Source organism: Actinomycetospora sp. CA-084318 (assembly GCF_050955885.1).
In the GTDB taxonomy this organism is placed as follows: Bacteria; Actinomycetota; Actinomycetes; order Mycobacteriales; family Pseudonocardiaceae; genus Actinomycetospora.
The window spans coordinates 57,234-113,792 of the sequence record NZ_CP192098.1 but is presented as its reverse complement, the minus strand read 5'-3'; the positions used below and the strand labels follow the sequence as shown (position 1 = coordinate 113,792).

54 protein-coding genes, 1 tRNA gene and 1 pseudogene (1 of these 56 cut by a window edge) are annotated in these 56,559 nt (G+C 73.6%); 36 read left to right on the top strand and 20 right to left on the bottom strand.

Annotated elements, in window-relative coordinates; genetic code table 11:
* The first annotated feature begins 257 nt into the window (after positions 1-257).
* On the top strand, positions 258-869 hold the full coding sequence (locus ACQPYX_RS00550; RefSeq protein ID WP_018331665.1) for a response regulator transcription factor: 612 nt from the start codon (positions 258-260) through the stop codon (positions 867-869).
* Between the two features lie 121 nt (positions 870-990).
* Here the strand turns inward: ACQPYX_RS00550 and ACQPYX_RS00545 are convergent, their stop codons facing one another.
* The 5 genes from ACQPYX_RS00545 to ACQPYX_RS00525 all read right to left on the bottom strand — a co-directional run bounded on the left by ACQPYX_RS00545 (position 991) and on the right by ACQPYX_RS00525 (position 4,728).
* Positions 991-1,275 carry a hypothetical protein gene (locus ACQPYX_RS00545; protein ID WP_433800969.1) on the bottom strand — a complete coding sequence of 95 codons (285 nt, stop codon included), beginning with the start codon at positions 1,273-1,275 and terminating at the stop codon, positions 991-993.
* Between the two features lie 110 nt (positions 1,276-1,385).
* A complete protein-coding gene (locus tag ACQPYX_RS00540) occupies positions 1,386-2,282 on the bottom strand; it encodes an alpha/beta hydrolase (RefSeq protein WP_433800968.1) in 897 nt (298 codons plus the stop codon).
* Positions 2,283-2,293: 11 nt separating this feature from the next.
* Positions 2,294-2,959, bottom strand: coding sequence for a peptide-methionine (S)-S-oxide reductase MsrA (gene msrA / locus ACQPYX_RS00535; RefSeq protein WP_433800967.1), 666 nt, complete (start codon positions 2,957-2,959; stop codon positions 2,294-2,296).
* 19 nt (positions 2,960-2,978) lie between these two features.
* A complete protein-coding gene (locus tag ACQPYX_RS00530; RefSeq protein WP_433800966.1) occupies positions 2,979-3,770 on the bottom strand; it encodes a PIG-L family deacetylase in 792 nt (263 codons plus the stop codon).
* Positions 3,771-3,786: 16 nt separating this feature from the next.
* Positions 3,787-4,728: a hypothetical protein gene (locus ACQPYX_RS00525; RefSeq protein ID WP_433800965.1), complete on the bottom strand. Its 942-nt coding sequence runs from the start codon at positions 4,726-4,728 to the stop codon at positions 3,787-3,789.
* Positions 4,729-4,951: 223 nt separating this feature from the next.
* Between ACQPYX_RS00525 and ACQPYX_RS00520 the strand changes: the two genes are divergently transcribed.
* Positions 4,952-6,250: a class I SAM-dependent methyltransferase gene (locus ACQPYX_RS00520; RefSeq protein ID WP_433800964.1), complete on the top strand. Its 1,299-nt coding sequence runs from the start codon at positions 4,952-4,954 to the stop codon at positions 6,248-6,250.
* 147 nt (positions 6,251-6,397) lie between these two features.
* Positions 6,398-7,156, top strand: a complete 759-nt coding sequence (locus ACQPYX_RS00515; protein ID WP_433800963.1) for an SDR family NAD(P)-dependent oxidoreductase — start codon at positions 6,398-6,400, stop codon at positions 7,154-7,156.
* On the opposite strand, the gene ACQPYX_RS00510 is transcribed toward ACQPYX_RS00515, so the two are convergent.
* Positions 7,116-8,936, bottom strand: a complete 1,821-nt coding sequence (locus tag ACQPYX_RS00510; protein ID WP_433800962.1) for a TM0106 family RecB-like putative nuclease — start codon at positions 8,934-8,936, stop codon at positions 7,116-7,118. The two genes, ACQPYX_RS00515 and ACQPYX_RS00510, sit on opposite strands and share 41 nt — an antisense overlap.
* 148 nt (positions 8,937-9,084) lie before the next feature.
* On the opposite strand from ACQPYX_RS00510, the gene ACQPYX_RS00505 reads away from it, so the two are divergent.
* The 8 genes from ACQPYX_RS00505 to ACQPYX_RS00470 all read left to right on the top strand — a co-directional run bounded on the left by ACQPYX_RS00505 (position 9,085) and on the right by ACQPYX_RS00470 (position 16,763).
* Complete coding sequence (locus tag ACQPYX_RS00505) at positions 9,085-9,747, top strand: DUF6474 family protein (protein WP_433800961.1); 663 nt, start codon at positions 9,085-9,087, stop codon at positions 9,745-9,747.
* Positions 9,748-10,090: 343 nt separating this feature from the next.
* On the top strand, positions 10,091-11,110 hold the full coding sequence (locus tag ACQPYX_RS00500) for an IclR family transcriptional regulator (protein WP_433800960.1): 1,020 nt from the start codon (positions 10,091-10,093) through the stop codon (positions 11,108-11,110).
* Positions 11,107-11,793, top strand: coding sequence for an ABC transporter permease (locus tag ACQPYX_RS00495; RefSeq protein ID WP_433800959.1), 687 nt, complete (start codon positions 11,107-11,109; stop codon positions 11,791-11,793). The genes ACQPYX_RS00500 and ACQPYX_RS00495 overlap by 4 nt, the downstream gene beginning before the upstream one ends.
* A gap of 10 nt (positions 11,794-11,803) precedes the next feature.
* Positions 11,804-12,868 (top strand): ABC transporter ATP-binding protein, encoded by a 1,065-nt coding sequence (locus tag ACQPYX_RS00490; protein WP_433803842.1) that lies wholly within the window; start codon positions 11,804-11,806, stop codon positions 12,866-12,868.
* Entirely contained in the window at positions 12,865-13,668 is an 804-nt protein-coding gene (locus ACQPYX_RS00485; RefSeq protein ID WP_433800958.1) for an ABC transporter permease, read from the top strand. The genes ACQPYX_RS00490 and ACQPYX_RS00485 overlap by 4 nt, the downstream gene beginning before the upstream one ends.
* A 60-nt stretch (positions 13,669-13,728) precedes the next feature.
* Positions 13,729-14,748 (top strand): glycine betaine ABC transporter substrate-binding protein, encoded by a 1,020-nt coding sequence (locus tag ACQPYX_RS00480; protein ID WP_433800957.1) that lies wholly within the window; start codon positions 13,729-13,731, stop codon positions 14,746-14,748.
* Between the two features lie 116 nt (positions 14,749-14,864).
* On the top strand, positions 14,865-15,809 hold the full coding sequence (locus ACQPYX_RS00475) for a glycine betaine ABC transporter substrate-binding protein (RefSeq protein WP_433800956.1): 945 nt from the start codon (positions 14,865-14,867) through the stop codon (positions 15,807-15,809).
* 27 nt (positions 15,810-15,836) lie between these two features.
* The gene (locus tag ACQPYX_RS00470; protein WP_433800955.1) at positions 15,837-16,763 is read left to right on the top strand and encodes a glycine betaine ABC transporter substrate-binding protein; all 927 of its coding nucleotides are present in this window, start codon (positions 15,837-15,839) and stop codon (positions 16,761-16,763) included.
* Here the strand turns inward: ACQPYX_RS00470 and ACQPYX_RS00465 are convergent.
* Positions 16,760-17,470, bottom strand: a complete 711-nt coding sequence (locus ACQPYX_RS00465) for an SDR family oxidoreductase (protein ID WP_433800954.1) — start codon at positions 17,468-17,470, stop codon at positions 16,760-16,762. The genes ACQPYX_RS00470 and ACQPYX_RS00465 overlap by 4 nt on opposite strands.
* A 204-nt stretch (positions 17,471-17,674) precedes the next feature.
* Here ACQPYX_RS00465 and ACQPYX_RS00460 point away from each other — a divergent pair, with 204 nt between their 5' ends.
* From ACQPYX_RS00460 to ACQPYX_RS00450, 3 genes are all read left to right on the top strand, one after another.
* A complete protein-coding gene (locus tag ACQPYX_RS00460; RefSeq protein WP_433800953.1) occupies positions 17,675-18,703 on the top strand; it encodes an NAD(P)-dependent alcohol dehydrogenase in 1,029 nt (342 codons plus the stop codon).
* A gap of 62 nt (positions 18,704-18,765) precedes the next feature.
* A complete protein-coding gene (locus ACQPYX_RS00455) occupies positions 18,766-19,824 on the top strand; it encodes an amidohydrolase family protein (RefSeq protein ID WP_433800952.1) in 1,059 nt (352 codons plus the stop codon).
* Entirely contained in the window at positions 19,821-20,570 is a 750-nt protein-coding gene (locus ACQPYX_RS00450) for a metal-sulfur cluster assembly factor (RefSeq protein WP_433800951.1), read from the top strand. Before ACQPYX_RS00455 ends, ACQPYX_RS00450 begins: the two co-directional genes overlap by 4 nt.
* 66 nt (positions 20,571-20,636) lie before the next feature.
* Here ACQPYX_RS00450 and ACQPYX_RS00445 read toward each other — a convergent pair whose 3' ends face one another.
* From ACQPYX_RS00445 to ACQPYX_RS00435, 3 genes are all read right to left on the bottom strand, one after another.
* Positions 20,637-21,617, bottom strand: coding sequence for a hypothetical protein (locus ACQPYX_RS00445; protein ID WP_433800950.1), 981 nt, complete (start codon positions 21,615-21,617; stop codon positions 20,637-20,639).
* A 186-nt stretch (positions 21,618-21,803) separates the two neighbouring features.
* Entirely contained in the window at positions 21,804-22,931 is a 1,128-nt protein-coding gene (locus ACQPYX_RS00440) for a 5-methyltetrahydropteroyltriglutamate--homocysteine S-methyltransferase (protein ID WP_433800949.1), read from the bottom strand.
* Positions 22,932-22,962: 31 nt separating this feature from the next.
* Positions 22,963-23,769 (bottom strand): IclR family transcriptional regulator, encoded by an 807-nt coding sequence (locus tag ACQPYX_RS00435; RefSeq protein WP_433800948.1) that lies wholly within the window; start codon positions 23,767-23,769, stop codon positions 22,963-22,965.
* A gap of 61 nt (positions 23,770-23,830) precedes the next feature.
* Here ACQPYX_RS00435 and ACQPYX_RS00430 point away from each other — a divergent pair, with 61 nt between their 5' ends.
* Positions 23,831-26,233 carry a glycoside hydrolase family 65 protein gene (locus tag ACQPYX_RS00430; protein ID WP_433800947.1) on the top strand — a complete coding sequence of 801 codons (2,403 nt, stop codon included), beginning with the start codon at positions 23,831-23,833 and terminating at the stop codon, positions 26,231-26,233.
* 189 nt (positions 26,234-26,422) lie between these two features.
* On the opposite strand, the gene ACQPYX_RS00425 is transcribed toward ACQPYX_RS00430, so the two are convergent.
* The gene (locus tag ACQPYX_RS00425; RefSeq protein WP_433800946.1) at positions 26,423-27,922 is read right to left on the bottom strand and encodes a protein kinase domain-containing protein; all 1,500 of its coding nucleotides are present in this window, start codon (positions 27,920-27,922) and stop codon (positions 26,423-26,425) included.
* A gap of 280 nt (positions 27,923-28,202) precedes the next feature.
* Here ACQPYX_RS00425 and ACQPYX_RS00420 point away from each other — a divergent pair, with 280 nt between their 5' ends.
* Positions 28,203-28,727 carry an antitoxin gene (locus ACQPYX_RS00420; RefSeq protein WP_433800945.1) on the top strand — a complete coding sequence of 175 codons (525 nt, stop codon included), beginning with the start codon at positions 28,203-28,205 and terminating at the stop codon, positions 28,725-28,727.
* Positions 28,727-29,551, top strand: coding sequence for a thioesterase family protein (locus ACQPYX_RS00415; protein ID WP_433800944.1), 825 nt, complete (start codon positions 28,727-28,729; stop codon positions 29,549-29,551). Before ACQPYX_RS00420 ends, ACQPYX_RS00415 begins: the two co-directional genes overlap by 1 nt.
* A gap of 1 nt (position 29,552) precedes the next feature.
* Here the strand turns inward: ACQPYX_RS00415 and serS are convergent, their stop codons facing one another.
* The gene (serS, locus tag ACQPYX_RS00410) at positions 29,553-30,854 is read right to left on the bottom strand and encodes a serine--tRNA ligase (protein ID WP_433800943.1); all 1,302 of its coding nucleotides are present in this window, start codon (positions 30,852-30,854) and stop codon (positions 29,553-29,555) included.
* 124 nt (positions 30,855-30,978) lie between these two features.
* Between serS and rfbB the strand changes: the two genes are divergently transcribed.
* Positions 30,979-32,013 (top strand): dTDP-glucose 4,6-dehydratase, encoded by a 1,035-nt coding sequence (gene rfbB, locus ACQPYX_RS00405; RefSeq protein ID WP_433800942.1) that lies wholly within the window; start codon positions 30,979-30,981, stop codon positions 32,011-32,013.
* A 76-nt stretch (positions 32,014-32,089) separates the two neighbouring features.
* On the opposite strand, the gene ACQPYX_RS00400 is transcribed toward rfbB, so the two are convergent.
* Complete coding sequence (locus ACQPYX_RS00400; RefSeq protein WP_433800941.1) at positions 32,090-33,124, bottom strand: DUF4185 domain-containing protein; 1,035 nt, start codon at positions 33,122-33,124, stop codon at positions 32,090-32,092.
* Between the two features lie 35 nt (positions 33,125-33,159).
* Positions 33,160-33,242 (bottom strand) — tRNA-Leu (locus ACQPYX_RS00395).
* 177 nt (positions 33,243-33,419) lie between these two features.
* On the opposite strand from ACQPYX_RS00395, the gene ACQPYX_RS00390 reads away from it, so the two are divergent.
* The 7 genes from ACQPYX_RS00390 to pknB all read left to right on the top strand — a co-directional run bounded on the left by ACQPYX_RS00390 (position 33,420) and on the right by pknB (position 43,060).
* A complete protein-coding gene (locus ACQPYX_RS00390) occupies positions 33,420-34,664 on the top strand; it encodes a DUF3662 and FHA domain-containing protein (RefSeq protein WP_433800940.1) in 1,245 nt (414 codons plus the stop codon).
* Between the two features lie 9 nt (positions 34,665-34,673).
* Entirely contained in the window at positions 34,674-35,153 is a 480-nt protein-coding gene (locus tag ACQPYX_RS00385; RefSeq protein ID WP_433800939.1) for an FHA domain-containing protein FhaB/FipA, read from the top strand.
* Between the two features lie 79 nt (positions 35,154-35,232).
* Positions 35,233-36,612 carry a protein phosphatase 2C domain-containing protein gene (locus ACQPYX_RS00380; RefSeq protein ID WP_433800938.1) on the top strand — a complete coding sequence of 460 codons (1,380 nt, stop codon included), beginning with the start codon at positions 35,233-35,235 and terminating at the stop codon, positions 36,610-36,612.
* The gene (locus tag ACQPYX_RS00375) at positions 36,612-38,201 is read left to right on the top strand and encodes an FtsW/RodA/SpoVE family cell cycle protein (protein ID WP_433800937.1); all 1,590 of its coding nucleotides are present in this window, start codon (positions 36,612-36,614) and stop codon (positions 38,199-38,201) included. The genes ACQPYX_RS00380 and ACQPYX_RS00375 overlap by 1 nt, the downstream gene beginning before the upstream one ends.
* Complete coding sequence (locus tag ACQPYX_RS00370) at positions 38,198-39,676, top strand: peptidoglycan D,D-transpeptidase FtsI family protein (RefSeq protein ID WP_433800936.1); 1,479 nt, start codon at positions 38,198-38,200, stop codon at positions 39,674-39,676. Before ACQPYX_RS00375 ends, ACQPYX_RS00370 begins: the two co-directional genes overlap by 4 nt.
* 4 nt (positions 39,677-39,680) lie before the next feature.
* On the top strand, positions 39,681-41,099 hold the full coding sequence (locus ACQPYX_RS00365; RefSeq protein WP_433800935.1) for a protein kinase domain-containing protein: 1,419 nt from the start codon (positions 39,681-39,683) through the stop codon (positions 41,097-41,099).
* Entirely contained in the window at positions 41,096-43,060 is a 1,965-nt protein-coding gene (gene pknB, locus ACQPYX_RS00360; protein WP_433800934.1) for a Stk1 family PASTA domain-containing Ser/Thr kinase, read from the top strand. Before ACQPYX_RS00365 ends, pknB begins: the two co-directional genes overlap by 4 nt.
* A 21-nt stretch (positions 43,061-43,081) precedes the next feature.
* Here the strand turns inward: pknB and ACQPYX_RS00355 are convergent, their stop codons facing one another.
* Entirely contained in the window at positions 43,082-43,738 is a 657-nt protein-coding gene (locus tag ACQPYX_RS00355) for an aminodeoxychorismate/anthranilate synthase component II (protein ID WP_433800933.1), read from the bottom strand.
* Between the two features lie 72 nt (positions 43,739-43,810).
* On the opposite strand from ACQPYX_RS00355, the gene crgA reads away from it, so the two are divergent.
* Both crgA and ACQPYX_RS00345 read left to right on the top strand, forming a co-directional pair.
* Positions 43,811-44,068 (top strand): cell division protein CrgA, encoded by a 258-nt coding sequence (gene crgA / locus ACQPYX_RS00350; RefSeq protein ID WP_433800932.1) that lies wholly within the window; start codon positions 43,811-43,813, stop codon positions 44,066-44,068.
* Positions 44,069-44,110: 42 nt separating this feature from the next.
* Positions 44,111-44,521, top strand: a pseudogene (locus tag ACQPYX_RS00345) (PH domain-containing protein); the annotation flags it as partial.
* 36 nt (positions 44,522-44,557) lie between these two features.
* Here the strand turns inward: ACQPYX_RS00345 and ACQPYX_RS00340 are convergent.
* On the bottom strand, positions 44,558-45,436 hold the full coding sequence (locus tag ACQPYX_RS00340; RefSeq protein WP_433800931.1) for a rhomboid family intramembrane serine protease: 879 nt from the start codon (positions 45,434-45,436) through the stop codon (positions 44,558-44,560).
* A gap of 35 nt (positions 45,437-45,471) precedes the next feature.
* Positions 45,472-46,002, bottom strand: coding sequence for a peptidylprolyl isomerase (locus ACQPYX_RS00335; RefSeq protein WP_433800930.1), 531 nt, complete (start codon positions 46,000-46,002; stop codon positions 45,472-45,474).
* A gap of 114 nt (positions 46,003-46,116) precedes the next feature.
* Here ACQPYX_RS00335 and ACQPYX_RS00330 point away from each other — a divergent pair, with 114 nt between their 5' ends.
* A complete protein-coding gene (locus tag ACQPYX_RS00330) occupies positions 46,117-46,950 on the top strand; it encodes a hypothetical protein (RefSeq protein ID WP_433800929.1) in 834 nt (277 codons plus the stop codon).
* A 40-nt stretch (positions 46,951-46,990) separates the two neighbouring features.
* On the opposite strand, the gene ACQPYX_RS00325 is transcribed toward ACQPYX_RS00330, so the two are convergent.
* Both ACQPYX_RS00325 and ACQPYX_RS00320 read right to left on the bottom strand, forming a co-directional pair.
* Positions 46,991-48,277, bottom strand: coding sequence for an alpha/beta hydrolase (locus tag ACQPYX_RS00325; protein ID WP_433800928.1), 1,287 nt, complete (start codon positions 48,275-48,277; stop codon positions 46,991-46,993).
* Positions 48,274-48,576, bottom strand: a complete 303-nt coding sequence (locus ACQPYX_RS00320) for a hypothetical protein (protein ID WP_433800927.1) — start codon at positions 48,574-48,576, stop codon at positions 48,274-48,276. Before ACQPYX_RS00320 ends, ACQPYX_RS00325 begins: the two co-directional genes overlap by 4 nt.
* Before the next feature lie 179 nt (positions 48,577-48,755).
* On the opposite strand from ACQPYX_RS00320, the gene mug reads away from it, so the two are divergent.
* The 6 genes from mug (at position 48,756) to ACQPYX_RS00290 (ending at position 53,953) form a co-directional block, all read left to right on the top strand.
* Positions 48,756-49,352, top strand: coding sequence for a G/U mismatch-specific DNA glycosylase (gene mug, locus ACQPYX_RS00315; RefSeq protein WP_433800926.1), 597 nt, complete (start codon positions 48,756-48,758; stop codon positions 49,350-49,352).
* A gap of 94 nt (positions 49,353-49,446) precedes the next feature.
* The gene (locus ACQPYX_RS00310) at positions 49,447-50,244 is read left to right on the top strand and encodes an N-acyl homoserine lactonase family protein (RefSeq protein ID WP_433800925.1); all 798 of its coding nucleotides are present in this window, start codon (positions 49,447-49,449) and stop codon (positions 50,242-50,244) included.
* Entirely contained in the window at positions 50,241-51,533 is a 1,293-nt protein-coding gene (locus ACQPYX_RS00305; RefSeq protein ID WP_433800924.1) for a hydroxyacid-oxoacid transhydrogenase, read from the top strand. The genes ACQPYX_RS00310 and ACQPYX_RS00305 overlap by 4 nt, the downstream gene beginning before the upstream one ends.
* A gap of 60 nt (positions 51,534-51,593) precedes the next feature.
* Positions 51,594-52,109 (top strand): FmdB family zinc ribbon protein, encoded by a 516-nt coding sequence (locus ACQPYX_RS00300; protein ID WP_433800923.1) that lies wholly within the window; start codon positions 51,594-51,596, stop codon positions 52,107-52,109.
* A gap of 45 nt (positions 52,110-52,154) precedes the next feature.
* Entirely contained in the window at positions 52,155-53,066 is a 912-nt protein-coding gene (locus ACQPYX_RS00295) for an SCO6745 family protein (RefSeq protein WP_433800922.1), read from the top strand.
* Between the two features lie 29 nt (positions 53,067-53,095).
* Positions 53,096-53,953, top strand: coding sequence for an SCO6745 family protein (locus ACQPYX_RS00290; protein ID WP_433800921.1), 858 nt, complete (start codon positions 53,096-53,098; stop codon positions 53,951-53,953).
* A gap of 13 nt (positions 53,954-53,966) precedes the next feature.
* On the opposite strand, the gene ACQPYX_RS00285 is transcribed toward ACQPYX_RS00290, so the two are convergent.
* On the bottom strand, positions 53,967-54,743 hold the full coding sequence (locus ACQPYX_RS00285) for a carotenoid biosynthesis protein (RefSeq protein WP_433800920.1): 777 nt from the start codon (positions 54,741-54,743) through the stop codon (positions 53,967-53,969).
* 81 nt (positions 54,744-54,824) lie between these two features.
* Between ACQPYX_RS00285 and ACQPYX_RS00280 the strand changes: the two genes are divergently transcribed.
* Positions 54,825-55,946 (top strand): glycosyltransferase, encoded by a 1,122-nt coding sequence (locus tag ACQPYX_RS00280; RefSeq protein WP_433800919.1) that lies wholly within the window; start codon positions 54,825-54,827, stop codon positions 55,944-55,946.
* Positions 55,943-56,559, top strand: partial view of a phytoene desaturase family protein gene (locus ACQPYX_RS00275; RefSeq protein ID WP_433800918.1) — the 5' portion only. 1,015 nt of this gene lie beyond the right edge of the window; the window shows 617 of its 1,632 coding nt (coding positions 1-617); its start codon is at positions 55,943-55,945; its stop codon lies beyond the right edge, outside the window. Before ACQPYX_RS00280 ends, ACQPYX_RS00275 begins: the two co-directional genes overlap by 4 nt.

The window sequence follows — 56,559 nt, the reverse complement described above, 5'->3', positions numbered from 1 at the left end:
CCCGGGATGCCGTCGACCGCACGGCGAGACGCGACGAAAAGCAGATCCACTGCTCCGCTCGGCGGAACGGCTGCGACGGACGCCGGTTCTCGCTCTCAGGGAACCGCCCGTCGCACACACCACATCGCCGTTCGGCGCTGGCTCGTTGCCCCCGCGCCGAACACACGGCAGCCTGGTCCGCGATGCAACCCAATCGTTATGCGGACGCGGAGCGGGGCCGCGTGCTGTGTGTGGCTCCTCCCCACCGCACAACGAGCGTGCTCGTCGGTGCGTTGCGGTCGAACGGCTTCGAACCCCAACTCCTGCGGGAGAGCTGGAGCGTCGGGGCCGCGGCCCGGGCCGGCGGCGCCCGTGCGGTCGTCCTGGACGTGGAGATGAGCGGCCTGCGGCCGGTGGAGGTCCTCGCCGACCTGCACCGCGAGAGCCCCCGCACCCCGGTCATCGCGCTGACCTCGCCCGAGGCGCGCGATCGCACGGTGTCCACGCTGCGCGCGAGCCACGACGACTACCTGGTCACGCCCTTCCCGATGGAGGAGCTGCTCGCCCGGCTGCGCCTGCGCCTCGGCGACGACCGGCCGACCGCGCAGCTCTACCTGCGCCGCGGCGAGGTCATGGTCGACACCGCGCTCGAGCAGGTGTTCGTCGAGAACAAGCCGGTGAGCCTGTCGCGCACCGAGTACGCGGTGGTCGACGCGCTGATCCGGCACCCGCGCGGGCAGGCGATGTCGCAGGACGAGCTGGTCACCCGCGTCTGGGGTGGCCCGCCGACCTCGAACATCGTCGAGGTCTACATCGGCTACCTGCGCCGCAAGCTCGGTGCCGAGCGCATCCGCACCATCCGCGGCCGCGGGTACGTGCTCGAGGGCTGATCCCGCCCCGGCCCTCCCCCTGAACGAGCGAACGGCACCCTCGCGCACATAGATGCTGCGAGAGTGCCGTTCGTTCGTGACGGGGTGGTCGCGGACGGATCAGTGGCTTCGGCCGACCGGATCAGTCGGTCAGCGACGCCAGGGCGACCTGGCGGGCGCGGCGCTGGGCGTGCGCGACGGCGACGGCCTGGGCGCGCGCGGCGGCGGCGTCGGCCTTCGCGGCGCGACGGGCCCGCCAGCCCCGCGGCTCCGGCACGACGACGGGGGCCGGGGCGGCCTCGGGGGCCTGGCGCGGGGCGGGGATCACCGGGAACGGCGTCGACCGCAGCGCGGCGTCCGACGGCACCCGCGGGGCGGGGACGGCGGCGAGCTCGACGAGCGCGGCGGCGGTGTGGTGACGGCCCATGGTGTTCTCCCCCGAGAAGCGCGGGCCCGAACGCCCGCTGATGCCGGAGATATCGCCGCGGCCACGGAACTGTTTCACCGCCGCCACACGACCACCCGGACGGGTGGCCGCTACATCGACCGGACGAACGCGACCTGGCGTTCGACCGAGGTCGCGAAGGGCTCCCCGAGGTAGATGTCGAAGTGTCCGCAGTCGATCTCCACCGTCTCGACCGGGCCCCCGGCGGTCGCCGCGACCTTCCGGACGGCGGCCGGCGGGGCGATCGAGTCCGAGGCGGCGACGACGAGCAGCATCGGGCAGCGCACCTCGGGCGCCGCGGTCACCGGCCGGTTGAACGGGATCGTCAGGATGTCCCGCGCCGGCATGTCGTTGACGAACGACGGGCCCACGATCGAGCCGTAGCCGCTCTCGGCGTCCGGCGAGGTGATCGCCGCGACGGCACCGGGCGGGCCGTAGATCGCGACCCGGTGCTCGGGCCGGCCCAGCGCGTGGCCGACGGCGTCGGCGATCGCGTGCGCCGAGACCTTGAGCAGCTGCCAGGGGCCGCCGTAGCGCAGGATCTCGACGAGTGCGCCGAGCCCGTCCATCGCCGCGCCCTGGGAGATCACGCCCGCGATGCGCCGGTCGGCCGCCGCCACCGCGACGACGTGCCCGCCCGAGTACGACGACCCCCACAGCACGATCCGCTCCGGGTCCACCCCGTCGATCAGCCGCGCCCGGGCCACCGCCGCGTGGTAGTCGCGGCGGTGCGCCCGGTGGTCGACGTGCCGCCGGGTCGGGCCCTCGGAGTCGGCGAAGCCGCGGTAGTCGACGAGCAGGACGTCCGCGCCCGCCGCTGTGAAGGCCTCGGCGAAGGGACGCAGACCCGAGTCGCGCGTGGCGCCGAAGCCGTGGGCCATGACGACGCACGGTCGTCCGCCCGGGCCGGCGAGCGACTCGTCCTCCGCGCGCAGGTACGTGGTGCCCAGGCGCAGTCCGTCGGACTCGACCGTGATCTCTGTCTCCACGGCCGGGGAGACTAGGGCTGCTCGGCCGTCACGCCCAACCCGGTCGGACACGAGACCCCGGTCCCGGTCATCGAGCAGTAGCCGTTCGGGATCCGGTGCAGGTACTGCTGGTGGTAGTCCTCGGCGTAGTAGAACGCGCCGAGCGGGGCGATCTCGGTGGTGATCTCGCCCCGGCCCGCGGCGGTCAGCGCCTGCTGGAAGAACTCGCGCGTCGACTCGGCGATGGCCCGCTGCGCGTCGTCGGCGTAGTAGATCGCGGAGCGGTAGGTGGTGCCCACGTCGTTGCCCTGACGCATGCGCTGCGTGGGGTCGTGCTCCTCCCAGAACAGCCGGCAGAGCTGCTCGTAGGTGATCACGGCGGGGTCGAACACGACGAGCACCACCTCGGCGTGACCGGTGCGGTTGGTGCAGGTCTCCTCGTAGGTCGGGTTCGGCGTGTAGCCGCCGGAGTAGCCGACGGCCGTGACCCACACGCCCGGCTGCTGCCAGAACAGCCGCTCGGCGCCCCAGAAGCAGCCCATGCCGAACACCGCGGTCTGCAGCCCCTCGGGGAACGGCGGCTTCAGCGGCCGGCCGGTGACCAGGCTGCGCTCGAGGGTGGGCAGCGGCGCCCGACGCCCGGGCAGGGCGTCGGCGGGGTCGACCATCTCGCGCTTGTCACGACCGAACCAGCTCATGGGCGCGAGGCTACGCGGATCAGGTGCCGAACAGGCCCGTCTCGAAGGGGCCGCCCGCGGGCTCGCCGACCCGCAGGAACCACTCGGCGCCGAAGGCGGCGGCGAAGGCCTCGTCGGGCAGGGCGAGGAAGAACGAGTCGGGCGCGATCTGGCTCGCGTGCGCCCGCATGGCGTCGCGCTTGGCCGCGAGCCACGGGGTCACGTCGACGCGCGTGGTCAGCTCGGACTCCGGGGTGCCCATCGCCTCCATCTCGCGCTCGTCGGGCCCCTCGCCGTCGCCCATGCCCATCTGGGCGGCCATCGCCATGAGCCGGCGCATCTCGTCGCGGTTCATGGTCGCCTGGTAGACGCGTGGCGTGCCCGCGAGCTCCGCGGCGCGCAGGCCGACGTGGTGCACCTGGATGTGGTCGGGGTGCCCGTAGCCGCCGTGGTCGTCGTAGTGGGTCAGGACCTCGGCGTCCTCCTCGCGCAGGATCGCCGCGAGCTTCTGCGCGGCCTCCTCGACGTCCGCGGCGGCGAAGGCACCCTCGGCGGTGTTCGTCTCGGTCCCGACCATCCCGGAGTCGACGTAGCCCAGGAACTCCGTCCGGGCCGCGCCGAGGATGCGCGCGGACTCCAGCGTCTCGGCGTGCCGGCGGTGTCCCAGTGTCTCGCCGGGCTCCAGGACGTCCTGCACGATCTCGCCGTGCTCGCCCCCGGTCGCGATGACCAGGACCACGCGGTGCCCCGCGTCGGCGGCGGCGCGCATGACGCCACCGCACGAGATGCACTCGTCGTCGGGATGGGCGTGGAAGGTCACCAGCGTCGCCACGAGGGCGGAGCGTAGGTCAGCCCAGCGTGAACGACAGCACCAGGATCAGGATCACGACGACCACCACGGCCACGGTGCCCAGCGTCGACGTCAGGTCGCGCCGCTTCCCGTAGAACACGTCCGAGCCGGCGATCCCCGACGACGGGTCCGGCCGGTCGGCCGGGCGGTCCACCCACGGCGGCGTGGTCCAGGCGGCCGGGACCGGGGCCGACGGTCGACGGCCCGCCAGGTGTCCGGGCACCACCTGCGTGCGTTCGGGCGGCGCGGACGACGGCGGCCGGGACGGCGGCGGCGCGAACGACGGGGGCCGGAACGTCGAGGGCGGCACGACCTGCGTGTGCTCGCCGTCGTCCGGCACCACCTGGGTGACCTCCGCGTCCGGGGTCGCCGGTGCGGGGCCCCACCGGAAGGGCGGCGGGAACGGGTCGGGCGACGGGGTCTGCGGGGGCGGTGCGGGTGCCGGGGCCGGTGCGGGCGCCGGAGCGGCCGCTGACCGGAGGGCACCCTCGGTCGGACGGGCGAGCCGTGGGTGCCCCTCGCCGGGAGCCGACGCGGGCGGCGCGACCGGCAGCGGGTCCGGGACCACCGGCAACGGGTCCACGGCCGCGGGCGACGGGTCCGGCGTCGGCGCACCCTCCGACCGGACGTCATCCTCGGCCGGATCAGCAGGCCGTGGGCGCCCCTCGTCAGACACCGGCTCGGCCGGCACCACCGGCAGCGGGTCCGGCTCGGGCGGCACCAGCGGCAGCGGGTCCACGGCAGGCTCGACGGGCTCGACGGGCTCGGCGGGCGACTCGGCAACCGTGACGTTCGTCGCACTCGCGGCGGCCCGGGCCTGCGCCTCCTGCTCGCGGCGCCGCGCGACCAGCTCGTCGCGCCGACGCCGGTAGGAGGTCGCGTCCACGCGCCCCGCGGCGAGGTCGGCGTCGAGCCGCTGCAGCTCCTCGCTGGCGTCCACTGCCCGGCCACCCTCCCCGAGATCCGCCGACGCGCGCACGGTATCCGACGAAAACCCCGGTCGGCGCCGCCGTGATCGTCGGGGGCACGATCGCGCAGCTCCCGACCGAACGGCGCGAGATCACCACCACACGCGGCCGAACGATCGGGCCGTCGGCGACGAAGGTGCTGCCGACGGAAGTCCCGTCGCCCGTTGACACCCCAGCGTCGAGAGGACCACCGCCGTGTCGTCCACCGTGCCCGTGCCCGACCGGACCCCGCTGCGCGCCGAGCGCGTCGTGCCGCGCCCCGCGGAGGGCCTCTGGCCGGGGCTGCAGGACCCCGGTGAGAACCGGCTGCGGATGGTCATCGCCCGCTCGCTCCTGCGCGCGGCCGTGCGCCGCATGCCGATGCGGCTCAACTGGCCCGACGGGTCGAGCGAGGGTGCGGGCGACGCGACGAGCCCCGCGATGCGCGTCATCCGGCCGGAGGCGTTCTTCACCCGGCTCGGCACCGAGGGGCTCATCGGTCTCGGCGAGGGCTGGATGGTCGGCGACTGGGACTCCGACGACCTCGTCGGCGTCATGCGGTGCTTCACCGAGCACATCGAGTCGCTGGTCCCGAAGCCGGTCCGCAACCTGCGCCGGCTCTACGACCGCGGGCAGCCGCGGGAGGAGCGCGCCGCCGACGCCGCGGTCTCCCAGGAGAACGTGCACCGGCACTACGACCTGTCGAACGACCTGTTCCAGCTGTTCCTCGACGAGTCGATGATGTACTCCGCCGCCTGGTTCGACGGGTCCGTGGGCCCCGACGGGCAGCACGTCGAGTCGCTCACCGCGGCCCAGCACCGCAAGGTCGACGGCATCCTCGACCTCGCCGGAGTCCGCGACGGGTCCCGCGTCATCGAGATCGGCACCGGTTGGGGCGAGGCCGCCATCCGCGCCGCGCAACGGGGCGCCCGCGTCACCACGCTGACGCTCTCGGTCGAGCAGGCCGAGCTGGCCCGCGCCCGCGCCGAGGCGGCGGGCGTCTCGGACCGGATCACGATCGACATCCGCGACTACCGCGACGCCCGCGGCGAGTACGACGCGGCCATCTCGATCGAGATGATCGAGGCGGTCGGCGAGCGCTACTGGCCGGAGTACTTCCGCACGATCGACCGGCTGCTCGCCCCCGGCGGCCGCTTCGGTCTGCAGGCCATCACCATGCCGCACCACCGGCTCCAGGCGACGAAGTCGTCGTACACCTGGATCCACAAGTACATCTTCCCGGGCGGGATCATCCCCAGCGTCGAGGCGATCGAGCAGACCCTCGCCCGCCACACCTCGCTGCACGTCGACGACCGGCGCTCGATCGGCCTCGACTACGCCGAGACGCTGCACCGCTGGCGGGACACCTTCCTCGAGCGCGAGCAGCAGGTGCGGGGCCTGGGCTTCGACGAGACGTTCGTGCGGATGTGGGACTTCTACCTCGCGTACTGCGAGGCCGGCTTCGCGTCGAGCTACCTCGACGACTGGCAGTTCGGCATCACGCGTAACTCCTGACATCGGAGCGAGCACGCCGATAGGGGGTGCGGCTCCGGTCGGGTGTGACCCCGACCCGTAACGGTCAGCCCTGACCGTCGAGGGGATAGCCTCCGCCCGAGCGGGGCCACCCGAGCCACCGGACCACCTGCCGAGGAGTGCACCCACATGGACGTAACCGACGTCGCCGCCATCGTCACCGGAGGGGCGTCCGGTCTGGGCGGGGCGACCGTCCGGCGACTGGCCGCCGACGGCGCCCACGTCATCGCGATCGACCTGCCGCAGGCGATCGACCGCGCCGAGAAGCTGGAGCGCGTCGACTACATCCCGGCCGACGTCACCGACGGCGACCAGGTCCAGGCCGCCGTCGACGCGGCCGTCGGCACCGGCCTGCCGCTGCGCGTCGTGGTGAACTGCGCCGGCATCGGCACCGCCGGTCGGGTGCTGTCGAAGAAGGGCCCGCACGACCTCGGGGTGTTCTCCACGGTCGTCGGCGTCAACCTGATCGGCACCTTCAACGTGATGCGCCTCGCCTCGGCCGCCATCGCGCAGACCGAGCCGCTCGAGCACAACGCGCGCGGCGTCGTCGTCAACACCGCCTCGATCGCCGCCTTCGAGGGCCAGATCGGCCAGATCGCCTACGCGGCGTCGAAGGGCGGCGTCGTCGGCATGACGGTGCCGGCCGCCCGTGACCTCGCCCAGTACGGCATCCGGGTCATGACGATCGCCCCCGGCATCGTCGACACCCCGATGCTCGCGGGCGTCGAGGAGTCCTTCCGCGCGGACCTGGCGAAGGGTGTGCCGTTCCCGCAGCGGCTCGGCGACCCGACGGAGTACGCGGCGCTCGTCGGCATGATCGTCGGGCACGACTACCTCAACGGCGAGGTCATCCGCATGGACGGGGCGCTGCGCATGCAGCCGCGCTGACCCGCTCGGCCGGCGCTCCCGGCTCCCCGGGGTCGGGCCGCAGGTCGTCGAGGTGCGGGACCGCCAGCACCGCGTCCGAGGTCATCCACGTCCGCAGGGCGTGGGTGGCCCGGACGTCGTCCTCGTTGTAGATCAGCAGCCGGTCGCGCATCGCGGGCTCCGGCGGCTCGCCGTCGAGACCCACCGCCCGCCGGTACCAGCGCATCGAGTTCTCGCCGCCGGCCTCCGGGTCCCGCCACCCGAACCCCGCCGACGGCGCCACCCGCTTGAGCCCCTTGCCGTGCGGACACAGGAACGAGGTGCTCACGGCCGGGAACAGGTCGATCCACTCGTCGGAGGCGATGAACGCCTCGACCTCGGCCGCCGCGGGGATGCCCGGCTCGCCCGCGAAGCGCTCCACCGACCCGCGCAGCCAGCGGTTCTCGGCCTGCTCGTTGTAGCAGTAGGAGCGGAACGACAGGCCCCGCTCGGCCGCCCGCCGCCGCACGTCGGTCAACCAGGCCCAGAACGCCGCGAACGAGCGCGCCTCGTCCCGCGTGGGCACCGGGTCCCACGTGGCGAAGCCGCGGTAGCCGTGATCGAGCCCGACGTCGACCCCGGAGAGCAGGACGCCCCACAGGTAGGCGCCGTCCTCTCCCAGGCTCTCCATGTCCACGTCCACCTCGACGGCGCCCCGCGGGACCTCCGGCCGGTGCACCCGCCGCACCAGCGGCACGTCCGCCCGCCAGGCACGGGCCAGGGCCACCGCCTCGCGCAGGTCGGCCGTCAGCTCGCCGCCCACCGGCTCGTCGCCGTCCCCGACGGGCGCGGGCAGCCCCTGCCGCGGGTCGAGCGCCGCCAGACCGCGCACCGTGGTGATCCCGCGGCCGCGCAGCCGGAGCGCGTCCTCCCCGCGGACGACGAGGCTCACGTCGTCGGCGCGGCGCAGCTCGGACTCGCACACCGGCCACCACGGGCAGCGCCGGCACTCGGTGATGCGGGACGGCTCGGCGAGCGCCGGACCGCCGGACCGGGCGGCGGCGGCCACGGCCAGTCGGTCGGCGAAGCGCCGGTCGTAGGTGTCGAGGGGGCTGCGGCCCGCCTCCTGCCCGGGCCCGGCCGCGAGGTCGATCCACACCACGCAGTCGGCGTCCAGCCCCACCACGCCACCCCAGGCCCGGCGCGCCCCCAGGCCGGCGGCGGCGAGCATCCGGTGCAGGTGGGCGAGCCGCAGGAGGTCCCGGGACACGGCGCGGACCTTGCGGTCGGGGTCGACCGTCAACGACGACGGGTGCGGCCGGCCCAGCGGGGAGGTGAGCGCGCCGGCGCCCGGGTCGGTGACGCGGTGGCGCACGACGATCACCGGATACCACCCGGCGTCGTCGCCCCCGGCGCGGACGAGCAGCTCGGCGTGCCCGCGGCGACCCTCGCCCGGCGGGAGCTCGGCGGCCCCGACCGCCAGCACCCCGGGCTCGGCGAGCAGGGCGCGGGTGGCCTCCACCCGCTCGGAGCGCCGACCGTCGGGCACGCGGCGGTAGCCGTCCCCGAGCTCGGCGGCGAAGCGCGCGGCGAGCTGGGCGCGGTGCTCCGCGGCGTCCGCGACCCGCATCTCCACCCCGGGGTCGGGCTCGGGCAGCACGATCTGGCCCGCGCCCTCCACCCCGGTGGCCCCCATCGCGCGGCCGGCGGCCGGATCGTGCTCCAGGTGCACCCGCCGGCGGCACCGCGTGGTGACCGCGGCGTCGAGCAGCACCGCGCCCGGAGCCGGCACCGACCCGTCGTCGGGAATGCTGCTGCTCATGGCCGTCAGGGTGCCACGGACCCCCGACGGTCTCCGTGTCACCGCCCACGGTGGGGGCACCACCGTTAGGGTCCGGCCCCGGGTGGGGAACCGTCCCCCCGAGGAGATCGTCCCGGGCCCGCCCGGGGCCACGGCGGGGAGGAACCCGATGGCACGGCGCACCAGTCACACGGTCCGGCTCGGCGGCGACAGCGGCGCCGACGACGGCGTGGTCATCTGGTCCCGCAGGGCCGCGAAGCACGCCGCGAAGGCCGAGAAGCAGGCCGGTCGCGCCGCGAAGGCGGACCAGAAGGCCGCGGAGAAGCGCGCCGAGGTGGCCGAGGTGGAGGCACGCCGCGCCCAGGAGACCCCCGAGGACACCCACCTCACCGGGGCCACGGTGAAGCGCTGGATCGGCATCGCGCGCATCGTCGTGCCGATCGCCGCGCCGCTGGTCTACCAGGCCGTCGGCGCCGCGCGGTCCCGCATCGACGAGCAGCGGGCCCGCCGCTTCGGGGTGGCCCCCGACGAGCTGTCGTCGTTCTCCGGCCGCGGCACCGGGCTCTACGCCCGCGCGCACAACCTCGCCACCTCCGTGCGCGAGATCGAGCGGCGCCGCGAGGGCGACGCGGACGTCCGCGCCTTCGCCCGCGACGCCCGCGACCGGCTCTCCGACCTCGAGGCGGCGGTCCGCTCCGCGGAGCAGATGCCGACCGCCCGACGGCGCCGCGCCCACGTCGCCGTGTCCGAGGAACTCGATCGGCTCGAGGCGCGCCTGCTCGAACTGTGGGGCCTCGACCGGACCGCGCAGCTCCCCACCGGCGAGCGCTGAGGCACCCGGCGGGTCGGCAGAACCTGCAACGGCCCGCTCCCGGACACCGCCCAGCCGGGTGGATCTCAACAGATCACGGCACGTCACGATCCGGCCTCGGACCGTTCACCCTGACGGGGCGTCACGGCCCTGACCAGGCACGTTCGCGCCGACGTCGCAACGTTGTCGACCGTGCGTGACCAGGTTGCTCCGTTGTCGGCGTGACCAATCAACTAGAAAGAACCAACTTCCGGGTGACAACCCGATGGCTGTCCCCTTAATCTCTCGGCGGTCGTTGCCAGACAGACAACGACCGTTGTCCCTCGCGCTCCCGGCGTCAGGGGAGCCGAGAGGGGGACCCAGAGTGAGCCCGCGAGCCCCGCGCCGTCCGTCCGGCCCCACCTCGACCGGCCCGACCGTGACCGCCGCGGACCCCGACCGGACCGACGGCACCGACTCCGCCGACCCCTCCGACGACGAGCGGCCCGCCCGCGGCGGCCTCGAGGGCGGCCAGGTGCACCGTGCGCTCGCGATCCTCGAGCTGCTCGGCGACCCGGAGTCGCGCGGCCTCGGGGGCCCGGTCGGCGGCGCGGACGTGCCGACCTCCTTCGGCGTCGTCGAGATCGCCCGCACCCTCGGCCGGGACAAGTCGCAGATCTCCCGGCTGCTCCGCCTGCTCGCCGACGCGGGCTTCGTCGAGCGCGAGGCCGGCACGCTGCGCTACCGCATCGGCACCCGGTTGTTCTCCCTGGGGGTGCGCGCGGTGAGCCGCCGGTTGCGCGACGAGGCCGACGCCCTCGTCGAGCGCGAGGCCGCCCTGCTCGGTGAGCGCGTCGAGGTCTGTGTGCGCAGCGGCGGCTCGTCGATGACGGTCGCCACCGCCGCCCCGGACAGCGAGCTGCGCGCCATCGGCTGGGTCGGCCGGATCGTGCCCCTGTCCTGCACCGCCACCGGCCGCGCCCTGCTGTTCGACCTCGACACCCCGGCCGTCGCCCGTCTGATCGTCCCCGAGGGCCTCGCGCAGGCCGGTCCCGGCGCACCGCGGTCGCTGGACGAGCTCGTCGCGCGGATCGGCGAGGACCGCGAGCGCGGGTACTCGCTCGCCCGCCACGAGATGGACCGCGGGCTGCTCGCCGTGGGCGCCCCGGTGCGCGACGCCGCCGGCGGGGTCGTGGCCGCGGTCGGCGTGGCCGGGCCGGACTCGCGGATCGACCCGGTGCTGCCCGAGGTGAGCGCGGGCGTGCTGCGGGCCGCCGCCGATCTCTCCCGCGCCCTCGGCGCCTCGTTGCCGCCCCCGGCGACGGGTCCTCCCCGACCACCCCGGCAGCGCCGCCCCCCGACCGCCCAGCCCGTTCCTCCGACCAGAAAGGAAGGAGTGTCGTGAACGTCTTCCAGTACTTCTCGGCGAACAGCCAGCAGATCCTGTTCCTGACCCAGGCGCATTTCCTCTTCGTGCTCTACTGCGTCGTCATCGGCTCCGTGATCAGCATCGCCCTCGGTCTGATCGTCTCCACCGGCGAGCCGAACCCCACCCGGTTCAGCTTCGACTGGTGGGCCACCGGCATCCGTGAGGGCTCGCTGCTCATCACCGCGGCCGTCCTGACGATCCCGTCCCTGGCGCTGTTCGTGCTCTTCCTGCCCATCACCGGGCTGGGCGTCACCACCGCCATCCTCGTGCTGACCGTGTACACGCTCTACACGGTCCTGCGGAACACCGTGGCGGGCCTGCGCTCGGTGGACCGCGCGATCCTCGAGTCCGCCCGCGGACTCGGCTACGGCCGCGTCCGCCGGCTCCTGACGATCCAGCTGCCGCTGGCCTGGCCGGTCATCCTCAACGGCATCCGCGTCACCACGCTGATCTCGATCTCGATCGCCGTAGTCGCGTCCATCGTGCAGGGGCCGGGCCTCGGCCAGCTGCTCCTCACCGGCATCACCCGCATCGGCGCGGCGAACGCCTTCCCGCAGGTCCTCATCGGCACGTTCATGTGCCTCGTGGTGGCCGCGGTCTTCGAGATCTTCTTCGCCATCGTGCAGCGCCTGACCATCCCGAGGGGGATCCGTGTCTGAGACCGAGAACATGATCGTCCTGGAAGCCGTGGAGAAGGTCTACCCGGGCTCCACCTCCCCGGCCGTCGAGCGCCTCGACATGACGATCCCGCGCGGCGAGATCGTCATGCTCATCGGCCCCTCGGGCTGCGGCAAGACGACGACCCTGAAGATGATGAACCGGCTGATCGAGCCCACCTCGGGCCGGATCATCCTCGACGGCGACGACGTCACCGACGTCAACGGCGACCAGCTGCGCCGCAAGATCGGCTACGTCATCCAGCAGGGCGGGCTCTTCCCGCACTACTCGATCGCCGACAACATCGGCGTCGTCCCGAAGATGCTCGGCTGGGACAAGAACCGGATCAAGGAGCGGGCCGACGAACTGCTCCACCTCGTGGGCCTGGAGCCGTCGACCTACCGCGACCGTTACCCGCGGCAGCTCTCCGGCGGCCAGCAGCAGCGTGTCGGCGTCGCCCGCGCCCTCGCCGCGGACCCGCCCGTGATGCTCATGGACGAGCCGTTCGGCGCGATCGACCCGATCACCCGTGACCGCCTCCAGGACGAGTTCCTCGAGATCCAGCGCACGGTCGGCAAGACGATCTGCTTCGTCACGCACGACCTGCAGGAGGCCGTGAAGCTCGGCGACCGGATCGCCGTGTTCGGCACCGGTGGTCGCCTGGCGCAGTACGACAGCCCCGACACCGTGCTCACCAACCCGGCGGACGACTTCGTGTCCGACTTCGTCGGTGGCGGCGCGGCCGTGCGGCGCCTGTCCCTGCTGGAGCTCTCCCGCCTCGAGCTGCACCCGATCGAGACCGAGGAGAAGGCCGTCGGCAACCGCAACGGCACCCCGGTCGCGGAGGTCGACGGTGCGGGTCGTCCGGTGTCCTGGCGGCACCTGCCCGACCGGGACGCCGCGGGGACGACCCTCGTGACGGTGCCGCTCTCGGGCACGGTCTACGACGCGGTCGACGTCATGCTCGACGGCTCGACCCACCTGGTCGCGGTCGTCGACGAGGAGGGCCTGCCCAAGGGCGTCCTGCACTGGAACGACCTCGTGGCGGGCCTCAAGACGCGGGAGCGTGGCGCGTGACGGCGGTCGACCTGCAGCCGGGCGTCCCCACCCCGGCCCAGCAGCGCACCGAGGGGGAGTCGCGCGGCTTCCTCGGCGTGATCAAGGCGAACTACGACCTGCTGGTCGCGCCGATCATCGTCATCATCGGCCTGATCGTCATGGTCGCCTACGTCGGCAGCCAGACCCTGGACACGATCGAGGAGCGGGCTCTCGAGCCGGCCAACGTGTTCGGTCAGCTCGGCCAGCACCTGCTGCTGACGGTCTACTCGACCGTGCTCGTGCTGATCATCGCCGTGCCGCTCGGCATCCTGCTGAGCCGGCCGAGCGCGCGGAGGGTGCAGGGCGCGGTGCTCGCGCTGGGCGGCTTCGCCCAGGCGCTGCCGCCGTTCGGCGTCCTGCTGCTGCTCGGGTTCTGGGAGTTCGGCGTCCGCAGTGCGGTCATCGGCCTCACCCTCGCGGCACTGCTCCCGGTGCTGCGCAACACCGTGGTCGGCCTCCAGCAGGTCGACCAGTCGCTGATCGAGGCGGCCCGCGGCATGGGGATGTCCGCGCGCCAGACCCTCTTCAGCGTCGAGATCCCCCTCGCGGTCCCGGTCATCGTGGCCGGTCTGCGGGTGGCGCTCGTCCTGAACGTCGGCACGGCCACCCTGGCCACCTACATCGGCGCCGGCGGTCTGGGCGAGCTCGTGCAGCAGGCGCTGCGGCTCAACCGCATCAACCTGCTGTTCGTCAGCGGCGCGATCATCGCCGCGGTCGCTCTCCTCGTCGACTGGCTGGCCGGTGTCGCCGAGCGAGCCATCGTCGCCCGGTCCGGCTAACGGCCGGACAGCACGATCCGAACGTCAACGATCAGTCATCGAGTGAAGGAGACACGTCCAGTGCAGTGGAAGCTTCGGGGCGGCACGGGCCGCCTGCGCGGATGGCGGGCCGGCGCGGTGACGCTGGCCGCCACCGCCCTCCTCGCCGCGGGCTGCGGCGGTCTGTCCGGAAGCGGTCAGCCGGCCGCGACCGGTGGCAGCCTCTCGGCCAGCGGCATCAACCTGCAGGGCCAGACCCTCACGGTCGGCGGCAAGGACTTCGACGAGCAGCTCTTCCTGTGCCAGGCGCAGGTCCTCGCGCTGCAGTCGGTCGGTGCCACCGTCAACAACCGTTGTGGCATCCAGGGCTCGGCGGCCACGCGCGCCGCGCTGACCAGCGGCCAGATCGACATGTACTGGTCGTACACGGGCACCGGCTGGATCACCGACCTCAAGCAGTCGCAGGTCATCAAGGACTCGCGTCAGCAGTACGAGGCGACGGCCAACCTCGACAAGCAGCAGAACAACATCATCTGGACGGAGCCGACCCCGTTCAACAACACGTACGCCATCGCCACCACGAAGGCGTTCGCGGACCAGAACAACATCCGCACGACGACGGACTGGGCCAACTTCATCAACTCCGGCAACCCGAACGCCACGCTTTGCGTGGAGCCCGAGTTCGCCGGCCGTGACGACGGCCTCCCGAACCTGCTGCGCACCTACGGTGTCACCAAGCCGTACAACGCGCCGCCGGCCGTCACCACGCTCGACACCGGCGTCGTCTACCAGGCGACCGCCAACGGCAACCCCTGCAAGTTCGGCGAGGTGTTCACCACCGACGGCCGCATCCCGGGTCTGAACCTGGTCGCGCTGCCCGACGACAAGAACTTCTTCCCGATCTACAACGCGTCCAACACCATCCGCGGTGACGTGGTGGCGCGGGCGCCGGGCGTCGTCCAGGTCTCGAACGAGATCGCCAAGCGCCTGGACTACAACACGATGCTGAGCCTGAACGGTCAGATCTCCTCGCAGGGGCAGGACCCCACGCAGGTGGCTCGGACCTGGCTCCAGCAGCAGGGTCTGATCGGCCAGTCGTAGGGGCCGTGTGATCGAGGGCGGGGAGGTCCGGTGCGCCGGGCCTCCCCGCCGTCGTCGCAGTCGTCGCTGTCGTGTCCGTCATCGAGAGGCCGGGGGGCGGGTCGATGCACCGAGGCGTGCTGGTCGTGCTGGTCGCACTGCTGGCCTCGGCCCTGCTCGCCGGCTGCGCCTCCGCGCCGGGCCGGGTGACCCCGCCGGGCAGCTTCGCCCGGGACGTCGACCTCACCGGCCAGACCTACGTCGTCGGCTCCAAGGAGTTCGACGAGCAGCTCCTGCTCTGCCGCATGACCATCGCCCTGCTGCAGTCCGCCGGCGCCACCGTCGTCGAGCGCTGCGACACCAAGGGCTCGGAGAACGTCCGGTCGGCGCTGACCACCGGCGCGATCGACATGTACTGGGAGTACACCGGCACCGCCTGGCGGACCTACCTGCGCCAGGAGGCCCAGCTCACCGACCCGCGCGATCTCTACGAGGCCGTCCAGGTCGCCGACGCCGCCAACGGCGTGAGCTGGCTGCGGCAGGCGCCCTTCGACAACACCTACGCCATCGGCGTCACCTCGGCGAACGCGCAGCGCCTGGGGGTGCGGACGATCTCCGACCTCGCGCAGCTGGCCCGGTCCGGGTCCCCCGACGCGACCCTGTGCATCGACCAGGAGTTCACCGGCCGCGAGGACGGCCTCGTCGGGCTGCTGCGCGCGTACGACTTCCAGTTCCCCGACGGCGGCCTGAACACCGTCGAGATCAACGCCGTCTATCCCGCCGTCGCCGCCGGGCAGCCCTGCGTGTTCGGCGAGGTCTTCGCCACCGACGGGCGCCTCAACACCCTGCGGATCAACACGCTGGCCGACGACCGCGACTACTTCCTGCCCTACCAGGCCGCGCTCACCGTGCGGACCGACGTCCTCACCCGCGCCCCCCGCCTGGCCCTGCTCGGCGAACGGCTCGCGCCGATGCTCACCGACCAGGTGATGCGCGAGCTGAACGCGCGCATCTCGGTCGGCAAGCGCTCCCCCGACGACGTCGCACGCACGTTCCTGCGCGAGCAGGGGCTCATCGGCTGACCCGGACGCGGTTGCGATGATGCGCGGGTGCGAGCCCTCGTCGTCCTCGCCCTCCTGGTCGCGTTCCTGACGGCGGGTTGCGGCAACACCCCGCTGCGCTCGCCCGACGCGGACGGCGGGCTGCTGGCCCGGCACGACCTGCGGGGTGGCAGCTACGTCGTCGGCGGCGGACCCACCACCGAGCTGCGGCTGCTGTGCCAGCTCACGATCGCCGGAGTGCAGGCCGCCTCCGGCGAGGCCGCCGACGAGTGCGGCAAGGACGGCGGGGTCGACGTGCACGCCCCGGCGGAGCTGACCGACGTCGACACCGGGTGGGCCTCGCTCCGCACGCTCGGCCCGGACGGCGTGCCGGACCCGACCGGTGACCCGGTCGTCCCCGCCCCCGACCTCCCCGCGATCCGCGCCGCGGACGCCGCCCGCGGGATCGTCTGGCTGCCGCCGACCGCGTTCACCGACACCGACGTCGTCGTCGCCCGCGGGCCCGGACCGATCGGGGCGCTCGCCGGCACCGCACCCTGTGCCGCGCCGGGCTCCGTCCCGGGTACCACGACGGCACCGGGCACGGCCGCGCTGAGCGCGGCCTACGGTCTCGCCCCGCCCGTCGTCGTGCCGGACGTGAACGCGGTGCTCGCGGACGTGGCGACCGGCCGGTGCGCGGCCGGCCTCGTCCCCGGATCGTCGGGCCGCGTCCCGGCGCTCGGCCTGGCCGTGCGCGACGACGACCGGCGGGTGCTCGACGACGGCCCACCCGGCTCCCGCGGGTACGCCCCGATGCTGCGCGCGGGCGTCCTCGCCGGTCGTCCCGCCCTCGCCGACCTCCTCGGGGAGATCACGACGCGGCTGGACGGGCCGGCGATGCGCGGGATGGTGCGGGAGGTCGAGGTCGACGGCCGCGACCCCCGGGACGTGGCCCGGCGCTGGCTGATCGCGCAGGGCCTGATCGCCGCGGGTTAGCTCGCGGGCAGGCCGTCGTCGCCGTGCACCGACGGGCCGGTGGCGCCGCCGAGGTCGTCGACCGCGGTCCCGAGCGGCTCGGTGCCGTTGATCAGCTCGAGGGTCCGTCCGACGGTGGCCGGCGCCTCGAGCAGGGCGATGAGCGTGGCCGCCACGTCGGCGCGGGTCACCTCCTCGTGCCCGACCGGCTCCTCGGCCAGCCGGACGCGCCCGGTGGCGGGCCCGTCGGTGAGCACACCGGGTCGCAGGATCGTGACGTCCAGGTCGTCGCGGTCGCGGACGCCCTGCTCCGCTTCCCCCTTGGCCCGCAGGTACGCGCCCCACACCGAGTCGTCCTCGGCCTCCGACGGCGGGTTCGCGGCGCCCATCGAGGAGACCTGCAGGTAGCGCCGCACCCCGGCCCGCGCCGCGGCGTCGGCGACCAGCAGGGCAGCGTCCCGGTCCACCGTGCGTTTGCGCTCGGCCCCGCTGTTCGGGCCGGCCCCCGCGGCGAACACGACCGCGTCCGCGCCGGTGAGGTCCTTCGCGAGCTCGTCGGCGGTGACGGCCTCCAGGTCGACCTGCACCGGCTCGGCGCCGGCCGCCCGGACCTCGTCGGCATGGTCCGGGTTGCGGATCAGGGCGACCGCGGTGTCACCCCGCTCGGTGAGCTGCTCGGCGAGCAGCAGGGCGATCTTCCCGTGGCCTCCGGCGATCACGACGCGCATGGCGTCGGCCTACCCGGAGGGCCGCCCGGTCACGCCAATGTCCGATTCGTTCGTTTCGGCTATCGGTGGAATCCCCGCTCTTGCACACAACCGAAACCTCTCGTGTGATGGAGGCCGCTGCGCGAGGAGCGACGGAGCCCACACCACCGACGGGTTTCCGGTCTCCGCCGCGCCTCCCACCACCGTCGCTTGGAGGACTCTGCCGTGAAGGCCGTGCGGGTGCACTCGTACCAGCAGGACCCGTCGCTCGACGACATCGCCGAGCCGAAGCTCCAGGGCCCGCTCGACGTCATCGTCAAGGTCGGCGGGGCCGGGGTGTGCCGTACCGACCTGCACATCATCAACGGGGACTGGAAGGACATCCAGAACCCGGCACTCCCGTACGTCATCGGCCACGAGAACGCGGGGTGGGTCGCCGAGGTCGGCGACGCGGTGACCAACGTGGCCGTGGGGGACACCGTGATCCTCCACCCGCAGCCCTCGTGCGGGCTCTGCCTGGCGTGCCGCGCCGGCCGCGACATGCAGTGCACCGGCGACGCGTTCTTCCCCGGCCTGTCCGACAACGACGGCGGGATGGCCGAGTACCTGCGGACCACCGCCCGGGCCTGCGTCAAGCTCGACCCCTCGACGAACCCGGCGGACGTCGCGGCGCTGGCCGACGCCGGGATCACCGCCTACCACGCCGTGCGCAAGGCCGTGCCCTACCTCTACCCGGGCACCACCGCCGTCGTGCAGGGCGCGGGCGGGCTCGGCCACATCGGCATCCAGTCGCTCGCGGCGCTCACCGCGACGAAGATCATCGTCGTCGACAAGAACCCGGCGGCGCTCGAGCTCGCGAAGACCATCGGTGCCGACGAGACCGTCGTCGCGGACGGCAACCACGTGCAGGCCGTGCAGGACCTCACCGGCGGCGGCGCCACCGTGGTGTTCGACTTCGTCGCCGAGCAGGGCGCCGAGCTCGACGCCTGGGCGATGACCGGACCCGCGGGCTACTGCTTCGTGCTCGGCTACGGCGGCGAGTTCCGCGCGCCGACGCTGGACTTCGTCGCCGGCGAGAAGAACGTCATCGGCAACATCGTCGGGACCTACAACGACCTCGCGGAACTGATGGTCCTCGCGCAGGCCGGGAAGGTCACCCTGCACACCGTCCAGTACCGCCTCGACCAGGCCCTGGACGCCCTGCACGACCTCGACGCGGGCAAGGTCCGCGGCCGGGCGATCCTCGTCCCCTAGTCCTTCGGCTCTCCACCACCACCACATGGGCGTGGTCCCGCCATGCCCGAAGGAGGAATCCCATGTACGAGAAGAACGGCGAGAAGTACTTCGTCGTCGACTCCCACATGCACTACTGGGACGCGTCCCCGGAGAACTGGGTGCCGGGCGCCGAGCAGTACGCCAAGGGTTGGATCGAGTGCTTCCACGCGTACCAGTCCCTCGGCCCGGCCGAGACCCACTGGTCGATCGAGCACTTCCAGAAGTACTCCGAGGCCGACCTCATGAAGGATCTCTTCGAGGACGGCCACGTCGACGTCGCCATCGCGCAGCCGACGTACCTCAAGGAGTGGTACACGGAGGGCTTCAACACCACCGAGCGCAACGGTCAGCTGCTGCGCAACCACCCCGACAAGTTCCGCCTCAACACGCGCTTCGACCCGCGTGACGGCGAGGCCGGGATGCGCGAGTTCGAGCGCAACGTCGAGGAGTGGAAGCCGCTCGGCGCGAAGCTCTACACCGCGGAGTGGAACGGCGACTCGCGCGGCTTCAAGCTCTCCGACCCGGAGTGCTACAAGTTCCTGGAGCGCGCGCAGGAGCTCGGGATCCGCAACATCCACATCCACAAGGGCCCGACGATCTGGCCGCTCGACAAGGACGCCTTCGACGTCTCCGACGTCGACAAGGCCGCCACCACGTTCCAGGGCCTGAACTTCATCGTCGAGCACGTGGGCCTGCCGCGCATCGAGGACTTCTGCTTCATGGCGACGCAGGAGCCCAACGTCTACGCCGGCCTCTCGGTCGTGCTCGGCGGCCTCATGCACGCCCGCCCGCGCTTCTTCGCCAAGGTCATGGGCGAGCTGCTGTTCTGGGTCGGCGAGGACAAGATGACCTTCGGCTCCGACTACGCCATCTGGGAGCCCAAGTGGCAGGTCGAGGGCCTCGTGGACTGGGACTACCCCGAGGGCCACGACTACGACGACTACCCGCGCCTGGGCGTCGACGGCAAGAAGAAGATCCTCGGCCTCAACGCCGCCAAGCTCTACGACATCCCGGTGCCCGCCGAGCTGCAGCTCTCCGGTGACTCGCCGGCCGCGCAGGACGACGCGGAGCTGGTCAACCGGGAGGTGGCCCAGGCATGACGGTGCTCTCCGACACCCGGGTCCTCGGCTCCAACAGCAACGACGCCGCGGCTGCGTCCTCGCTGGGGACGACGGCCCGGGTGTGGGAGGCGCTGCGTGCGGTGCGCGACCCCGAGCTCGACACCGACGTGGTCTCGTTGGACTTCGTCGCGTCCGTCGAGGTCTCGGACACCGGTGTCGCGCACGTCTCGCTGCGCCTGCCCACCTACTTCTGTGCCCCGAACTTCGCGTTCCTCATGGTCGCCGACGCCCACGACGTGGTCTCGGCGGCCGAGGGGGTCTCGCGGGCCGACGTGGTCCTGATCGACCACTTCGCCTCCGACGCCATCAACACCGGCGTGGCCGCCCGGGCGGGCTTCGTGTCCTCCATGGCGGGCACGGAGGTCGGTGAGGCGGTCGCCGAGCTCGACGAGCTGCGGCGCACCTTCACCGAGCGGGCCCTGATGGCCGGCACCGACCTCGTCGTCCGGCCGCTCATGCGGCAGGGCGCGACCCCGGAGCAGGTCGCCGCGATGACCCTGGGCGAGGTCCCGCCGTCCGACGACCTGCGCCGGCTGCGCGCGCGTCGTCGGGAACTGGGGATCCCGTCCGAGGACACCGACCCGCTGGTGGTCGACCCGACCGGCCGCACCGTCGGGGTGGACGCCCTGCCGCTGCACCTGCGCAAGGCGCGCAGCTACCAGGTCGGCGTGGACGCCAACACCAGCATCTGCCGCGGCCAGCTCGCGGCGCGGTACGGGGTCTGACCCGGCCCTCTCTTTCCGAGCGAAAGGCACTCTCGCGCACATAGATGTTGCGAGGGTGCCGTTCGTTCATTCCGGGGCGGTGGCGAACGGCGGCAGGGACTGCGACGCCGGGACCACGATGAGGTGGGGCACAGGCCGTGACGCAGCGAGCCGGTAATGGGCCCACAGTTCCTCCAGGACCACGGCCGGTTCGGTCCGGAGGCGTCGCGGACGATGGTGGGCGACCACGACACCGGCGCTGATCATGGCTGCCCGCCGACGAGCCGTGTCGTCCTCCTCCACCGGATGGAACTCCATCGAGTCCTGCTCCCACGCCATGCCGACCTCGACGATGTAGCCGTCGGGGCGGGCGAGGAAGCGTCCGTCCGGCAGGCGCAGGGTCGGGTTCCACAGCATCGGTGGGAGTCCGCTCCGGGCGTGGAGGTCGCGGCCCCAGCCCTCGGCGGCCGACCGGATGCCCTCGGCGATCTCCTCGAGCACCTCCCGCACGAGGCCCGAGCCCCGTTGGTTGCCCGTGCGGAGTTCGGCCTGCAGCCGCTCGACGGTGGTCCTACGACGCTGGACGGCCTCGGCGAGCATCGCTCGCACCCGATCGCGGTCGGAGCAGTGGCGGGCGGCGTCGAGGACGGCCCGTTCCACCGGAGCGATCCGGAGCCCACCGCGCAGCACGGCCGGTGGAAGGTGCTGCGTGCGTTCGATCAGGACGCTCGAGGCGAAGCGCCGGCGCCGGTCCTCGGGAACGAGCAGGTGGATCGACCCGTCGTCGGGAAGGCGGTTCAGATCGTGGCGACGAGCGGCCTCGACGCCCGAGAGCACGCTCTCCGACCCGGCGTAGAGCATCGCCGCCGCGACCTGCTGCTCACGGGTGGGCGGTCCGCTCTGCAGGAGGATCACCCCGGGGAACAGGCGTCGCCAGCGACCGGAGCGGACCCGCTGCGAGATCGTGGCCGACGGCACGCCGAGCGCGACGAGGTCGGCCACGCGGGCGACGGCGAGTGGAGCGATAGCGGCGAGGTCGAACGGGTCGACGCGACTACGACGAGGCATGCGGCCACGGTCGGGCCGGGCCCGCCCGAGACGGTAACCGCGAACAGCGCTCTGGGGACCGACCTGCGGCTGTGGAGCGACAGGGAGCAGGCCACTGATCCGTCTGCGTACCCGCCGTCATGAACGAACGGCACTCTCGCAGCATCTATGCGCGCGAAAGTGCCGTTCGCTCGAAAAGCGGAGTGGTCAGCCCCAGACGTCCTGCGCGACCGAGACGACCAGCTCCAGCTTGGCCACCTCCTGGTCGTAGGACAGCGTGTTGCCCTCCACGGTCGAGGAGAAGCCGCACTGCGGGGAGAGGCAGAGCTGCTCGAGCGGCACGTACTTCGTCGCCTCCTCGATGCGGCGCTTGAGCTCGTCGGGCGACTCCAGCTCGCCGGACTTGGTGGTCACCAGGCCGAGGACGACCTGCTGGTCGCCGCGCGGCAGGTAGCGCAGGGGCGAGAAGTCGCCGGAGCGGGCGTCGTCGTACTCGCAGAAGAAGCCGTCGACCTCGAGCCCGCCGAAGACCTTCTCGGCGACATGGTCGTAGCCGCCCTCGGCCGCCCAGGAGGAGCGGTAGTTGCCGCGGCACATGTGCGTGGTGACGCGCAGGTCGGAGGGCCGGTCGCGCAGGGCCAGGTTGATCGTGTCGACGTACCGCTCGTGCATGTGGTCGGCGTCCTCGCCGCGGGCGGCCATCGACTCGCGCTGGGCCGGGTCGTTCAGGTAGGCCAGCGAGGTGTCGTCGAGCTGCAGGTAGCGGACGCCGGCCGCGTGGAGCCGGGCGACCTCGTCGCGGTAGGCGGCGGCGAGGTCGGCCCAGAACTCGTCCGGGTCGGAGTAGGGCGAGCCCTCGTGCACCGGGGCGCCGCCGAGGCGGTAGTGCAGCATCGAGGGCGAGGGGATCGTCAGCTTCGGGACGGCGGTCGTCGTGAAGGAGGCGAGCGTCTCGAAGGCCGAGCCGAAGATCGTCGTCGACAGCCCGATCCGCTGGTCGATCACCAGCGACATGGCCGCGAACGTCAGGTCCCCGGACGCGTTGCGGAAGGCCACCTCCACCGACGAGTCCTTCGAGGAGGACACCCCGTCGAGCTGGTAGAGGAAGTCCATGTGCCACGACGAGCGGCGGAACTCGCCGTCGGTGGCCGCCTGCAGGCCGACCGACTCCTGCATCGCCACGACGTCGCGGATGGCCTCGTCCTCGGCCGCGCGCAGTCCGGCGTCGTCGAGCCGCCCCTCGGCGTGCGCGCCCCGGGCCTCGAGCAGGGCCGGCGGTCGCAGGAGGCTGCCGACGTGGTCGGCGCGGAACGGAGCGAGGTCACGTGCGGACATGCGAACACCTCACCGCATCGGCGCGGTGTGATCAGCCCCGGTCCCACCTGACGGAAATCTCGTCCTCGAACGCCGACGCGGCCCGCGCCGCCGCGCCCCGGACCGCGTCCTCCATCCGCGCCCGCCGGTCGAAGATGCTGCCCGGACCACCGGCCGGCACCACCGGGACCGCGACCGAGACCGCCCCGACCAGCTCGCCCCGACCGCCGTCGGGCAGGGGCCGCCGGACCGGCGCCGCCATGCACGCCAGCCGCTCCTGGAACTCGCTGCGGTCCAGGGCGAGGTCCCGACGACGGACCTGGTCGAGTTCCCAGTCGAGCTCGTCGACGTCGAGGATCGTGCGGTGGGCGTGGCGGCGCTGGCCGTCGCGGGCGAGGACCTCGGTGAGCCGTGCGGGCGAGAGGTCGGCGAGCAGCAGCTTCCCGACGGCGGTCGCGTGCAGCGCCCCCCGCCACGCCGAGATCGTGGGTACGGGGTGGGCGGGGCAGTCGTCGACGTCCACGACGACGACGTCGGCGTCGCGGAACGCGGCGTAGAGCACCGCGGCCCCGGCCCGGGCGTGCGCCTCGCGCAGGGTCGCGCCGAGGCCGGGCGGGATCGGCAGCTGGGAGCGCAGCCGGTCGTGCAGCGCCGGCAGTTTCGGGCCGAGCCCGAATCCGCGCGCGGGCTCCAACCGGACCAGGTAGCCGTCCTCCACCAGGCTGGTGAGCAGGTGGTAGGTGGTCGAGAGGTTGTACTCCAGGCGGCGGGCGACCGCCTTGGCCGTGATCCCGTCACCCGCGTCGGCCACGACCTCGAGCACGCGCAGGGCGCGGTGCACGGAGCCGAGAGCCGCCATGGCCCCATCATTCCCCGGAGCGGCAGGTCGCAGCGGGGTTCGGAATGGTTACAGTCCCCGGGTGATCTCGAACGTCTTCACGGTCGATCCCTGGTCCGTGCACGAGCCCGAGCTCGACGTGGACCTCCTCGGCCAGACGGAGTCGCTGTTCGCGCTGGCCAACGGCCACGTCGGGATGCGCGGGAACCTCGACGAGGGCGAACCGCACCGGATGCCCGGGACGTACCTGAACTCCTTCTTCGAGTCGCGGCCGATGCCGCACGCCGAGGGCGGGTTCGGGTTCCCGGAGGAGAACCAGACGCTGGTCAACGTGCCGAACGGCAAGCTGATCCGGCTGCTGGTCGACGACGAGCCGCTCGACGTCCGGTACGGGCAGGTCCACGACCACCAGCGCACCCTCGACATGCGCAGCGGGATCCTCACCCGGCACGTCGAGTGGACCTCGCCCAACGGGCAGCGCGTCGACGTCACCTCGCAGCGGCTCGTCAGCTTCTCCCAGCGCGCGGTCGCGGCGATCTCCTACGAGGTCTCCATTCCCGACGACGCCGGCAGCGACGCCCTGCTCGTGGTCCAGTCCGAACTGTTCGCGAACGAGCAGATGCCCGAGATCACCGGTGACCCCCGCGTCGCCGCCGCGCTGACGAAGCCGCTCGCGCCGGAGCACAACTCGCACTCCACCTACGGCGCGCGGATGACGCACCAGACCAAGCGCTCGGAGCTGCGCGTCGGCGCCGCGATGGAGCACCAGGTCTTCGGCCCGGACGACGTGCAGGTGGAGAGCTCCTGCTCGAAGAACGTCGGGCGGACCACGGTGATCTGCCGGCTGAAGCCCGGGCAGTCGCTGCGGATCGTCAAGTACCTGGCCTACGGCTGGTCGAGCACCCGCTCCCAGCCCGCGATCGTCGACCAGGTCGAGGCCGCGCTCGACGCGTCGCTCTACACCGGTTGGGACGGCCTCGTCGCCGCCCAGCGGGAGTACCTGGACGCGTTCTGGGCGCGCGCCGACATCGAGATCGACGGCGACCCCCGGCTCCAGCAGGCCATCCGCTTCTCGCTCTTCCACGTGCTGCAGGCCGGGGCGCGGGCGGAGAAGCGCGCGATCGGTGCCAAGGGCCTCACCGGCCAGGGCTACGACGGCCACAGCTTCTGGGACTGCGAGACCTTCGTCCTCCCGGTCTTCGTCCACACCAACCCGCGGGTCGCGGCGGACGCCCTGCGGTGGCGGCACTCCACCCTGGACATCGCGACAGCCCACGCCGCCACCCTCGGGCTCGAGGGCGCGGCGTTCGCGTGGCGGACGATCCGCGGTGAGGAGTGCTCGGGCTACTGGCCCGCCGGCACCGCCGCGTTCCACGTGAACGCCGACATCGCCGACGCCGTCCTGCGCTACGTCTCGGCCACCGCCGACACCGACTTCGAGCGCGAGATCGGCGTCGACCTGCTGGTGGCCACCGCCCGGCTCTGGCGCTCGCTGGGCCACCACGACTCGGCGTCGAACTTCCGCATCGACGGCGTCACCGGCCCCGACGAGTACTCGTCGGTCGCGGACAACAACGTCTACACGAACCTCATGGCGCAGCGGAACCTGCGCGGCGCCGCCGACGTCTGCGTCCGCCACCCCCGCGAGGCCGAGCGACTCGGCGTGCACAGCGAGGAGATCGCGAGCTGGCGGGCCGCCGCGTCCGCCATGGTCATCCCGTACGACGAGAAGCTCGGCGTGCACCAGCAGGCGGAGGGCTTCACCTCGCACGCGTTCTGGAACTTCGAGGACACGCCCGAGGAGAACTACCCGCTGCTGCTGAACTACCCGTACTTCGACCTGTACCGCAAGCAGGTCGTCAAGCAGCCCGACCTGGTGCTCGCCATGGTCCAGTGCCCGGACGCGTTCACCCCGGAGCAGAAGGCCGCGAACTTCGCCTACTACGAGCGCATCACGGTCCGTGACTCGTCGCTCTCGCCGGGCACGCTCGCGGTCATGGCCGCGGAGACCGGTCACCTCGACCTGGCCTACGACTACCTCTGCGAGTCGGTCCAGATGGACCTCGCGGATCTGGAGAACAACGTCCGCGACGGCATCCACCTCGCGGCCACCGCCAGCTCGTGGACGGCGATCATCCAGGGCCTCGGCGGGATGCGCTCGCACAACGGGACGCTGACGTTCGCCCCGCGGCTGCCCTCCGCGGTGTCCGGGCTGCGCTTCCGGGTGCTGTGGCGGGAGCGGTCGCTGCACGTGGAGATCGGGCACGGGCAGGCGACGTACACGCTCGAGGCGCCGACGACCGGCCACGCGCCCGCCGGGATGTCGGCGACCTCCTCCGAGCCGGTCGACCTCCGCCACCACGACGAGGACTTCACCCTCCACGTCGACGAGCCCGTCACGCTCGACCTCCCGCACGCCCCGGCCACGGGGGTCGTGGAGCAGCCGGCCGGGCGCGCGCCGCTCTTCCGGCGCATGCACCAGTAGGCCGTTCCCGACGACGGCTCCGGGCCGGGTCTGTCGTCGGGTCCGGTCCGTCGACCGCGGCGACGTGCGTCAGCTGCGATGCATGTCGCCGCACTCGCGCACCGGGCCGGCCGCAAGATCCTGTTCTGCGGAGCGATGTGCTCGCTGAGCGCGCACTTCGCTCCGCGCGTCCCGATCGTGCCGGGCGGGTCAGCCGCCGGTGGCGTCCCGGTCGCCGCGGGTGAAGCCACCGGGGTTGGCGCCGCCACCGGCCGCGCCGCCGCCAGGGCTCAGCACGCCCCCGCCGGCGCCGCCGTTCGTGTCTCCGCCACCCGGGTTGGCGGTCGTCGTCGTCGTGGTCGTCACGGGCGGCGGGACCACGGTCGTCGTCACGGGCGGAGGGGCGACCGTGGTCGTCGGCGGCACCGTCGTGGTGGTGCGGCGACGGGTGGTCGTCTCCTCCTGGGTGGTGGTCGTCGTGGTGGTCTCCACCGGCGCCGGGATGGACGTCGGTGCCGGGGCGGGCACCTCGGTGGAGCCGCTGTTCAGCAGCAGGTATCCACCCACGCCCGCCGCGACCAGCAGGACCGCGACGATGGCCGCGATCAACGGACCCCGGCCCCCGCGACGCTGCTCCTCCGGCGCATACGGACCGCCGGTCATGGTGCCCGGGCCGACGACGGCGGTGCGGCCGTCGGCGCCGGGGTAGCCGTAGGGCGGGTAGCCCCCGGGCGGGGTGCCGACGCGCTGGGTGGCGCCGTACGGGTCGTACCCGGGGGGCGCGCCCTGGTTCATGGCGTACGTGGCGCCGGTCCCGGGCGGGGCCATCGGGGGACCCATCGCGTAGGTGGCGCCGGTCGTCGGGGACGGCGCGAGCACGGTCTCCGCGTCCATCCCGACCTCGCGCGAGATCGTGCGCAGCTCGCCGACGACCTGCTCGGTGGTCGGCCGCTCGGCGGGCTCGTCCCGCGTCATCGCCACCAGCAGCCCGTACAGCGCGGGCGGCAGGTCGGTGGGCACGTCCGGCGGGCGGTGCAGCCGGGCCACGGCCGCCTCGAGGGCGTTGCCGGGGTACTCGCGGCGCGCGGTGATGCACTCGAGGAGCACGAGACCGAGCGCGTAGACGTCGGAGGCCGGGCCGACCGGCTGGCCCCGGACCTGCTCGGGCGAGAGGTACGACGCGGTGCCGATGACCATGCCGGTCGCGGTGATGTTGGTGGCGTCGGCCAGGACCGCGATGCCGAAGTCGGACAGGTGGGGCCTGCCCTCGGTGTCGAGCAGCACGTTGCCGGGCTTGATGTCGCGGTGCACGACGCCGTGGCGGTGCACGTAGGTGAGCGCGTCCCCGAGCGCGGCCCCGAGCGCGACGACGTCGCCGGGGCGCAGCGGACCGGTGCGGATCCGGTCGGCGAGGGACTCCCCCTCGATGAGCTGCATGACGAAGTACGCCCGGCTGCCCTCGGCGCCGACGTCGTAGATCGTCACGAGACCGGGGTGGTTCATCCCGGCGAGCGTCTGGACCTCACGCTGCCGGCGGGACTCGTCGGCCTCCCCGACGCCGGCCGGGAAGAGCTTCACGGCGACGTCGCGGCCGAGCAGCTCGTCGCGGGCGCGGTAGACCTCCGCGGCGCCGCCCCGACCGATGAGGTCGCCGAGGGTGTACCGGCCCGCACCCACGGTGGACGGGGGTCCCGCCTCCGTCGAACTCACCGCCCGCGTGCCTCCTCGTCGTCACCGCCCACCGGGCCGGGAACCCGGCACCGACCGCGTCCGGGCACGGTGGTCGTGCCGGACGCCCGGGGTCCCATGGTGCCGTGTCCGTCCGCGAGTGGTGTCGGCACCCCGTCACTCGGGTCCCTCGCGACCCGTTGATGACCAGCGTGTGACCGATCCGTGACCGAACGTTCCCGTCGGTCGGTCTCGCTAGACTCGACGCCCGGGTCGCCGACACGTCCGGAGCCGGCGGCCGCCCGAACGGATGGGGACTCCCATGGACCGCGACGAGCTGGCCCGCCAGGGCAAGCAGATGGCGTCCGACCTGCGCGACACCGTGAGCGCGAAGGTGTCCGAGAACCAGGACACGATCACGGGCGTGCTGGGCAAGGCCGCGCGCTGGGTCGACGAGAAGACCGGCGGCAAGTACACCGACCAGATCGGCAAGGCCCAGGCCAAGGTCGACGAGGGCGTCGGCTGGGTGGCGAGCCAGAGCTCGACCCCCGGCGGCCCCGCCGCCACCGGGACGCCCACCGCACCCGGTGCGGCCGCGGGCGACCCGGCGCCCGGGGGCGCGACCACCCCGCCGCCGCCCGCCTCCGCGCCGCCCGCCGGACCCGACGGCTTCGCCGCGCCGACCGCCCCGCAGGGCCCGCCGCCGCCGCAGGCGCCGACCACCCCGCAGGCGCCGCGCCCGAGCGACGCCCCGACGCAGGACCTGGGCACCGCCACGCCGCCGCACGGGACGCGCACGACGTACACGGCGCCCGACCCCGACGCCCCGCGTCCCCCGCAGGTCTGATGCTGGACCTCGCGAAGGCGGTCGCCTCCTCGCCGACCGGGGAGGCGGGCCGCCGTGCGCTCGTCCTCGACGAGCAGTGGGGCATCGGCCCGAAGCTGCACGGCGGCTACCTGCTGGCCGTGCTCGCCCAGGCGGCGGTCGACGAACTCCTTCCCGACGACGCGTCGGGCGGCCACGACTTCCCGCAGGCCGTCACCGGCACCTTCCTGCGCGCCCCCGATCCCGGCGCGGCCGACGTGAAGGTCACCGTGCTGCGGCGCGGGCGCGGCGCCAGCCAGGTCCGGGCGCTGCTGAGCCAGGACGGTCGCCCCTGCGTCGAGGCCGCGATGGTGCTGGGCGACACGCCGGACCCCAGCGGCCGGGAGGGCGACGTGTCCCCCGCGCCGATCACCGTCACGCCGTTCGAGGCCTGCGAGCGCCGGCCGGAGAACACCGACGACGGTCGCGGCGGGCTCCCGATCATGCGGGTGGTCGACACCCGCCTCGACCCCGCCTGTACGGGCTTCCTCGAGGGTCGCCCGACGGGCGAGGGGCGACTCACCGGGTGGGCCGAGCTCGACACCCGCGAGCCCTGGTCCCCGGTCGGCCTGCTCGTGGCGCTCGACATCCTGCCGCCGGCCTGTTTCGACCTCGGCCTCGACGGCTGGTCGCCGACGATGTCGCTGACCGCCCACGTGCACGCGGTGCCCGCCCCGGGTCCGCTGCGGGTCACGCAGTGGCTCGACCACCTGGTCGGCGACCGCATGCACGAGCGGTGCGAGGTCTGGGACACCACCGACCGGCTGGTCGGCCAGGCGTCCCAGCTCGCCGCCGTGCGGCGCTGACCTACTCCGTGGCGCCGTCGGCGAGGATGCGCCGGAACCCCGTGTAGGGGTGCAGCACCTCGGGGATCGTCACCGACCCGTCCTCGGCCTGGTACTGCTCGAGCACGGCGGCGAGCGCCCGACCGATCGGCAGGCCCGACCCGTTCAGGGTCGCGACCTGCGCCCGGCCGCCGTGACTGTCCTTCGCCCGGATCGCGGCCCGCCGCGACTGGAACGTGCCGCAGTCCGAGCACGACGAGATCTCGCGGAAGGTGCCCTGGCTCGGGAGCCAGACCTCGAGGTCGTAGGTCGTGCGGGCGGCGAAGCCCATGTCGCCGGCCGCCAGGCGCACGACGCGGTAGGCGAGCCCGAGCGCCTGCAGGCAGTTCTCGGCGTGGGAGACCATGAGCTCGAGCTCGGTGCCGGACTCCTCCTCCCGGCAGAACCGCACCATCTCGACCTTGGAGAACTGGTGCAGCCGCAGCAGGCCGCGGGTGTCCCGGCCGTAGCTGCCGGCCTCCGACCGGAAGCACGGGGTGTGCGCCGTGTACGCGAGCGGCAGCGCGTCCGCGTCGAGCATCTCGTCGGCGTGGAGGTTGGTGAGCGAGACCTCGGCCGTCGGGATGAGGTAGAGGCTCCGGTCGGTGGTGCCGGTGCGGAACAGGTCCTCCTCGAACTTGGGGAGCTGTCCCGTCCCGGTCATCGTCTCGCGCGTGACGAGGTAGGGCACCGAGAACTCGGTGTAGCCGTGGCGCGCCGTGTGCATCGTCAGGAAGAAGGTGGCGAGGGCGCGCTCGAGGACCGCGCCCGGACCCTTCGCGACGCTGAACCGCGCGCCCGAGAGCTTCGCGGCGCGCCCGAAGTCGAGGATGCCCATGGCCTCGCCGAGGTCGACGTGGTCGCGCACGTCGAAGCCGAACTCCGGCGGCGTGCCCCAGCGGCGCACCTCGACGGCGTCGGCGTCCGAGTCGCCGTCCGGCGTCTCCTCGTCGGGGAGGTTCGGGATCGCGAGCAGGACCTCGCGCAGCGCCTCCTCGGCGGCCTCGGTCTCCGCCTCGGCGGCCCGGATCTCGTCCTTGATCTCCCGCGCGCGCGTCTTGAGCTTCTCGACCTCCTCGCCCTGGCCCTTCGTCTCGCGGGCCACGCGGCCGACCTCCGCGGCGACCCGCTTGGACTCGGCGCGGAGGTCGTCGGCGCGTGAGATCGAGGAGTTCCGGCGCGCGGACATCGCCTCGAGGCCCGCGAGGTCCAGGGTGTACCCGCGTCGCGCGAGGCGGCGGACCGCCTCGTCGCCGAGCTCGATCAACGTCCGTGCGTCGTGCATGCCGTCCTCGGGAGGAATCGTCGGGACTGGAGTGGTGACCAGGGTGCCGCACCGGCCCGACCGGGCGTGCGGCGCGGTCCGTTAGGTTCGGGGACGCCCGAAGTGCCGACCGCAGGAGTTCCGAGTGTCCACCGTCCTCGTCACCGGTGCAGCCGGTTTCATCGGGTCGAACTTCGTCCGCTACTGGCGCGCCGTGCACCCCGGCGACCGGATCGTCGCGCTGGACGCCCTGACCTACGCGGGCGTGCGGGAGTCGTTGAACGGCCCGGACGGCGAGCTGCTCGACGGCGTCGAGTTCGTGCACGGCTCGATCGGCAACACCGACCTGGTCGCGCACCTGCTGCGCGCCCACTCCGTCGACGTCGTCGTGAACTTCGCGGCCGAGTCGCACAACTCGCTGGCGATCCTGCGCCCCGGCGACTTCTTCGCCACCAACGTCACCGGCACCCAGGGCCTGCTCGAGGCCGTCCGCCGCGTCGGGGTGTCCCGGTTCCACCACATCTCGACCTGCGAGGTCTACGGAGACCTCTCGTTGGACGCCGACGAGGCGTTCACCGAGGACTCCCCGTACCTGCCGCGCACCCCGTACAACGCCGCGAAGGCCGGCGGTGACCACGTGGTCCGCTCCTACGGGCTGACCTACGACGTGCCGGTCACCATCACCAACTGCTCGAACAACTACGGGCCCTTCCAGTTCCCCGAGAAGGTCATCCCGCTGTTCACGACGAGGGCCCTGGCCGGCGAGCCGCTGCCGCTCTACGCGTCGACGAAGAACCGCCGCGAGTGGCTGCACGTCTCCGACCACGCAGGAGCGATCGACCGGGTGATCCACCACGGCCGGGTCGGGGAGACCTACAACGTCGGGTCGGGCACCGAGGTCGACATCGAGGGCATCGCCGACACCGTCCTGGGCGCGCTCGGGCTCGGGCCGGAGCTCAAGACGATCGTCCCGGACCGGCCGTCGCACGACCGGCGCTACCTGCTCGACTCCACCAAGCTGCGCACCGAGCTCGGCTGGCAGCCCGCGGTGGAGTGGACCGACGGGATCGCCGACACCGTCGCCTGGTACCGCGCCAACGAGGCCTGGTGGCGGCCGCTGCTCGGCCGTTCCCCCGTGATCGAGGGCGCCGGCGCCGACTGGAGCGGCACCGGCCGCTAGTCCGATCGGCGGAACCCCCGACCCGAGCGAACGGCACTCTCGCGCGCATAGAAGCTGCGAGAGTGCCGTTCGTTCGTCAGCGGGGGACGAGGTCCGACACGTCCGTGCGGAACTGCATCGCCTTGTACGGCCAGTTGGTGTCGGTCTTCCACTGGCTGACGACGAGGTGGAGGTTCTCCAGCGTCGAGCCCGGCACCGTGTAGCCGCCGTAGAGCTGGGCGACGCGGCCGCCCGCGTGGTCCTCGTCGCCCCAGCCGGCCCCCGCGACGACCGTGGTGCGCGGGGCGGTGTGCAGGTTCGCCGTCGGGTGGTCGAGCAGGAGCGCATCGATCCGGTAGTTCCCGGCGTCGAAGACGACGAGCAGCCACCACTCACGCCCGGACGCGTCGGGCACGCGGCGCAGCGACATCTCGCCGAAGGCGCCGGGCAGCACCTCCGTCGGCGGCCGACCCCAGTCCCAGCCGGTCCCGTCGAAGCCCCAGCCCTCCCACGCCGTCGGGTCGTCGACCCGGTCGACCGGGACGCGGTGCAGCAGCAGCCCGTGCGCACGCTGGAAGCTCGTCGTGAAGGCGTAGACCCACGTGCCGTCGGTCTCCCACGTGAGCATCTGGAAGAGCCCGCCGTGGTGGTCGCCGGGCCAGCGGACGTCCGCGGGCTCCCAGGTGGCCCCGGAGTCGCGCGAGCGGTGCAGCTCGGTGGCCCGGGGGTGGCCGAGCTCGCGGCAGGCCATGACGTGCAGCCAGACGTCGTCGCCGAGGGTGATCATGTCGGTCGGCAGCACCGTGGAGATGCGGCGCAGCGACAGCATCGAGGTGCCCATGCGGCGCAGGCCCTTGTGCCGGTAGCCGACGACCTGCTGGGCGTACCCGTCCTCCCCGGCGCACCCGGTCCAGGCGAGCCCGGAGTCCGTCGACGACGGGTCGGCGAAGAGCACCACCGGGGAGCGCCAGCCCGGGCCGCCGACGCCGGCGATCTCGAACGTGTCGCCGAACACCGAGACCAGACGACCGTCCGGCGCGCGGACGGTGGCTCCGAGGTCGGTCCCCCCGACACCGAAGCGGTCGGTGATGCCGGGACCGGTGAGATCGCAGACCTTGTGCGCGAGCGGCATGCCCGCAGCCTGCCAGGGGAGGAGAAGAGAGAGGGTGGGCGAGGGGGGAGTTGAACCCCCACATCCTTCCGGATACACGGACCTGAACCGTGCGCGTCTGCCATTCCGCCACTCGCCCGGAGTGGTGCCGATCGGTGATCGACGTGGGGAACCCTAGCACCCCCGCCGAACCCCACCCCGAAGGAGGTCAACGGAGGCCGTTGCCCGACCGATACCATCGAGGAGCCCCGCACGGTGTGGCGACACTCCGGCAGGGCGACGAGGTCGGACGAGCGAGTCGGAGGAGGGATCGCGGGTGGGGCGCGCACAGCGCTTCGAGCGCAAGCTCGAGGGTCTGGTGGGTGACACCTTCGCGCGGGTCTTCGGCGGCAAGGTCGTTCCCCAGGAGATCGCACAGGCCCTCCGCCGGGAGGCGGAGGACAACGTGCGAGTCTTGGCCGGTGGGCGCCAACTGGCGCCCAATCACTACACGGTGGCGCTCAGCCCTGCCGACCACGACCGGTTGGCAGGGGACGAGGAGACCATCACCCACTCGCTGATCGATTGCGTGGAAGAGCACCTCACAGAGGGCGGGTGGGAGACATACGGTGAGGTCGTAGTCTCTCTGGAGCGTTCCGACGCGCTGCACACGGGACAGTTCCGCACCAAGTCGTCCGTTGACCCCGACGCGTCGCGGCAGCGGACCGCGAGCCCCCGATCCGCAGGAGAGCACCCCATGAGCCAGGCACCCGGTCGGTACCCGGAGGAGCAGGACCAGCGCGGCTACGGCCAGCAGGGTCACCCGCAGCAGCAGGGCTACGGGCAGGACCCGTACGGCCAGCAGCAGCAGGGCTACCCGCAGCAGGGGTACCCGCAGCAGGGCTACGGGCAGGACCCGTACGGCCAGCAGCAGGGCTACCCGCAGCAGGGCTACGGGCAGGACCCCTACGGCCAGCAGCAGGGCTACCCGCAGCAGGGCTACGACCAGTACGGCCAGCAGCAGGGGTACGACCCCTACGGCCAGCAGCAGGGCTACGGCCAGCCCCAGGGCTACGACCCCTACGGGCAGCAGCAGGGCTACGGCCAGCAGCAGGGGTACGACCCCTACGGCCAGCAGCAGGGCTACGGCCAGCCCCAGGGCTACGCCGGCCAGCCGGGCTACGACCAGTACGGCGGCCAGTACGGCCAGCAGGGCTACGACCCCTACGGCCAGCAGCAGGGCGGCTACGACCAGTACGGCCAGCAGGGCTACGGCGGCGTCCAGACCCGCCAGATGACCGCCACGCTGACGCTGGACGACGGCTCGAACCGCAGCTACCAGCTCGTGCAGGGCGCGAACGTCATCGGCCGCGGCCAGGACGCGCAGTTCCGGCTCGCCGACACCGGCGTCTCCCGTCGTCACCTCGAGATCAGCTGGGACGGTCAGCAGGCCACCCTGTCCGACCTCGGGTCCACCAACGGGACCACGGTGAACGGCACCCCGGTGCAGACCTGGCAGCTCGCCGACGGCGACACCATCCGGGTCGGCCACTCGGCGCTGCTGTTCCGCGCGCAGGGCTGATCCCGCCTCGTGCCCGAACTCGTCCTCCAGCTCACCCGGGCGGCGTTCCTCGCGCTGCTCTGGCTGTTCGTCTTCGCCGCGCTACGGGTCGTCCGTTCCGACCTGTACGCCGCGTCGGGGCTACGGGCCGCGGTGCCAGGTCGACGCCCCTCCAAGACGGGGGCGACGAAACCGGGCCGTGGTGGGGGCCGTTCCTCGGGTCCGAAGGCGCTCATCGTGACGGCGGGTGCGCTCGCCGGCACCCGGATCGCGCTCGACGGGCGGCCGATCATGCTCGGCCGCGCCGACGACTCGACGCTGGTCCTCGACGACGACTACGCGTCGACCCGGCACGCCCGCATCTCCCAGTCCGGCGACGACTGGTACGTCGAGGACCTCGGGTCCACCAACGGGACCTACCTCGACCGCAACAAGGTCTCCGGACCGACGAAGGTGCCCCCGGGCACGCCGATCCGCATCGGCAAGACCGTGATCGAGCTCCGCACATGACCTCCACCCACGCCGCCGCCCGCACCGCGCCCCCCACCCGGGTGCGGACGCTCCGTGCCCCTGCGTGCAGGATCGTCCCGTGACCCTGGTGCTGCGCTACTCCGCCCGCAGCGACCGGGGCCTGGTCCGCCAGAACAACCAGGACTCGGTCTACGCGGGCCCGCGCCTGCTCGCGCTCGCGGACGGCATGGGCGGCCACGCCGCCGGCGAGGTGGCCTCGAAGCTGGTCATCGCCGCCCTCGTGCCCCTCGACGACGACGAGCCGGGCGACGACCTGCTCGGCGAGCTCGCCGAGGCGACCGCCCAGGGCAACGACGCGATCACCGAGCTCGTCAACGAGGAGCCCGACCTCGACGGCATGGGCACCACGCTCACCGCCGTCCTGTTCGCCGGCAGCCGCCTCGGGATGGTCCACGTCGGCGACTCCCGGGCCTACCTGTTCCGCGACGGCGTCCTCACCCAGATCACCCGCGACGACACCTTCGTGCAGTCGCTCATCGACGAGGGCCGCATCACCGAGGACGAGGCCGCCAGCCACCCGCAGCGCTCGCTGCTGCTGCGCGCCCTCACCGGGCACGACGTCGAGCCGTCGCTGACGGTGCGCGAGGCGCGCGCGGGCGACCGCTACCTGCTCTGCTCCGACGGCCTCTCCGGCGTGGTCAGCGCCGAGACCATCGCGGACGCGCTCACCATCTCCGACCCCCAGAGCTGCGCCGACCGGCTGATCGAGCTCGCGCTCAAGGGCGGCGGACCGGACAACGTCACGTGCATCGTCGCGGACGTCGTCGACGTCGACTACGGCGAGCACGAGCCGATCTACGGCGGTGCCGCCGGGGACGGCCGCGCCGACCCGCCGCCCGCCGACTCCGCCGCCGCGCGCGCCTCGGCCGCCACGCTCACCCGCGCCGAGCCGTCGTCGCGACCCGACCCGCTCGCCTCCCGCTCCGAGTCCGCGCGCGCCCACGCCCGCCCGCGGCGGGGTCGCCTCGCCGTGGTGCTCGCCGTGGTCGGCGTCCTCGTGCTCGCCGGGCTGGGCCTGCTCGTCACACGGCTGTGGATCGCCCAGCAGTACTACGTCGGCGTTGCCGGCGACCAGGTCGTGATCTACCAGGGCGTCCGCGGTGACGTCCTCGGCGTGCGCCTGCAGGACGTCGCCGAGCAGACCGGGCTCAAGGTCTCCGACCTGACCCAGGTCGGCCGGACGTCGGTGCAGGGCGACTCGCTGCCCACCTCCGACCTCGACGCCGCCCACCGGACCGTCGACCGCCTGCGCACCGACGAGCTGCTGCCCGAGTGCCAGCCGCCGGCGCCGATCGTGCCGACGCAGCCCACCCAGCCCGGGCAGCCCGCCGCGCCCACCCAGCCCGGTCAGACGGCGGCGCCCGGTGCTCCGGTCACCGCGGCTGCACCGACCCAGTCCCCGCAGGTCCCGGGACGCGACTGCCGCGCGGTGCAGTAATGGCGCGCCCCGCCCAGGCCGCGTCCCGAGCCGGTCGGACCGGCGGGCCCGGCGTCGCTCCCGCCGAGATGCCCGCGGACCGCACCGCGCTCCGGCCGGCCGTCGCCGCCGCCGTCTCCACCCGCCGTGGCATCGAGCTGCTGCTGCTGGCGTTCGCCGCCGTGATCACCACCGGCGCGCTCGTGCTCGTGGAGGCGAACCAGAACCAGCAGCTCACGCTGCAGCTGCTCTACCTCGGGCTCGCGTACCTGGCGCTGTTCTCCGCCGCGCACGTGGCCGTGCGCCGGTTCGCGCCGTACGCCGACCCGGTGATCCTCCCCTGCGCGGCCCTGCTCAACGGCCTGGGCCTGGTGATGATCCACCGGATCGACCTGGCCCTGGCGCTGCGCGCGTCGTTGCAGGGCAACCCGGCCCCGGACGCGAACGCGCTCCGGCAGATCGCCTGGGTGGCCCTCGGCCTCACGCTGTTCGTGATCGTGCTCTGGCGGGTCCGCGACCACCGCACGCTCGCCCGCTACGGCTACACCGCCGGCTTCATCGGGCTGGTGCTCCTCGCCCTGCCCGCGGTGCTGCCCTCGGCGCTCTCCGAGGTCAACGGCGCGAAGATCTGGATCCGCGTCGGCGGCGTCGGCATCCAGCCCGGTGAGTTCGCCAAGATCCTCCTCACGGTCTTCTTCGCGTCCTTCCTGGTCGCCAAGCGGGACCTCTTCACGACGGCGGGCAAGCACGTCCTGGGCATGACGTTCCCGCGGCCGCGGGACCTCGCCCCGCTGCTCATCGCCTGGGTCGTCGCCATGGGCGTCCTCGTCTTCGAGTCCGACCTCGGCACCTCGCTGATGTTCTTCGGGATCGTCCTCGCGATGATCTACGTGGCCACCGAGCGGTCGTCGTGGGTCGTCATCGGCCTCGTCATCTTCGGGGCCGGTGCGTTCGCCGCCTGGACCTTCGTCGACCGCGTGCAGACCCGCGTCGCCGCCTGGCTCGACCCGCTCTCCGACCCCACGGGCGCCACCTACCAGGTCAGCCAGGGCCTGTTCGGCATGGCGACCGGCGGCATGCTCGGGACCGGGCTCGGCGCCGGGCGCCCCGAGCTGGTGCCGCTCTCGAGCACCGACTTCATCTTCACCTCCATGGGCGAGGAGATCGGCCTCATCGGGCTGATGGCCCTGCTCCTGCTCTACTGCCTCATCGCCACCCGGGCGCTGCGCACCGCGCTCGCCGTCCGGGACACCTTCGGCAAGTTGCTCGCCGCCGGTCTCGGCTTCACCGTCGCGATCCAGGTCTTCGTCGTCGCGGGCGGGGTGATCGGGCTGATCCCGAACACCGGCCAGGCCGCGCCGTTCATGTCCTACGGCGGGTCGTCGCTGGTCGCCAACTACGTGCTCGTGGCCCTGGTGCTGCGCGTCTCCGACGCCGCCCGCCGGCCCGCCACCGAGAAGGGCCGCGCCGAACCGGGCGCGGTGGCCACGCCACCGAGGGCGCCGCTCGCGGAGGCCCACACCGAGATGGTGTCGCGCAGCGAGGTGGCCACACCTCCGCACGGCAACAGTCCCCCGACCCCGCCACGAGGAAGGACCCGAGGAGAGTGAACACCCCGCTGCGTCGGGTCTCCCTCGTGGTCATGGGCCTGATCGTGCTGCTGCTGGGTCAGGCCACGTGGGTGCAGGTGGTCAAGGCCGACGAGTACAAGGCGAACCCGTACAACCAACGCGTGCTGCTCGACGAGTACAACCGGCAGCGGGGCCAGATCTCCGCGGGCGGTGAGGTGCTCGCCTCGAGCGTCGCGACCGACGACCGGTTCAAGTACCTGCGGCAGTACTCGAACGGGCCGATGTACTCGCCCGTCACCGGCTACTACTCGCAGATCTACGGCACCACCGGCATCGAGCGGGCGATGGACTCGGTGCTCAACGGCTCCGACGACCGGCTGTTCGTCCGCCGCATCTCCGACGTCGTCACCGGGCGCGCGCCGGCCGGCGGCAACGTGGCGCTGACCATCGACCCGAAGGTCCAGCGGGCCGCGTACCAGGCGATGGTGTCGCGGGGCTACGAGGGCTCGGTGGTCGCCATCCGCCCCCAGACCGGCGAGATCCTGGCCTTGGTCTCCACGCCCTCCTACGACCCGAACCCGCTCGCGAGCCACGACGGGCAGACCCAGCGCGACGCCTGGCAGGCGCTGAACCCGAGCAGCGGCGACTCGCCGCTGGTCAACCGGGCGATCTCGGAGACCTATCCGCCCGGGTCGACGTTCAAGCTGGTCACCACGGCGACGGCGCTCGAGGCGAACATGATCACGCCGCAGACGCCGGTCACGGCGGAGCCGCGGATCACGCTCCCGGACAGCGTCACCACGCTGGAGAACTACGACGGCGAGCGCTGCGGCCCCGGACCCACGGTGCCCTTCTCCACCGCCTTCACCAAGTCCTGCAACGGCCCGTTCGCCCAGCTCGCCGACCAGGTCGGCGCCGACCGGCTACGGGCGCAGGCCACGGCGTTCGGCATGGAGAACCCGAACCTGACGATCCCGATGCCGGTCGCCGAGTCCTCGGTCGGCGAGCTCGCGGACGGTGCCTCGCTCGCCCAGTCCGGGATCGGGCAGCGCGACGTGCGGCTGACGCCGCTGCAGAACGCCATGATCACCGCGACCATCGCCAACGGCGGCATCCCGATGCAGCCGCACCTGGTCAGCCAGATCCAGGGCCAGGACCTCTCGGTCGTCGACACCACCGAGCCCGACCGGCTCTCCCGCGCCGTCTCCGGCGGCACCGCCTCCACGCTGACCCAGCTGATGATCGGCTCGGAGAACGGCGGGACCAGCGGCGGCAAGATCCCCGGCATCCAGCTGGCCTCCAAGACCGGGACCGCGGAGTGGGGCTCGGCCCCCAAGACCAACCCTCCGCACACCTGGTACGACGTGTTCGGCCCGGTGCCCGACCCCCAGGTGGCGGTCTCGGTGATCGTCGAGAAGGGCGGCAACCGCGGCGACGACGCCACCGGCTCCTCGGTGGCCGGCCCGATCGGTCGCGCGGTCGTCGCGGCCGCCCTGCAGCAGGGAGGGAGGTAGCACCATGGCTCCGACCACGGGAACCCTGCTCGCCGACCGCTACCGGATCGGCCGCCGCATCGCGATCGGCGGGATGGGCGAGGTCTGGGAGGCCCAGGACACCCGCCTCGACCGGACCGTCGCCGTCAAGATCCTCAAGGCCGAGCTCTCCGGCGACCCCGAGTTCCTGCACCGCTTCCGCACCGAGGCCCGCACGGCCGCGTCGCTGAACAACCCCGGGGTCACCGCGGTCCACGACTACGGCGAGACCACCACGGACTGGACGACGGCGAGCGGCACCATCCAGGTGCCCGTGGCCTACCTCGTCATGGAGCTCGTCCGCGGCGAGCCGCTCGCCCAGATCCTCTCGGTGCACGGGCGGCTCGGCGTGGACTACACGCTCGACATCCTCGAGCAGTCCGGCTACGCCCTCGACGCCGCGCACGAGCGCGGCCTGGTGCACCGCGACGTCAAGCCCGGCAACATCCTCGTGACGCCGACGAACCAGGTGAAGATCACCGACTTCGGCATCGCGAAGGCCATCGACGCCGCCCCGGTGACACGGTCGGGCATGGTCATGGGCACCGCGCACTACATCGCGCCGGAGCAGGCGGGCGGCGGCGACGCCGGGCCGGCCTCGGACGTGTACTCGCTCGGCGTCGTCGGCTACGAGTGCCTAGCGGGGCGCCGGCCGTACCTGTCCGAGAACGCGGTGACGGTCGCGATGATGCACATCCGCGACCCGCTGCCGCCGCTGCCGCCGGACGTGCCGCCGGTGGTGCGCCAGCTCATCGAGCTGACCCTGACGAAGGACCCGCGCGGGCGCTACGCCAACGGCGGGGAGTTCGCCCGCGCCGTCGCCGCCGTGCGCCGCGGCGAGCCGGTCCCCCGTCCGGGCGCCGCGACCGCGGCCACCGAGGCGGTCAACCCGGCCACCCGCGTGGCCCCGGCCTCCACCTACGACGGGCCCCAGCAGCCCCCGCCCCCGCGGCGCGACCGCTGGGACGACGGTCGTCGCCCGGAGCCCGCCCGGCGCGGTCCGTGGGGCACCATCGCCGCCGTCGTCGCGGTCCTCGCCGTGCTCGGCATCCTCGCCTACGTACTGGTGTCGAACACCGAGACGAGCGCGCCGCCGCCGGTCGCCACCCCGACCACCACCACGACGACGGCCCCGCCGACCACCACCACGACCACCCGCAGCCGGGCGACCACGACGACCACGGCCGCCGGCAACACGGTCAGCGTGAGCAACATCGACTACGTCGGACGTTCCGCCTCCGTGGCCTCCGCCGCGTTGCGCGAGGACGGTCTCGCCCCGGAGGTGCGCACCGTGCTCGGCGGGCAACCGACCGATCCGTCGGCCTGCCGGGTGCTCTACGTGTCTCCCACCGGTGAGGTCCAGCGCGGTGACACCGTCACCGTGACCTGTCAGGAGTTCGGATGACCACCCCCCGCCTCCTGTCCGACCGCTACGAGCTGGGGCCCGCCCTCGGCTACGGCGGCATGTCCGAGGTCCACGGCGGCCGCGACGTCCGCCTGGGCCGGGACGTGGCCATCAAGGTCCTCCGCGCCGACCTCGCCCGGGACCCGCAGTTCCAGATCCGGTTCCAGCGCGAGGGCCAGAACGCGGCCGCGCTGAACCACCCGGCGATCGTGGCCGTCTACGACACCGGCGAGACCTGGGCCGACGACGTCCCGCTGCCCTACATCGTCATGGAGTACGTGCCGGGGCGGACCCTGCGCGACATCGTCAAGACCGGCGGGCCGATGGACCCGTTCCGGGTCTGCGAGGTCGTCGCCGACGTCTGCTCCGCGCTGGACTTCTCCCACCGCCACGGCATCATCCACCGCGACGTGAAGCCGGCCAACGTCATGATCACCCCGTCCGGGGCGGTCAAGGTGATGGACTTCGGCATCGCGCGGGCGCTCTCCGACGCCCAGCAGGGGCTGACGCAGACGGCCGCGGTGATCGGCACGGCGCAGTACCTGTCGCCGGAGCAGGCCCGCGGCGAGGCGGTCGACGCCCGCTCCGACGTCTACTCCACCGGCTGCGTGCTCTTCGAGCTGCTCACCGGGCAGCCGCCGTTCACCGGCGACTCCCCGGTCGCGGTGGCCTACCAGCACGTGCGGGAGGACCCGAAGGCCCCGTCCGAACTGAACCCGGCCGTGCCGCCGGCGCTCGACGCCATCACGCTCAAGGCCCTGGCCAAGAACCCGTTCAACCGGTACCAGACCGCGGGCGAGATGCGCGACGACCTGGTGCGGGTGCTGCAGGGCGAGCAGGTCGAGGCCCCGCTGGTGATGACGGCGGACGAGCGCAACACGCTCATGACCGGCCCGACCCGCACCGTCGGCCCCGCCGCGTACGCGACCGGCCCGGCCACCGAGGCCGGCGACTTCGCGGCGTGGCAGGCCGAGCAGGAGGAGGAGCGCCGACGACGCGGTCGCCGGCGGCTCGGCATCATCGGCGGCATCGTGGCGGTCGCCGCCGTGCTGGCCGCGCTGTTCTTCCTCTTCTCGCCGGGCAACAACCAGCTGCCGGTCCCCGACGTCACCAACCAGCCGCAGGACGTCGCGCTGCGCACCCTCACCGGCGCCGGACTCAAGCCCAACCTGGTGCCGGTGGCCTCCGACGCCTCCCAGGTCGGCACGGTGCTCGGCACCGACCCGGCGGCGGGCACCGAGGTCGAGCCGCAGTCGGTCATCGCGATGCGCGTCGGCCGCGGACCGGACCGGGTGCAGGCCCCGGACCTCACCGGCCGCACCGCCGACCAGGCCCAGCAGATCGTGCAGGCGGCCGGCCTCACGCTGACGCCGGTGCCGCAGCAACGGCCGGTGGACGACCCGTCCCAGGTGGGCAAGGTGCTCTCGCAGGACCCGGCCTCGGGCACGCTGCTCGCCCCGGGCACCGCGATCCAGCTGACGGTCGGCCAGCAGCGCCAGACGATCAAGGTCCCGGACGTGACGGGGCAGCCGGTGAGCACCGCGCGCACCACGCTGGAGGGGGTCGGGCTCGAGGTCACCGTCTCGGGCGACGCGTCCGGGACGGCCACGGTCGCCTCGACCAGCCCGGCGGCGGGCAGCACGGTGGCGGTCGGCTCCACGGTCACCCTCACGGTGACCGGCGGGGACCGGGTCAGCGTGCCGGACATCGTCGGGAAGTCCCGCGCTGACGCGATCTCCGCGCTGGCCGCGGCCGGCTTCAGCGGCAACCTGCAGGCCACGTCGCAGGACGTCGACGACCCGGGCCAGGACGGCAAGGTGCTGAGCCAGAGCCCGTCCGCCGGCAGCCAGGCCGGCAAGGGCGACACCATCCAGGTGACCGTCGGCCGCTACAACGGCGGCGGTGGCGGGGGCGGCGGCGTCTTCGGCGGCAACGGCGGCCTCTTCCCCGGCGGCAACTGACCCCGTGCCGGGGCCGCCGCCTCAGCCCCGGACGGGCGGGGCGGCGGCCAGGGTGAGGGCCCGGACGTCGCGGACGAGGTCGTCGACGAGCCCGGCGGGCACCGGGTGACCGCAGCCGGCCATCCAGGTGGCGAGCATGCGGTGGCCGTCCTCGGTGAGCACCGACTCCGGGTGGAACTGCACCCCCTCGAGCGGGAGCTCGCGGTGGCGCATCGCCATCAGTACGCCGTCGGCCGTCCAGCCGGTGGGCTCGAGTTCGTCGGGCAGCGAGTCCGGCCGCACGGTGAGCGAGTGGTAGCGGGTGGCCGTGAAGGGGTCGGGCAGCCCGGCGAGCACGCCGGCGCCGCCGTGGTGCACCGCCGAGGTCTTGCCGTGGCGCAGCTCCGGGGCGCGCTCGACGATCCCGCCGAACGCCTGCCCCAGCGCCTGGTGGCCGAGGCACACCCCGAGCAGCGGGGTCCGGCCGGCGGCGCAGCGCGCGATGACCTCCAGGCTCTGCCCGGCGTCGTCGGGCGTGCCCGGGCCGGGGCTCACGAGCACCCCGTCGGCGTCGGCCGCGAGGTCCAGGACGTCCGGCGCGTCGTTGCGGCGGACCACCGGGTCCGCGCCGAGCTGGGCGAGGTACTGCACCAGGTTGTAGACGAAGCTGTCGTAGTTGTCGACGACGAGGACCCGCACGGCCGCGACCCTACGCGGACCGGCGCGGGGCTTCGCTACCGTGGAGTCCACCCTCGTCCCCTGGAGCGCCCCGTGCCCAAGTCCAAGGTCCGCAAGAAGCCGACCTACACCCCGCCGCCGCAGGCGTCCGCCGCGAAGACCACCGGCCCGTCGCACCCGGCCTACGTGGTCATCATGCTGGCGATCGGCATCGTCGGGCTGGCCTGGCTCGTCGTGAACTACCTCGCGGGCGAGGACATCGGGTTCATGGCCGAGCTGGGCGGCTACAACTTCCTGATCGGGTTCGGGCTCGTCGTGGTGTCGCTGCTGATGACCATGAAGTGGCGCTGAGAACTACACCGGTGTCATTCGTCCCCACTGTGGACGGAGCCTGTGGACAACCCTGAGACGACGTGGGCCGCGCCGCGCGGCGCGGTGGTGCTCGGGCTCGTGGGCGCGGTCGGGCTGATCGCCGCCGTCTTCCTCGCCGGGCTGGACGGGCCGGGGCGGCTGCTGCTCGGCGTCGCCGGGGCGGCCGTCGGGGCGGCGGCCGTGTTCGGCCTGCGGGCCCGGCCGCGACTGGCGGTCACCGACGACGCGCTCGCGCTGCGGGGGCTGCTCGGGGCGCGCGTGTGGCCGTGGCCGCGCGTGGACGCCGTGCGCGTGGTGCGCATGCGCCGGCTGGGGATGCCCGCCGCCTACCTCGAGATCGACGCCCGGGACGACGACGGGGCGGAGCGGTTGCTGGTGCTCGGGCGCCTCGAGCTCGGGGCGGATCCGGCGGACGTCGCGGCCGCCCTGCAGGCCCACCGCGCCCGCGCGGGGCGCGGGGCCGGCGGCTCAGCCGCCGATGCGGCAGGTGGTGGCGCCGCAGACGACGGAGCCGAAGGAGAGGTCGCGCAGCGCGACCGCGAGGACCAGCGCGACGACGATCCCGGCGGCGATCCAGAGCCCGACGACCGGGCGTGACCGGGCGGGCCCGTAGGCCATGCCCAGCGCCACCCCGGTGCCGACGACCAGCCCGCCGAGGTGCCCGAGCAACGAGATGCCGGGGAAGGTCAGCGAGAACACGACGTTGATGCCGATGATCACCATGGCCGACGTCGCCGGGAGCCGCATCCGGCGCAGCAGCACCACCAGGGCGCCCATCAGACCGAAGACGGCCCCGGACGCCCCCGCCGTGGCCGAGACCGGCGACCCGAACACCATGACGGCGGCCGAGCCCCCGAGCAGCGACGCGCCGTAGAGCACGCCGAACCGCAGCCGGCCCAGCGCCAGCTCGATGTCCCGCCCGAGGAACCACAGGGCGACCATGTTGAACAGTAGGTGGATCGGGCCGATGTGCAGGAAGCCCGACGTCACCAGCCGCCACCACTCGCCGGCGGCGACCTGCAGCGGCACGAGCGCGCCGCCGGAGAAGACGGCGCCCGCCGTGTTGTCCTGCACGCTGCCCGCGTCCAGCACGGTCCAGGCGAACACGGCGACGTTCAGGGCGATGAGGGTCGGGACGACGACGGCGCCGGTCGGCCGTCGCAGGTCCCGACCACGCCGCTGGGTGCGGGCGCCCTCGGTGACGCAGTCCACGCACTGCATCCCGACCGAGGCCTCCTGGAGGCACTGCGGGCACGCCGGCCGGTCGCAGCGCGTGCACCGGAGCCCGGTCGGGCGGTCGGGGTGGCGGACGCAGACCTGGGTGTCGGCGTCCGAGGGCGTCGTCATGCCCCCAGTGTCCCCGTCCGGAGGTGGATGTCCGGTTACTTCGTGACCTCGATGCTCTCGATCACGATGTCGGAGGTGGGTCGGTCACCGGGGCCGGTGGGCGCGGCGGCGATCGAGTCGACGACGTCGCGGCTGGCCTGGTCGGCCACCTCGCCGAAGATCGTGTGCTTGCGGTTGAGCCAGGTCGTCGGCGCCACCGTGATGAAGAACTGCGACCCGTTGGTGCCGGGCCCCGCGTTCGCCATGGCGAGCAGGTACGGACGGTCGAAGCGCAGGTCGGGGTGGAACTCGTCGGCGAACTTGTAGCCGGGCCCGCCGCGACCCGTTCCGGTGGGATCCCCGGTCTGCAGCATGAATCCGGCGATGACCCGGTGGAAGATCGTGCCGTCGTAGAACGGCCCGCTGGACGAGCCCTTCGCGTTCGGCTCGCTGTACTGGCCCTCACCGGTCGCGAGTCCCACGAAGTTGGACACCGTCTTCGGTGCCTTGTCGGGGAAGAGGTTGACGGTGATGTCGCCGTTCGAGGTGTGCAGCGTCGCGGTCGGCCCGTTCTCGGCATTCGTCACGGAGGTCATCGTGCCACCGACGGAGCAGCGGGTGTGACGCACCGGCGGGTCGGGCACTTGCAGACAGGGGAAGGGCGGCAGGATCAGCCGCCCACGAACAGTGAGGTGTCGCCGTTGAGCAGCAAGACCGTGATCGGAGCCAGGGAGGACCTGGACGATCTGCGCAAGGAAGGACGCCGCGCCCGCAAGAAGGCGGCCAAGCACGCCGAGAAGGCCGCCGCGCAGGCCCGTAAGGAGCGCGAGAAGGCCCGCAAGCAGGGCGCGAAGAAGCGCGCCGAGGTCCGCAAGGACGTCCGCGCCGCCGCCGACCAGGCCCGCCAGCGGGTGCTCGACGCCCGCGCCGAGGCCCGTTCGCGCGCCGAGGAGGCCCAGGCCGAGGCCCGGAAGCGGGCCCAGGAGGCCCGCGCCGAGACGCGCAAGCGCGCGAACCGTGCCGCGAAGGACGCCCGCAAGCAGGCGCGCTCGCTCGCCAAGGACGCGCGCAAGCAGGCCAAGAGCTACGCGACCGACGCCCGCAAGGCCCTCGAGGCCTCGCCGGTGCCGACCTCGGTCGGCGAGCTGCGTGACCTCGGCGAGACGGTGCGCGGCCAGCTCGAGGACGGGCTGACCACGGCCCGCCGCGACCTGTCGCAGCGCATCGAGCCGGAGCAGGACAAGAAGCGCCGTCGCTGGGGCCTCTGGATCGTCCTCGGCGTGCTCGGCGCCGGCATCGCGATCGTCGCGACCCGCAAGGCGCCGGAGCTCCCGCCCCCGCCGCCGCCCGCGCCGCGTCCGAAGCCGGCGCCGACGGCCGCCTCGACCCCGTCGTCGGGTGCCCCGGCCCCCGCCGCCGGCGCCACGCCGCCCCCGGCCGACGGTGCGGGCACCGTGCCGCCGAAGGGCCCGGGCGCCGCAGTGTCGCCGAGCGCGAACGGCTCGGCCGGCAGCACCAAGCCCGCCGGCAGCTGACCCGCCCGCCCGGGTGGGCCCGGCCGGACACCGGCCGGACTCACCCGGGCAGCAGGTCCCGCAAGCGGTCGCCCACGCCGACCGTCCGGTCCGCCGACACGTCAGCGGGCCGCCCGCCGACCACGGCCGCGACGTTGGCCGCGCTCGTCCCGCCCGGTCGCAGGTAGGCGCCGTGGCCGGTGGCACCCGTCGTCGCGAGCGGGTGGACGCCCGCCAGACCGTTCGGGTCGGGCCCGAACCACCCCGCGTCGGCGACCGGGTCGAGGCGGGCCTCACCGACCCACGTCGGTCGTCGCGGCAGCGGCGTCACCCCGGGCGAACCGAGCAGCACGACGTCGTCGACCGCCCGCGACGTCGCCGCCGCCTGCGCGACCACCAGCGACCCGTACGAGTGGCCGACCGCGGTGACGTGGGCGCCCGGCGCCACGCCGTCGAGGAACGACGCGAGCCGGGTCGAGGCGGCCGCCGCCGCGCCGGTCCCGAGCACCGACCGCGCCGGGTCCAGGACCTCCGGCCACTGCGGGGCGGCGTAGTCGTACCAGGCGACCGCGGCGACCCCCGGTGCGGTGAGCGCGGCGAGCTCCGCGGTCCGCGCGGGCAGGTCCTCCGCCCGCGCCGTGAAGCCCGGGACGAACACGCCCACGTGGCGGGCCGCGTCGATGTCGCCGATCCCGATCGCCGCACGCCCGGACTCCGGGTCCAGGGCGAGCAGCGTGTGGTCACCAGCCGCCGTGTCCACGGCGAGGATGCGCCCGAGCCGGGCGCGCACGGCCGCGAGCCGGGTCTCGAGGTCCTGCAGCTCGCCGGGCCCGGAGACCGTCTCGCGGGCCCGCGAGAGGTCGGCCAGCTCGCCCTCCGTCGCCTGGCGCGCAGCGGCCAGCCGCGCGCGGTTGGCGCGGTCCCGCGCGGTCGCCGGAACCCCGTCGAGCCCGCCGACCAGCTCCGGGCGCTCGGCGACCAGCCGGTCCCGCTCGCCGGGCGTGAGGCCCGCCCACCAGTGCGCCACGGCCGCCGGCGCCGCACCGTCCGTGCCGTCCGTGGCGGGCCCCCGGACCACCGGCTCCGGTCGTCCCGCCCGCGCCAGGGCCGCGGCGAGGCGCGCGTCGTCGAACGGCTCGCGGGCCGCCACGTCGGCGAGCACGACTGCCAGCCGGCGGGCCCGGTCGAGCAGGCCGCCGCCCCGGTCGAGCAGGCGCGCGTGGTGCGCCCGGGCCGTGTCCGCCGCCGCGCCCCGCCACGCCTCCGGCAGCCGCGGGCCGAACACCGCGCGCTCCCACCCGTCGGCGCCCGCGGAGAGCGCGACCGCCACCGGGGCGAGCAGGCTCACGGCATCCCGCCGAACAACCGCGCCAGCTCCCCGTCGGCCAGCCCCACGTCGGTGGCCGTGTCCTCCAGCAGCTCCTCCAACGCCTCGGCGGCGGCATGCCAGGCCGTGGCGTCGGCCGCCCACTCCCGCGCCAGGAGCAGCGCCTGCTCGGCGGTCCGCGTGCCGGGCAGGAGCCGGGCCAGCTGTCGGATCGCGGTGCTCATGTCGTCGGCCGCGGTCGCGGCGTCGTCCACGGCGTACTCGATCTGCTCGACGAGGTCGCGCAGCGCGTCCGGGGACACGGTGAATCCATCGCTCATGCCCGGGAGACGCGGCCGGACCCGCATCCGCTCCCGGCGCGGCGCCGCCCTGGGGACGGACGGGCGCTCGGGTGCCGGTGGGGACGGTCGGCTGGGCCGTCCGGCGGCACCCCCGTGATGCACGAGCGGCACCCTCGCAGCTTCTATGTGCGCGACAGTGCCGTTCGTTCAGCAGGAGGGTGGCCGACGCCGTGGCGACCGCACGACGACGGGGACCGACCCGGGCCGAGCTCGAGGCGGCCCGGGACCGGCTGCTGCCCGACGTGCTGCCCGGGCCCGGCGACCCCCCGCTGCGGGTGTTGTTCTCCGGCATCAACCCCGGCCTGGTGTCGGCGTACACCGGCCACCACTTCGCCCGCCCCGGCAACCGCTTCTGGCCCGCCCTGCACGCCTCCGGCTTCACGCCCCGGCTCCTCGCGCCCGCCGAGCAGGACCTGCTCCCGGCGCTCGGCCTCGGGATCACCAACGTCGCCCCGCGCGCCACCGCCCGGGCGGACGAGCTCTCCGACGACGAGCTCCGCGCCGGCGGGGAGCGCCTGCGGGCCCTCGCCGCGGAGCTCGCGCCGGCCTGGCTCGCGGTCGTCGGGGTGGTGGCGTACCGGACCGCCTTCGGCGAGCCGAAGGCCGTCGTCGGGAAGCAGGAGCGGACGCTCGGGGCGACGCGGCTGTGGGTGCTGCCCAACCCGAGCGGGCTGAACGCGCACTACACGCCGACGACGATCGCGGCCGCGTTCGCCGACCTGCACGCATACGCATCCGGCGATCACTGCGATTGACGGTGGTCGGGGTCACAGGCAGGGTGATCACCCACGGGGGGTCGGTCCCGTTTCGTTGACGCGGAGGTCTGCAGTGGCCAGTGGCGACATCAAGGTGAGTGTTCTCGATTGCGGCGCGATGACCGCCGACCTGACGTGGCTGCTGCTGCAGCCGGGGAGGTCGATCAAGCCCCGGCAGCAGAAGGAGTCCCCCGCCGAGTGGGTCGACGTGCCGACGCACTGCGTCCTCGTCGAGACCCCCGACGGGACCCTGCTCTGGGACACCAGCTGCCCCGCCGACTGGGAGGAGCGCTGGGGTCCCACCGGCCTCAACGACTTCTTCCCCTACGACAAGGTGTCCGACGACGAGTACCTCGACAAGCGGCTCGAGCAGCTCGGCATCGGCACCGACCAGATCGACTACGTGGTGCTCTCGCACCTGCACTTCGACCACTGCGGCAACGCGAACCTGTTCAAGGACTCGCCCGCGAAGCTGGTCTGCTCGGACAAGGAGAAGGAGTTCGCGTTCGGCTTCGACGGGCCGTTCACGGGCGCGCACCTCAAGAGCGACTACGAGAACCTCAACTGGGAGACGGTCTCCGGGGACACCGAGTTCCTCCCCGGCGTCACGCTCCTCCAGACCCCCGGCCACACCCCGGGCACGATGTCGATGCAGGTCGACCTCCCGGACACCGGAACGATGATCTTCACCTCGGACGCGGTGTACATGGGCGCGAGCTACGGGCCGCCGCCGGTCCCCGCCGCCATCGTCAACAACCTCGAGTCCTGGTTCTCCTCGGTGGAGAAGATCCGCGACGTCGCCCAGAAGACGAACGCGACCGTCGTCTTCGGCCACGACGCCGACCAGATCCACGAGCTCAAGACCGTCTCGAACGGAGGGCACTACACGTGACCGTCCCGCCCGTCCCCACCGAGGAGTCCGTCTTCACCTGGGGCGCTCCTCCGCTGAAGTTCGGCGCCGGGGCCTGCGACGAGATCGGGTTCGACCTCTCCCAGTACGGCGCGAAGCGCATCCTGCTCATCACCGACCCGGGGATGCAGCAGACCGGTCTCCCCGACCGGATCGCCGACCAGATCCGGCGCTACGACATGACCGTCGAGATCTTCGACGGCGTGCACGTGGAGCCGACCGACGACTCGATGAACAAGGCCATCGGCTACGCCACCGAGCAGGGTCCGTGGGACGGGTTCGTCGCGGTCGGCGGCGGCTCGGCCATCGACACGGCGAAGGCCGTCAACCTGCTCACCACCTTCCCCGGTGAGCTGATGGACTACGTCAACAAGCCGGTGGGCAACGCCCAGGTGCCGCCGGGGGCCCTCAAGCCCCTCATCGCGGTCCCGACGACCGCCGGCACGGGTTCCGAGTCCACCGCCATGTGCGTGCTCGACATCCTGTCGCTGCGGGTCAAGACGGGCATCAGCCACTGGCGGCTGCGCCCGACGCTCGCGGTGGTCGACCCGCTCCTGACGATGACGCTCCCGCCGGAGGTCACGGCGGCGTCGGGCATGGACATCGTGTGCCACGCGCTGGAGAGCTACACGGCGCGCTGGTACACCACGTTCGACCGCAAACAGCCCGAGCAGCGGGTGACCTACTGCGGCTCGAACCCGGTCTCGGACCTGTGGTGCGAGAAGTCGATGAGCCTGCTGGCGAAGTCGTTCCGCACCGCCGTGCACCGCGGCGCGGACGACGTCGACGCCCGCATGGACATGATGATGGCGGCGACCTTCGCGGGCATGGGCTTCGGCAACTCCGGGGTGCACATCCCGCACGCCAACGCCTACCCGATCGCGGGCCAGGTCCGGGACTTCCACCCGGCGGGCTACCCCTCGGACGAGGCGATGGTGCCGCACGGGATGTCGGTGTCGCTCACCGCGCCCGAGGCGTTCCGGTTCTCGTTCGACTCCGCCCCCGACCGGCACATGGCCGCGGCGCGGATGCTCGGGCCGAACGCCGAGACGCAGAACGACGCGTCCGAGCAGCTCCCGTTCGTCGTCACCGAGCTGATGCGCGACATCGGCATCCCGAACGGGATCGGTGAGGTCGGGTTCGGCGAGTCGGACATCCCCGACCTCGTCGAGGGCACGATGAAGCAGCAGCGGCTGCTCGCGACGTGCCCGCGGACGCCGACCGAGGACGACATCGCCGACATCTTCGCCAAGTCCATCTCCAACTGGTGATCGCACCCGAGGGGCCCCGTCGTCGACGGGGCCCCTCGCTGCGCGACCGGGAAGGGCGTCATGCCGATCTACGACTACCGCTGTGACTGCGGGCTGCGCTTCGAGCGGCTGATGGGCCGCGACGCCCCCGCGCCGGCCTGCCCGGAGTGCGGCGGCGAGTCCCGCAAGGTCCCGTCGCGGCCCGCGCTGCACGGCCGGGCCGACCCCGGGCTCTCCCGCGAGCAGATGCCGCAGACGTGGCGCGGGGTCTACAACGGCAATCCCGAGTACATCGCCTCGATGCGCAAGCAGTGGGAGCGCCGCCAGCGGCTCGAGGAGAAGTACCCCGAGATCGCCGGCGACACCCGACCCGTCGTCGCGCACGAGGGCCGCTACGAGCAGGTCCCGCTGCGTGCGGGCGAACCGATCCTCAAGGGACCGGATTCGTCGTCGGGATCGTCGGGGCACGGCCACGGCCATGGACACGGGCACGGGCACGGCCACTCGACCCCGGCGCCGAGCACCCCGAAGCCGAGCACACCGGCACCGAGCACACCGGCACCCAGCACCCCGAAGCCGACCCCGCCGTCCGGATAGGTCGAGCATCGACCCGGGAGCGTGGCCGGGGCCACACTCCCGGGCGTGGACTTCGACCAGGCACGCGAGACCTTCCTCCAGCCGCGGGAGGGCGCGACCGCCCCCGTCGCCGACACCCCGGCGCTGCGCCTGCGCCACGTGCTCGAGCCGCTGGCGATGGTCCACATCTGGAGCGCGCCGGCCCACGAGCACATGGCGAGGGCGGGCCTGAACTTCCTCACCGGCTACGTCGGCGGGCGCGGGGCCACGCTCGGTGACGTGACGCCCGGGGTCGTCGCGGCGACATTCGCGGTGTTCGAGCCGGGTCTCGCGGCCGACCTGTGGCGGCAGGCCCGGGCCGCCTGCTCGGTCGAGGAGCTGCTCGCCGTGCGGAACGCCGGCGGCGGCGAGGGCCTCCGGGCAGCGCTCGAGGGGGTCGACGAGGCCGAGGTCGGCCGGGTCACGCGCACGTTGCGCGACGCGCTGGACGCGGGGGGACCCGGCGAGCTCGCGGGGCGCCCGCTCTACGCGAGCCTGCGCGACCAGCCGTGGCCGACCGACGCGCACACCGCGCTGTTCCACGTCGCCTCGCTGTACCGGGAGCACCGCGGCGACGCGCATCTCGGGGCCTGCGTCGCGGCCGGGATCGACGGCCTCGAGGCGAACATCCTCACCGAGCTGCGGGCCGGGTTCGACCTCTACGAGTACACCGGCACGCGCGGCTGGTCACCGGAGGCGATGGACGCGGCGGCCGCCCGCCTGACCGCCCGCGGCCTGCTCGCCGACGGCGCCCTGACCGCCGCGGGCCGCGACGCCCGACAGCAGATCGAGGCCGCGACGGACCTCGCGCAGCATCGCGTGGTCGAGGCCCTGGGATCCGGTCTCGACGACCTCGTCGCCACCCTCGGTGCGTGGGCCGACCGGGTCGTCGCCGCGGGCTGGTTCCCACCGGACCCCGCCAAGCGCGCGGCGGGGTGAGACGGGGGCGGGCCGGGTAGGTGGCCCCCATGCCTGCTGCGACCTCCCCCGCCCGCCGCCTCCGGGACGCCATCGAGCCGATCGCGATGGTGTACGTCCACAGCGCGGAGGCGCGCGAGCAGTACGAGGCGATCGGCCTGGAGCGCTTCCAGGGCTACGTGCTGGGCCGGGCCGGCGCGCTCGGGCTGCCCCCGGCGTCCCTCGTGGTCGCGACCTTCGGCGTCTTCGAGCCGGAGACGCTGGCCGGGACCTACGAGGCCGCCCTCGCCACGGCGAGCGTCCAGGACGCGCTCGCGGCGAAGCTCGCCGGCGCCACCCGCTGCCTGCACCGCGTGTTCGGGGAGCCGGCCCGCGACGTCGAGGAGGTCGTCACCGTGCTGCGGGGCGGCCTGGACCGGGCACCGGTGCTCGGCAAGGCCCTGTTCGCGGGCCACGCGGCGATGGCGTGGCCGGGCGACGCCTGGGCCCGGCTCTGGCACGCGACGAACCTGCTGCGCGAGTACCGCGGCGACGCGCACCTCGCGGCGCTCGTGTCGCACGGCATCTCGGCGCTGGAGTCGAACCTGCTGACCGAGGCGCGCGTCGGCATGGCGGGCCGGGACTACACGCGCACCCGGGCGTGGTCGGAGGAGGACATCGAGGCGGCCACCGCCGACCTGCTCGACCGGCTGCTGATCACCCGTGACGGCGACCGCATCCGGCTCACCGAGCGCGGCGCAGCCCTGCGCGACGACGTCGAGGACGCCACCGAGGCCGCGCTCGACCCCGTCATCGAGGGCATGGAGCACGGGCTCGACCTCGTCGTCGAGCGGTGCCTGCGCTGGTCGCGGGAGCTCCGCGACGGCGGGGCCTTCCCCGACGACGACGAGAAGCTGCAGGCCGGCTGACCGGGTGCCGGGGTCAGGTGCCCCGGACGCGGCGCCACGTCGTCACCGCGAACGGGACCGCGATCAGCCCCATCCCGATCCCGCCCACCAGCGCCGACCCGGGCAGCCCGAAGAACGCGAGGTGCGCCAGCACCGACGAGGCGTAGACCCACAGGTAGAGCGCGGTGGCGGGACCGGATCGCCGACCGGGGCCCAGCGCCCGGTGCAGCCCGCCGACCACCAGCACCGAGACGAGCAGCCAACCGGCGTAGTTCGTCAGCGGGATGCCCGGCACGAGCGGCAGGGCCGGGTGCGGGTCCGCCCAGGTCCAGTGACCGGCGCCGACCATCTGCGGGTCGAGGAACAGGTCCCAGGCGGCCAGCGCGAGCGCGCCGAGCACGACGACCCCGGGGCCGCTCGCGGCCAGGACCCGACCGACGACGAGCGCGGGCCAGGCCATCATCGCCCAGGCCAGCGGCACGACGACCGGCACGCCGAGCAGTTCCGGACCGAGCGTTCCGGTGTAGGCGTAGCTGCCGAACGGGAAGCCGGTCGCGAGCCCGACGGCCTCGGCGACCAGCCCGCCGCCGCCGGCGATCCCGACGAGGAGCAGACCCCCACGCACCCCGTGCACGCGGACCACGTCGGCCAGCGACGCCAGGAAGAACACCACGACGCTGGTGACCGTCACCCCCGTGATCCACGAGGCGGGCACGAGCGGGTAGACGATCTGCACCAGCACCGCGGTGCCGACCAGTACCCAGGCCGGCAGCGCCGCCGTCGTCACCGGTCGACGAGCGGTCGTCACCATGTCCCGAGCCTCCCCCATCGCGATCCACGTCGGATCGTGGACCGCTCTGCGGCGTCGATCGGGCGTGCCTACGGTGCCGGGGTGCCCGCCGCAGGTCCCCGCTCACCCGTACAGCTCCTGGTGACCTCCGGCTCCCTGCTCGCCGTCGCCGGGACCCTGCACCAACTGGTCAACCACCGCCGGCTGCGCCGCCCGCCCGCGGTCCCGCCCACCGTGACCGTCCCCGTGTCGGTCCTCGTGCCCGCCCGGGACGAGGCACCGCGGATCGCCGCGACCATCACCTCGCTGCTCGGCCAGCGCGGGGTCGCCGACCTCGAGGTCCTCGTCCTCGACGACGGGTCCACCGACGGCACCGCCGAGGTCGTCGCCGCGACGGCGGGCGCGGACGACCGGCTGCGCGTGCTGCCGGGCGTCCCGCCGCCCGCGGGCACGCTCGGCAAGCCGCACGCGTGCGCGCAGCTCGCCGCCGTGGCGCGCGGCGAGGTGCTGGTCTTCGTCGACGCGGACGTGGTGCTCGCCCCGCACGCGGTGGCCGCCGCCGTCGCGATGCTGCGCGCCGGGGACCCCCTCGCGCTGCTCTCCCCGTGGCCGCGCCAGGCCGTGTCCGGCCCGCTCGCGCGCCTGGTCCAGCCGCTGCTGGCCTGGTCGTGGCTCACCACGCTCCCCCTGCGCGCGGCCGAGCGGAGTGCCCGGCCGTCGATGGCGGTCGCGAACGGCCAGTTCCTCGTGGTGGAGGCGGCGGCCCTGGCCCGGGCGGGCGGGTGGCCCGCCGTCGGCAGCGCGGTGCTCGACGACATCGCGCTCGCCCGGGCGGTCCGACGCGCGGGAGGCCGGACCGGGGTCGGCGACGGCTCCGCGCTCGCGACCTGCCGGATGTACGACTCCGGCCGCGACCTGCACGCCGGCTACCGGAAGTCGCTGTGGGCCGCGTTCGGGTCGCCCGTCGGCGCGGTGGGCGTGGCGGCCGCGCTGCTCGTGGTCTACGTGCTGCCGCCCGCCGCGGCGCTCACCGGCTCGCGCGTCGGCGCCGCCGGGTACCTGGCGGGTGTGGCCGGGCGGGTGCTCGCCGCCCGGTTCACCGCGACGACCCGGTGGGACGCCGTCGCGCACCCGCTGTCGGTGGTGACCACACTGGGGCTGCTGGTGTCGTCCTGGGTGGGCCGGGTGCGGGGCACGCTCACGTGGAAGGGACGGCGGATGTGAGCCGGGTGATCGTCGTCGGGGCCGGTCTCGGGGGGCTGGCGACCGCGGCCCGCCTCGCCGCGGCCGGGCACGAGGTGGAGGTCCACGAGCGGGCCGCCGCGGTCGGCGGCAAGCTCGGCCTCGTCGAACGCCACGGCTTCGCCTTCGACACCGGCCCGTCCCTGCTCACGCTGCCTGGCCTGCTCGACGAGCTCTTCGCGACGACGGGTGGCCCGGCCGGGCTCGACGTCTCCCGCGTCGACCCGGCCTGCGACTACACCTTCGCCGACGGCACCCGGCTGACGCTGCCGCACGACCCCGCGCAGGTGCCCGCCGCGTTCGACGCCGCTCTCGGCGCGGGGGCGGGTGCCGCCTGGACGCGGCTGCACGCCCGCTCGCGGCACCTGTGGGAGCTGGTCGGCGAGGACGTGCTCCGCCGCCCGCTGACGCTGCCCGCGCTGCTGCGGATGAGCGCCCGGCCCGGCGGACTGCGGGCGGTGGCGCCGTGGCGCACGGTGCGCGGCCTGGCCCGCCGGACGCTGCCGGACCCGCGGATGCGGACCTGGCTCGAGCGCTACGCGACGTACTCCGGCTCCGACCCGCGCCGCACGCCGGCGGTGCTGTCGGTGACGTC

Excerpts from the sequence above, each read along its gene's own strand:
- ACQPYX_RS00490 (WP_433803842.1), top strand. The coding sequence starts at position 11,804 with ATGATCGTCCTGGAAGCCGTGGAGAAGGTCTACCCGGGCTCCACCTCC.
- ACQPYX_RS00450 (WP_433800951.1), top strand. The coding sequence starts at position 19,821 with ATGACGGTGCTCTCCGACACCCGGGTCCTCGGCTCCAACAGCAACGAC.
- ACQPYX_RS00415 (WP_433800944.1), top strand. The coding sequence starts at position 28,727 with ATGCTGGACCTCGCGAAGGCGGTCGCCTCCTCGCCGACCGGGGAGGCG.
- ACQPYX_RS00365 (WP_433800935.1), top strand. The coding sequence starts at position 39,681 with ATGGCTCCGACCACGGGAACCCTGCTCGCCGACCGCTACCGGATCGGC.
- ACQPYX_RS00505 (WP_433800961.1), top strand. The coding sequence starts at position 9,085 with ATGGCACGGCGCACCAGTCACACGGTCCGGCTCGGCGGCGACAGCGGC.
- ACQPYX_RS00300 (WP_433800923.1), top strand. The coding sequence starts at position 51,594 with ATGCCGATCTACGACTACCGCTGTGACTGCGGGCTGCGCTTCGAGCGG.
- ACQPYX_RS00440 (WP_433800949.1), bottom strand. The coding sequence starts at position 22,931 with ATGTCCGCACGTGACCTCGCTCCGTTCCGCGCCGACCACGTCGGCAGC.
- serS (WP_433800943.1), bottom strand. The coding sequence starts at position 30,854 with ATGCACGACGCACGGACGTTGATCGAGCTCGGCGACGAGGCGGTCCGC.
- ACQPYX_RS00285 (WP_433800920.1), bottom strand. The coding sequence starts at position 54,743 with ATGGTGACGACCGCTCGTCGACCGGTGACGACGGCGGCGCTGCCGGCC.
- ACQPYX_RS00465 (WP_433800954.1), bottom strand. The coding sequence starts at position 17,470 with ATGCGCGTCGTGATCGCCGGAGGCCACGGGAAGATCGCCCTGCTGCTC.
- ACQPYX_RS00420 (WP_433800945.1), top strand. The coding sequence starts at position 28,203 with ATGGACCGCGACGAGCTGGCCCGCCAGGGCAAGCAGATGGCGTCCGAC.
- ACQPYX_RS00375 (WP_433800937.1), top strand. The coding sequence starts at position 36,612 with ATGGCGCGCCCCGCCCAGGCCGCGTCCCGAGCCGGTCGGACCGGCGGG.
- pknB (WP_433800934.1), top strand. The coding sequence starts at position 41,096 with ATGACCACCCCCCGCCTCCTGTCCGACCGCTACGAGCTGGGGCCCGCC.
- ACQPYX_RS00340 (WP_433800931.1), bottom strand. The coding sequence starts at position 45,436 with ATGACGACGCCCTCGGACGCCGACACCCAGGTCTGCGTCCGCCACCCC.
- ACQPYX_RS00445 (WP_433800950.1), bottom strand. The coding sequence starts at position 21,617 with ATGCCTCGTCGTAGTCGCGTCGACCCGTTCGACCTCGCCGCTATCGCT.
- ACQPYX_RS00545 (WP_433800969.1), bottom strand. The coding sequence starts at position 1,275 with ATGGGCCGTCACCACACCGCCGCCGCGCTCGTCGAGCTCGCCGCCGTC.
- ACQPYX_RS00400 (WP_433800941.1), bottom strand. The coding sequence starts at position 33,124 with ATGCCGCTCGCGCACAAGGTCTGCGATCTCACCGGTCCCGGCATCACC.
- ACQPYX_RS00320 (WP_433800927.1), bottom strand. The coding sequence starts at position 48,576 with ATGAGCGATGGATTCACCGTGTCCCCGGACGCGCTGCGCGACCTCGTC.
- msrA (WP_433800967.1), bottom strand. The coding sequence starts at position 2,959 with ATGAGCTGGTTCGGTCGTGACAAGCGCGAGATGGTCGACCCCGCCGAC.
- ACQPYX_RS00290 (WP_433800921.1), top strand. The coding sequence starts at position 53,096 with ATGCCTGCTGCGACCTCCCCCGCCCGCCGCCTCCGGGACGCCATCGAG.
- ACQPYX_RS00455 (WP_433800952.1), top strand. The coding sequence starts at position 18,766 with ATGTACGAGAAGAACGGCGAGAAGTACTTCGTCGTCGACTCCCACATG.
- ACQPYX_RS00515 (WP_433800963.1), top strand. The coding sequence starts at position 6,398 with ATGGACGTAACCGACGTCGCCGCCATCGTCACCGGAGGGGCGTCCGGT.
- ACQPYX_RS00435 (WP_433800948.1), bottom strand. The coding sequence starts at position 23,769 with ATGGCGGCTCTCGGCTCCGTGCACCGCGCCCTGCGCGTGCTCGAGGTC.
- ACQPYX_RS00510 (WP_433800962.1), bottom strand. The coding sequence starts at position 8,936 with ATGAGCAGCAGCATTCCCGACGACGGGTCGGTGCCGGCTCCGGGCGCG.